Below are 56,203 nucleotides of genomic sequence, written 5' to 3' on the forward strand. Positions count from 1 at the left end.
GAGCGCCACCGGATGTTCGGTTTCGTCAAAGCCAAGCAGCCGTTCGCGCGCGCCATGGATGACGGCATCCGCCACCACCATCTCGGTGTAGAGCAGTGCACGGCGCGTCAGCTGGCGATGGAAGAACCGGCAATGCCGGTCGGTCCAGTCCATCATGGGTGCGACCGAAATCCGGACGCTTTTGTAGTTGCTATCTTGCATTCGTGGTGACTTCGCCGCTGCTACTTGCCGGTCACATAGGCGATTTCGTGGTGTTTTCCTACCCTCAACGCCGCGTCCGCCTCAGGCAGGTTAAGGCCCGGATTAGCGCGAGCTTTGTCGAGGTAGCTGTAGACGCCGACGGCGACCGCACACCACGCAACGGTTAGATAGGCGACCGCGGGAGGTCCGCAGGGGTCAAGCTTGCGCCGTGCCTCGCTCCAATCAGATCCGTGGATGGTGTACTGTGACGAGACGTCGGGACCGAGGATCAGCAGATATGGACAAGGAGGGCTTGGCCGAGATCTCAGCTCGATATGTTCACTTCGCCGATACGGAAGCTCGCGGCCGCTCGCCGCTCTACGAAGCGTTGGCTCGTGCGGTCGCTGAGGACTGGGAGACGCTCGACTTCCTGTCGACCCTCCCGGACCTAAAGCGGCAACCGAACCTTCTGCTTGCCGCGGTGCGTCACCTGTTCGGCACTCCGACAGGGTGGGCCGAATTTCGGCAGGCGCTCCTGGCGCATCTCCACGCTGTCCGCTCTCTCATGCTGGAGCGCTCGACCCAGACCAATGAGCCGGGAAGGTGCGCCACGCTGCTCCCCGTCCTGTCGCGTTTGCCGCAGCCGCTGGCTCTCATCGAGGTCGGCACCTCCGCAGGGCTCTGCCTCATGCCCGACCTCTATGGCTATGACTACGGACGCAAGGCGATCCGCGCACCCACGATGGCCTCGGAGCCACCTGTCTTCCGATGCTTGGCCAGCGAGACGACGCCATTGCCGGCGGCCTTGCCGCAAGTCGTTTGGCGAGCGGGATTGGACCTGAACCCGATCGATGCTTCGGACGATATGCAAGTCGCATGGCTTGAGACACTGGTCTGGCCGGAACAGACAGCACGGCTCGCCAATCTGCGGGCGGCGCTAAAGATTGCCGCCACAGTCAAACCTCGAGTGGTGAAGGGCGACCTGCGCGGGAGCGACCTCGTGCAACTCTGCAGCGAAGCGCCAAAGGACGCTACGCTCGTCATCTTTCACACAGCCGTCCTCGACTATGTCTCCGACCCTGGTGACAGAGAAGCTTTCGCCGAGCAGGCGATGCGTCTCGCTCCTTATTGGGTATCGAACGAGTTCCCACGCGTATTCCCGTCCATCGCCACACGCGCCGGTACAAGCCGGCCACCAGGCCGCTTTCTCCTATCTGCGAACGGCTCCCCTGTAGCTTGGACCGATCCGCATGGCGCCTCGCTCGAGTGGATCACGGACGAGGTGTAGGCGGCTGATCGGGACCGGCTGCTACAAGCGGCCGGCAGCTGAGGGTCACGTTCTTGCCGACAACGCCTTCGACAGCATAGCAATCAAAAGACCGAATGTTTCGCGCTCATCGGGCGCGTGATCGGGATTGACTTCGGTCACCGTCAGCGCGCGCCAGTTCGGAGCCGCGACCAACGGTGCAAGCACCGTTGAAAGCGCGTCGAAGCTCAAGCCGTCGCAGCGTCGAACATTCTCCGCGATCGGCAAATCGGTGAAGCTCAACACATCGACGTCGAGATGGATGAGAAGCCGGTCGTAGCGCACGCACCTTCAAGCGCCGGCGCCTACGCGCCGGGGCAGGAGAAGGCCCCAGCTACCTTCCGGCGGCATGGGCTGGTCCCGGCATTGACGCGATCAGGCCGGCGCGTGGATGACCGTGGAGACATACCAGGCTTCCGCTGGCGGCTGGACCCGCAACGGCCCAAGGCCATGAATGTCGACGCTGTCCGTCGGGTGGCAGCCGCCAATGAGGCAGAGGTTGCGAACCATCATCACAACTCCTGTGTTCAATGACGGTGTGCCTTATTCTACGAGATATGGCGCAATCAGTTCTCGGGACAAGCTTGCCCGTCAGCCCCAGCTCCGAGCCTGCGTACAAGAGCAAATAGGCGCCTGCTGGACCTTATTCGAGAACGCCTCGACGGTAGCCCAGCGGATTCGCTGCGTCGCAGCGAAATTCATGAACGTCCGGTTACGCCGTGGGACAGACTTGATCATGGAGGCGTCCGCTCACGATCGGGGGTTCGAGTCGGAAGAGGGATACCGCCAATCAGACAGACGGGAACGGCTCAATTCGAGCGTCTGTCGACATAGGTGTAGACGCCGGCCCCGATAGCGACCGCGCCGACCGTGATCACGATCGATGGTGCGCCCATCAAACTGGCGAGGACCGCCCAGACAAGGGCGATGACGATAGCGCCGAGTGTTCCCAGGATCAGTCTCGGCAACGTCTGCCCCCACGTGCGGACCGTCCGCGGATTGGACATCAACCACCGGTCACGCGCAGCATGAAAGCACAGTATAGCCCGTGAAGTGAAGGGCCGGGGCGGGAATAGGCTGGTGCGAGAAACGGCGGCCCGAGCCACTACGGCGCAGGCGTTCAATCACAAAATGACCGGACCCTAACGTCTCAGCGCGTGGACTTCGGCCATGCTTTCGCCGCCCATTGGCAGCGCCATGTCGTCGTCGAGCAGGCGGGTGATACGGGCAAAACCGGTGAAGGCCTTCCTTGCCTCCTCAGGTGACATCCGGCCCGACAGGGCGGCGGAGCAGCAATTCAGGGCACATTGATACACAGGCCCACGCCGACCCGCCGGCCATTTCTGCAGAAAGACCATCGCTTCGGCAACGCTATCGACTTCCTCGACGGGGTGTCCCTGCCCGCGCGCAATGCGCACCGGCGTAAAGAAACGCAAGCGGTCCATTTTTGTTCTCTCCCTGGTCGGCCGCAGTGCGAACCAACCCTAATGAATTCGCGAACAGCGAGTTGGTTCCCGCTTCTTGCAAAAAAACTTGCGCGGATTGACTTGGGATTGTTGGCGGCCGGATTTTATCCGGAACGTTACGCCCGCTGGCGCATTTCGCTCCCGTGTTCGCCTTTGAGGGACAGTCCAAATCATGCGCATAGCCCACGTCGCCCCCCTGCACGAATCCGTGCCGCCCAGGCTCTATGGCGGCACCGAGCGGATCGTTTCCTATCTCACCGAAGGGCTGGTCGAACTCGGCCATGAAGTGACCTTGTTCGCCAGCGGCGACAGCCACACATCCGCCAGGCTGGTTCCGGGCCGCGAACGCGCGCTGCGCCTCGATCCGCGCCCGCTCAAGTCGGACACCGCGGCGCATATCGCGATGCTGGCAGATGTGAGGAACCGAGCTCAGAACTTTGATATCATTCATTTTCACCTCAGCCACTTCCTGCATTTTTCGTTCTTCGAGCATATGCCGGACAAAACGGTGACGACGCCACACGGCCGGCTCGACTATGTCGATCTGGCGCCGGCCTATGAGCGCTTCCCACGCTTTCCCCTGATTTCGATCTCGCGCAGCCAGAGAAGCGGGCTTGCCAACGCCAATTGGCTGGCGACCATCCATCACGGACTGCCGATCGGCCTCTACCAGCCGACCTTCGAGCCGGCGGCCGACGAACCATATCTTGCCTTTCTCGGCCGGCTGTCGCGCGATAAGCGGCCGGACCGGGCGATCGACATCGCCTTGCGCTCGGGCATGAAGCTCAAGCTGGCGGCCAAGATCGGCGATGACGACCGCGCCTATTTCCACGAGACGATCGAACCGCTGATCGACGGCGACCGCATCGATTATGTCGGTGAGATCGCCGAGGACGAAAAGGCTGAATTCCTCGGCAATGCCGCCGGGCTCCTGTTTCCGATCGACTGGCCCGAGCCGTTCGGCCTTGCCGCGATCGAGGCGATGGCCTGCGGTACGCCAACCATCGGTTGGAACTGCGGTGCATTGCCGGAAGTCATCGACCATGGCGTTACCGGCTTTATCGTCGATTCACTCGACGGCGCGGTCGCCGCGGTGCCGGCCTTGCTGCAGCTCGACCGGCGAAAGGTGCGCGCCGTTTTCGAAAAGCGGTTCTCCGCCAACAGGATGGCCCGTGACTATCTCTCTGCCTATGCGCGCCTGATCGGCAATTCAGCTGAAAAGAGAGCGTCTTGAACGACGGCGGACGCTCCGAGCCCGAAAACAGAGATTTGTGATTGATGACTGAACTTGACGAGCGCAAGCTCGACCCTGCCGTGGCCCTCGCCTCCCTCGACGAAACCGCGCCGCGCGAGCCGCACCGGCTGTTCGCCCTCAAACAAGGCGACTGTTTTGTGGTGGCCGATGCCTATGGCGACATCCGGGGCGCCGGCGACGGCTTCTTTCGCGACGACACGCGTGTGCTGTCGGAGTTTCGGCTGACCGTCGGCGGCCGGCAGACATCGCTCCTCGGCGCCTCGCTCAGTCAGGACAATGTGCTGTTCTCCAGCAATTTGACCAACCTGCCGATGCAAAGCGTCGGCGGCCGCGACATCCCGCAAGGCGCGATCCACATCGAACGCGTCAGATTGCTTTGGCAGGACCGGCTGTTCGAACGCATCACCCTGTCCAACTACAGCCAGGAGCATTCGGCAATCCGCATCTCGCTGCACTTCGCCGCCGATTTCCGCGACATGTTCGAGGTGCGCGGTTCAACCAGGCCAAAGCGCGGCACGTCGCATGCGGCCGAAATCGACGCGACATCCGTGCTCCTGCGTTACGACGGACTGGATGGTTTGGCGCGGCAGTCAGCGATCTCGTTTTCGCAGGCGCCGGACCAGCTCAGCGCCGAGCGTGCGGATTTCCTGATCGCGGTGACCAAGCGCAGCAGCAAGGTGTTCTATGTCGAGGTCGGCCCGGAACTGGCCGAGCCGCCTGACCGCGACCGTTTTCGCGCCGCGGCCGCTCGTGCCCGCTTCGGCATGCGGGCCAAGCGCCGTCATGGCGCGACGGTGCACAGTTCAGGCCGCGTCTTCAACGACTGGGTCGAACGCGCCCGCGCCGATGTGGCCTTGCTGACCACCGAGCTTTCGACCGGCCCCTACCCTTATGCAGGCATTCCCTGGTTCTCGACTGCATTCGGCCGCGACGGCGTTATCTCGGCGCTGCAGATGCTGTGGCTCAACCCCGGCCTGGCGCGCGGCGTGCTTTCCTTCCTCGCTCAGCATCAGGCGACCGAGACCTCGCCGTTTAGCGACTCGCAGCCCGGCAAGATCATGCACGAGACGCGCAAGGGCGAGATGGTGGCGCTGCAAGAGCTGCCCTTCGGCCGCTACTATGGCGGCGTCGACACGACGCCGCTCTACATCCACCTCGCCTGCGCCTACGCCGAGCGCACCGGCGACATGGACTTCATCGCCAGCCTGTGGCCGTCGCTTACCGCTGCCGCCGAATGGGTTGAGGAAGCGAGCCGCGCGACAGGCTTCGTCACCTATCAGCGCGCCGCCGAATCCGGCCTTGCCAACCAGGGCTGGAAGGACAGTTTCGACTCTGTGTTCCACGCCGACGGGCGCATCCCCAAAGGACCGATCGCGCTGGTCGAGGTGCAGGGCTATGTCTTTGCCGCCTTCAGGGGGCTGGCGGCTCTCGCACGTCGACGCGGCGAGTTCGCGCAAGCCGAGCATTGGGAAAACCGCGCCGAAGAGATGCGGATCGCCGTCGAGCGCGATTTCTGGCTCGACGATCTCGGCTTCTATGCGCTCGCCATCGATGGCGCCGGCGAACCCTGCATGGTGCGCACCTCCAATGCCGGTCACCTGCTCTATGTCGGGCTGCCCGAGCCGGCGCGGGCGCAGATGGTCGCCGACCAGCTGCTATCAGCGTCCTTCCAGTCGGGCTGGGGGGTGAGGACGCTTGCCGACGATGCGGTGTTGTTCAATCCGATGTCGTATCACAACGGTTCGATCTGGCCGCACGACACGGCGATTTGCGGCGCCGGCCTGGCGCGCTTCGGCGAGCGCGACAATGTGGTGCGGCTGATGAGCGGCACGTTCGAATCGGCCGTGCATTTCAACATGCGGTTGCCGGAATTGTTCTGCGGCTTTACCCGCTCGGTCGGCGAAGCGCCGATCGCCTATCCCGTCGCCTGCCTGCCGCAGGCTTGGTCGGCGGGTTCGGCCTTCATGCTGATGCAGGCTTGCCTCGGTCTGGAAATCGACGGCTGGAATGGCGAAATCCACGTCACGCGGCCGAGGTTGCCGATCGGCATCGACACGCTGACGCTCAGGCATCTGGGTGTCGGCGAAAAGAAGGTCGATCTCACCTTCCAGCGCGTCGGCGACCGTGTCGTCGCCTTTCTCGCCGACCGCCATGAAGGGTTGGTTCCGCTGATCGTGCGAAGCTGAGCTGGGTCATTTTCGCGGGAACCGATCGCAGTTTTGTGCGTTGCAAAATGACAGCTGCCGGCGGCAAGCCGCCAGCGACGTGTTTAAATTCAACGAAGAAGAATGACCGCCGAAGGCGGAGATTGGCACTTCAATGACAAATTATGGCGTCGAGATGCTCTGGATCGTGATCCTGGCAAGCCTCGGCCTATCCGCCCTCGCTGTCCTGTTTTCGATATCCCGGCGCCGCGACAGCCACGCACCGGCCGTTGCCCGCGTCGCTGGCGAGGATGTGGCGGCGGAAGCGGCGCGCAAGGTCATGCGCGAGTTCGAAAAGAACGGCCAGTCCGCCGATGCCGCACTGGTGACATGGTCACCCGAAACCTTGCGCAAGATCCTCGCCGACGACCTCCCGGACGCCCAGGTCATCGTCGTCTCCAACCGCGAACCTTACATCCACAACGTCAAGGACAATGGCGTCGAGCTTGTCGTGCCTGCCAGCGGGCTGGTGTCGGCGCTGGAGCCGATCACGCGCGCCTGCGGCGGCACTTGGATCGCCTATGGCGGCGGTAGCGCGGACCGCCTCACTGTGGACAACAACGATCGGGTGCCGGTGCCGCCGGACAAGCCGTCCTACACGCTGCGCCGCGTATGGCTGAGCGAGGAGGAATATCAAGGTTATTATCTCGGCTTTGCCAATGAAGGCCTGTGGCCGCTCTGCCATATCGCCTTCACCCGACCGATCTTTCGCGCCTCGGACTGGGAAGCCTATGAAGCCGTCAACCGCAAATTCGCCGATACGGTTGTAGCAGAGGCGCGCAACGAGCGGCCGATCGTGCTGGTCCAGGACTACCATTTCGCGCTGCTGCCACGCATGATCCGCGAGCGCCTGCCGGAGGCGATCGTCATCGCCTTCTGGCACATCCCCTGGCCGAATTCGGAAGTTTTCAGCATCTGCCCGTGGCGGGAGCGCATCCTGGAGGGGCTGCTCGGCAGCTCGATCATCGGCTTCCACACCCAGTTCCATGCCAACAATTTTACCGAAAGCGTCGACCGCTTCCTGGAAAGTCGTATCGAGCGCGCCGATGCGGCGATCTCCTATGGTGGCCAGACGACGCTGGTGCACGCCTATCCCATCTCCATCGAATGGCCGGCCGAGTTGCTGGAAAAGCTGCCCACAGTCGAGGAATGCCGGACCCGCCTGCGCGACAGGTTCGGCCTCAAGGCCGACGTCAAGCTCTGCATCGGCGTCGAGCGACTGGACTACACCAAGGGCATTCTCGACCGCTTTCAGGCTTTGGACGAATTGTTCACGCGCCATCCCGAATGGATCGGCAGACTGGTCTTCCTGCAGATCGCGGCGCCCAGCCGCGGCACGCTGCCGGCCTACCAGCAACTGCATGACGAATGCATGCGCTATGCCGACGAGCTCAATCAGCGCTATGGCAGCAGCGACGGCTACAAGCCGGTCATCATGGTGGCCGAACATCACTCGCAGGAGCAGGTCTACGAGATCTACCGCGGTGCCGACATCTGCATGGTCACCAGCCTGCATGATGGCATGAACCTCGTCGCCAAGGAATTCGTCGCTGCACGCGACGACGAACAGGGCGTGCTGCTGCTCAGCACATTTGCCGGTGCGTCGCGCGAACTGCTCGAGGCGCTGATCGTCAATCCCTACGATGCGGCGATGATGAGCGATGCGCTGCTGCAGGCGCTGACCATGTCGGCGGACGAACAGCGCGAGCGCATGCACCCGATGCGCGAAATGGTGCGCGACAACAATGTCTATCGCTGGGCCGGCAGCATGCTGCTGGACGCGGCGCGGCTGCGCAAACGCAGCGACCTCGACCGGGCGACAGGTGTCACCGAGCGGCCTGCAAACACCGACAGCAACATCGTCTCGCTTTTCGATCGCATGCGGAGGGCGGCGTCATGAATAGTCTACCGAAGGCATCGGGCCTGCCAGCCGCACCCGACCTGCCGGAAGGGCAATGGGCGCTCTTTCTCGACATTGACGGCACCTTGCTCGAACACGCCGCACACCCTGACGCAGTGTCCGTCAGCGACGAGTTGCGCAGTCTGCTCGGCGCCATCGAACAACGGCTGGGCGGCGCAGTCGCCTTCATCACCGGCCGCTCGGTGGAAGTCGCCGACCGCCTGTTTCATCCGCTGAAGCTGCGCGTTGCCGGTCTCTATGGGCTTGAACACCGACTGACGCCGGACGGCCCTGTCGTTGCCGCGGATGCTCCCGCCGATATGGCCGCCCTTGCCGACGCCATTGAAGCCGAATTGGATGACGGCCAGGTTCATATCGAGCGCAAGGGTCCGATCCTCGCCATTCATACGCGTGCGGCGCCGCATCTGCTGGCCAGAGCCACCCAGCTTGTCGAGCAGGCATTGGCCGAGCTCCCCAAGGGCTACCGCGTCATTCCGGGAAATGCCGGCGTTGAACTCATGCCGCTCGAAGCAGCCAAGGGCGCTGCCGTGCGGCGCTTCATGGCGATCCCGCCCTTTGCCGGAAGGCGGCCGGTTTTCCTCGGTGACGACACCGCTGATGAAAACGGTTTCGAGGCGATCAACGAAGCCGGCGGCATCTCGATCCGGGTCAGGCCGCGCGGGCCTACCGTGGCTCAGTACCAGCTCGATGACGTCACCCGTGCGATAGACTGGCTTGCCGCCAATTTCGAAGCGTCAGCGGTGTATGACCGCAAAGCATCCTGATAGCGGTCGCCAGCGAATCGAATCCAAGACGCACCGGTTGCGACCGTCTCCGACAAACGCCGATCGATAAGCGCGAATCTCGTTGAATATCTTTAAGGCCAAAGCCGGCAAATGGATTGCTTGCCGGTTCCCCTGCGTCAGGCCTAACCTGCGCAGCCAACGCATGGAGGTGCGTTCGGTAAAAGGGGAGGATTACACCGTGACAATACAAGGCGCATCGCCTGGCCTTTACAATGAGGACCTCGCTCCGGCAAAGGTACGGAACTGGGGGCCATTTTCGATCTTCAACGTGTGGACATCAGACGTTCACAGCCTGTGGGGCTATTATCTCGCTGCCAGCCTGTTCTTGTTTTGCGGCGGCTTCGTCAATTTCATCATCGCCATCGGCATCGGTTCGCTGATCATCTACGCGCTGATGAACATGGTCGGCTATGCCGGCGTGAAGACCGGCGTGCCCTACCCCGTGCTGGCGCGCGCCTCCTTCGGCATCTGGGGCGCCAACACCCCGGCCCTCGTGCGCGCCATCGTCGCCTGCTTCTGGTACGGCGCGCAGACTGCCGCCGCTTCCGGCGCCATCGTGGCGCTTCTGATCCGCTCGCAATGGTTCGCCGATTTCAACGCCAACACGCATTTCCTTGGTCATAGCGGCCTGGAAGTGATCTGCTTCGTCGTCATCTGGGCGCTGCAGCTTTTAATCATCCAGCGCGGCATGGACACGGTGCGCCGCTTCCAGGATTGGGCTGGACCCGCCGTGTGGGTGATGATGCTGATCCTGGCGATCTATCTCTGCGTCAAAGCCGGGACCTTCGCCTTCACCAGCGACATTCCGATGGACGTGCTGCTCGAAAAGACCAAGGACGCCGGCGTGCCGGGCACGCCCGGTTCGTGGACGGCGCTGTTTGCTGTGGCGGCGATCTGGGTCACCTACTTCTCGGCGCTCTATCTCAACTTCTGCGATTTCGCCCGTTACGCGCCGGACCAGGCGTCCCTGCGCAAGGGCAACATCTGGGGCCTGCCGGTCAATTTGATCCTGTTCTCGCTGGTTGCCGGCGTCACCACCATTGCCGCCTATGACGTCTATCACGAAGTCCTGCTGCACCCCGACCAGATCTCGGCCAAGTTCGACAGCTGGTTCCTGGCCGCACTTGCCGCACTGACCTTCGCAGTGGCGACGCTCGGCATCAATGTGGTGGCGAACTTCGTCTCCCCGGCCTTCGACTTCTCCAACGTCTTTCCCCGGCAGATCGACTTCAAGAAGGGCGGCTACATCGCAGCCTTGATCGCGCTGGTGCTCTACCCCTTCGCGCCGTGGGAAGGCAGTGCCGCCTCCTTCGTCAACATCATCGGCGCGACGATGGGACCGATCTTCGGGGTGATGATGGTCGACTATTACCTGATCCGCAAAGGCGAGGTCGACGTCGAAGCGCTCTACCGCGAGGACGGCGAGTTCCGCTTCCAGGGCGGCTGGCATGTCAACGCCTTCATCGCCGCCGGCATCGGCGCCATCTTCTCGTCGATCCTGCCCAACTTCACCAACTGGCTGCCGGCCTGGTGGGGCGTCTATGGCTGGTTCTTCGGCGTGGCGATTGCCGGCGCCATCTACTACGTGCTGCGCACGATGGCACTGGGTGCTGGAGCGAAGACGGCGAAGGCATGAAATGAAGGGAATAAGGCAGTAGGGCAGTAAGGGAGTAGGGAAATAGGAGCCCTACTGCCCTACTGCCCTACTGCCCTACTGCCCTACTGCCCTACTGCCCTACTGCCCTAACATTTCTGCGAGCCGACGCACTGTGTTCCAGTTGCGCGACGTGCCGATGCCCATGCGCTTGTGGTTCATCGCCGCAAGCAGGCGCGAGCTTGGCCGCTCGCGCGAAAAGACGACCCAGATGTCGCCGTCGACCGAAGCCACCTTCTCATCCTCGGCGGCATAGGCCTGGAGCGCTGCGACCCCATCGGCGGGCGCAGGCTCGCGCATCACCCGCACCGCCACCTGATCGCCAGTTTCGGCCGACTCGACCGGGAACGGATTGCCGGCGGCGAGCTTCAGCCAGTCCTCGGCCGTGCGCACGATGATGACGACATGGCGGCCGAAGGTTTTTTCGAAGGCCGTTTCCAGCCGCTGTTCCAGCTTGGCGATATCCGTCGCCCGCGCCTCGAAGACCAGATTGCCGGTCGCCACCAAGGTGCGAGGATTCTTCAACCCGAGGCCTTCGGCCATCGCCTTGAGGTCGGACATGACGACCCGGCGGCCTTCGCCGAGGATGATGCTGTAGAGCAGCGCGACATAGGTTTGCATTAGCTGCTAAACCCGCAGGCAGCTAGACCAGCCGCGACTGGTCCACCGCAGCCGAGATGAAGCTGGCAAACAGCGGATGCGGCTCAAGCGGCCGGCTCTTCAGTTCCGGGTGATATTGCACACCGATGAACCAGGGATGGTCGGGGTATTCGACCGTCTCCGGCAGCACGCCGTCGGGCGACATGCCGGCAAACACCAGGCCGCAATCTTCCAGCCGCTCCTTGTAGTCGACATTGACCTCGTAGCGGTGGCGGTGGCGCTCGGAAATCTGGGTATCGCCGTAGATCTCAGCGATCTTCGAACCCTTGGTGAGCTCTGCCTGATAGGCGCCGAGCCGCATGGTGCCGCCGAGATCGCCGGTTTCGCGACGCTTTTCCAGCATGTTGCCCTTCAGCCATTCGGTCATCAGGCCGACGACCGGCTCGTCGGTCGGGCCGAATTCGGTCGACGAGGCATGCTCGACGCCGGCCAGCGACCGCGCCGCCTCGATGCAGGCCATTTGCATGCCGAAGCAGATGCCGAAATACGGCACCTTGCGCTCGCGGGCGAATTTCGCCGCCAGGATCTTGCCTTCCGAGCCGCGCTCGCCGAAGCCGCCGGGGACCAGGATGCCATGCACCTTTTCCAGCCACGGCGTCGGGTCTTCCTTCTCGAAGATCTCGCTTTCGATCCAGTCCAGCTTGACCTTGACGCGGTTGGCCATGCCGCCATGCGACAGCGCCTCGATCAGCGATTTGTAGGCGTCCTTGAGGCCGGTATATTTGCCGACGACAGCAATGGTGACCTCGCCTTCCGGATTGTGGATGCGGTTGGACACCGCCTGCCAGGGCTCCATGCGCGGCTTGGGCGCCGGGTCGATGCCGAAGGCGGCCAGCACTTCCGAATCAAGCCCCTCCTTGTGATAGGCCATCGGCACGTCGTAAATGTGCGGCACGTCGAGCGCCTGGATGACGGCGCTTTCCCTGACGTTGCAGAACAGCGACAGCTTTCTGCGCTCTTCCTTGGGGATGGCGCGGTCGGCTCGGACCAGCAGGATGTCGGGCGCAATGCCGATGCCGCGCAGTTCCTTGACCGAATGCTGGGTCGGCTTGGTTTTCAGTTCGCCGGCCGTCGGGATGTAGGGCATCAAGGTCAGATGGACATAGACGGCGTTGTTGCGCGGCAGGTCGTTGCCGAGCTGGCGGATCGCCTCCAGGAAAGGCATTGCCTCGATATCGCCGACCGTGCCGCCGATCTCGCACAGCACGAAATCATAGTCGTCATTGCCGTCGAGGACGAAATGCTTGATCTCGTCGGTGACGTGCGGAATGACCTGCACAGTCGCGCCGAGATAGTCGCCGCGCCGCTCGCGCTCGATGATGTTCTTGTAGATGCGGCCGGTGGTGATGTTGTCCTGCTGGTTGGCCGAGCGGCCGGTGAAGCGCTCGTAATGGCCAAGATCGAGGTCGGTCTCGGCACCGTCATCGGTGACGAAGACCTCGCCATGCTGGTAAGGCGACATCGTGCCGGGATCGACATTGAGATAGGGATCGAGCTTTTTGATGCGTGCGCGATAGCCTCGCGCCTGCAAGAGAGCCCCAAGGGCCGCTGCGGCAATGCCTTTTCCAAGTGAGGAAACCACGCCGCCTGTGATGAATACATATCGCGCCATGGGAGTCATCGCTTAACGCGGCCGAATTGATTCCGCCAGAGAAAAAACCGCCGCTGAGGCTTTTTCCAGAGAAGGCGCGATAGTCCCGAGGTTCGAGACTGTAGTTCTTGGTCAAAACAAAAGGGCCGGCAGAAGCCGGCCCTTTCGGCAGAATTGGGAGAACGTCAGATGATGACGACCTTGGTGCCGACCCGGACGCGGCTGTAGAGGTCCATGACGTGCTCGTTGATCATGCGGAAGCAGCCATTGGAGGCGCTGGTTCCGATCGACTGCGGCGCGATGGTGCCGTGGATGCGCAGATGCGTGTCCTTCTTGCCGTCATAGAGATAGATGGCGCGGGCGCCGAGCGGGTTCTGACCGCCGCCGGGCATGCCGTCCTTGTACTGGCCATAGTGCTTGGGCTCGCGCTTCTGCATGTCCAGCGTCGGGATCCAGCGCGGCCATTCCTGCTTGTCGCCAACCGCAACCGTACCCTTGAACTGCAGGCCTTCGCGGCCGACCGCAATGGCATAGCGGCGGGCGGTGAAAGCCGATTCGACGAGGTAGAGGCGGCGGGCGCTGGTATCGATGACGATGGTGCCCGGCTCATAACCGGTGAATTCGACGTCCTGCGGCACGAATTCCGGCTTCACCTTGAACTGCTTCTTGGCCTCGCGCTTGGCGAGAGCCTGGTCGAGAGCGCGCGTCTCGGGAAGATAGGCAATCGAGGAGGCAGACGATGTGCCGCCGAACAGGCCGGCGAAGAGCCCACTGCTCCTCGGCTTCTGGCCCGGGGCCTCGCTACGCAATTCGCCATTGTTGCCGGTCAGCGCGACGTTCATCGCCTCGGCCGGAAGCGGCTCGGCCGACTGGATCGGCTCGATCGGCGCAATCGGGTCAACTGGCGTAATGATCTTGGTGATCTTCTTGCCCGGCTTGGCGTCGGCGACCACGATCGGCTTGCCCTTACTGGCCAGGAAGGCCTGGCGCTGGGCGTCGGCCTTGGCTTTCGCCGCCTCGCGCATGGCCAGCTTGCGGGCTTCGAGCGCCTTGGCGCCGGCTGCCGCCTTGTCGGCGGCGATCTTGTCTTCGAGCTTGCTGATCTGAGCCAGATCATCCGAGCTCGGGTTTTTCTTCTTTTTGAGAAGCTTCAGCTGCGCCGCATCGCTCTTGGCGGCGACGTTGATGACAGCGGTTTTGCCAACCGCCTGCGGTGAGGTCATTGCCGGAGTGCCGGCGAAGGCCGCGGAGCTCATGCCGAATACGGCACAAAACCCCATGAAAATGAAGCTGCGAAGCTGCATAGCGAAGATCCGATCGTTCAGTGCTTGTTGCCCACGGCGTCGCCCGGCGCCCCCCAAGGGCGCAGAAAGTGCCGCGCGCAATCTATAATCGAAGTGCCGGAGCGGCCTCAAGCGGAACGCATGGTCGAATCTTCGTGATCAAGTGCATTTGCCGCGACTGTGTTGAAACAACAACAGATCGCGGCACTTGACCCCATCCAACTACTGGTTTGGAACCTGCGGCGTGACCGGCAAGGTGACGCCGTTGGCAGCCGGCGGCGTGGCCGAATCGGTCGCAGGAGCTGGGGCCGGAGCCGTCGCCGGGGCTGTAGCAGGAGCCGTCGTGGCGGCGCCATTGCCCGAAGGCGCAGCCGGTGCGGTGGTGCCGGCAGGTGGCGTCGGCGCCGTCGTGCCGGGCAACTGGTTGAGCACGCCGTTGCCGCTGTCGGCCGGCACGCGGTCGAGAATGTCGATCGGCTTTTCGCCATAGCGGGCAACGATCGAGAGTGTCAGCGACGTCACGAAGAAAGCCGCGGCCAGGATCGCCGTCGCCCGCGTCAGTGCATTGGCCGCACCGCGCGCGGTCATGAAACCGGAACCGCCGCCAATGCCGAGACCACCGCCTTCGGAGCGCTGCAGCAGCACCACGCCGACAAGGGCGAGCACGACCATGAGGTGGATGACGATCAGTACGGTTTCCATATTTTATCCTGGCAAGCCCTGCCGCTCCCTGGCGATCAGGGCCGGTGATTTGGAGGCGGCTCCATACAATGCTTTAACGGCATTTCCAAGCCCGTGGCCGGAATATGGGAAGCAATGCGCCCTTTACAACGATTTCGGCCGCGGCGCGGCGTTTCATAAGTCGGCGACGGAACTGGTCTGCAACGAAATTTCGGGGCCTACGCGATATTCTGGTAGGCTTCGGCGATGGCGAGAAAATCCGCCGCCTTCAGGCTTGCGCCGCCGACGAGCGCGCCGTCGACGTTTTTGACGCCGAGCAGCTCGACCGCATTGGACGGCTTGACCGAGCCGCCATAGAGGATGCGGATCTTGCCGGCCGCTGAGGCGCCGAGTCCCTCCGACAGTTTTTCGCGGATATGCGCATGCGCCTCGGCCACGTCGTCGGCGGTCGGCGTCAGGCCGGTGCCGATCGCCCATACCGGTTCGTAGGCGATGACGGTGTTGGCCGGCGTTGCGCTAGGCGGCACCGAGCCGGCGACCTGGCGCGCCAAGACGTCGAGCGCGGCGCCCGCTTCGCGCTCGGCCTTGGTCTCGCCGATGCAGATGATGGCCACAAGCCCGGCGCGCCATGCGGCAGACGCCTTGGCCTGGACAGTCGCATCGTCCTCGCCGCGCTGTTCGCGGCATTCGGAATGGCCGACAATGACGTGGCTGGCGCCGGCATCCTTCAGCATCTCGGCCGAGACACAGCCGGTGAAAGCGCCGCTCTCCTTAATGTGGCAATCCTCGCCACCGGCCCGCACCGGCGTGCGCGACAGGATTTCGGCCGCGCGCGACAGCAAGGTCGCCGGCACGCAGACCAATGCTTCGGTCTCGGCATCGAGCCCGCTCATGAAGCCGTTGCCGATCATCCTGAGCTCGTTCAGCGAGGCGCTGGTGCCGTTCATTTTCCAGTTGCCGGCAACAAGCGGTCGAATTCCTGGCGTCATGGGATCTGGTTCTCCGGGCGACATTGGGGTCTCGCCCTCCCTACCAAAATCAGGCCACAAAGCAATCGACAGTGAGCCGGAAGGGCGCTATTGCGCTTGTTTCAGACTCGGGCGCACGCAAAACTGCGCAAAAATCGGAAGTAACAATGCTTGGTATATTGAGAAGCGCGGCAGGGACCTGGGTCGCGAAAGCGCTGCTGTCACTGCTGGTGTTGAGTTTCCTTGCCTGGGGTGTCACCACCCGCATGGCGGGCGGCTTCCTGGCCGGACATCACGCTGTCATCACCGCCGGCAGCACCACCGTGTCGATCACCGAATACCGCCTCGCCTACGATCGCCAGATCAACATGCTGCAACAGCAGATCGGCCAGCGCATCAGCCGCGAGCAGGCCAGGGCCTATGGCATCGACAACCAGGTGCTGGCGCAGCTGGTGTCGGGCGCCGTCCTCGACGAACAGGCGCGCAAGCTCGGACTTGGCTTCTCCAAGGACAGGCTGGCCGAACTGACGCGCCAGGAACCTGCCTTCCAGGGCCCGAATGGCCAGTTCGACCGCCGGCTGTTCGAATCCCGGCTGCGCGAACTCGGCATGCGGCCGGAGGACTATCTGAAGAACCGGGCTCAGGTGGCGGTGCGCCAGCAGATCGTCGAGGCGGTTTCGGACGGCCTCAAGGCGCCGGACACCTTCTTCAAGGCGGTCGCGCTCTATCGCGGCGAAGACCGCACCATCGACTATTTGACCTTGCCGAAGGCGCTGGTCGAGCCGATCCAGGCTCCATCCGACAGCGTGCTTCAGGCCTATTTCGAGACCAACAAGAAAACCTACGCGGCGCCGGAATACCGCAAATTCTCCTACGTCCGGCTCGAGCCTGAAGACATCATGGATATCAGCGCCGTGACCGACCAGCAGGTCAGCGACGACTACAACAAGAACAAGGGGCGCTACACCACGCCGGAAATGCGCACCATCGAACAGCTGGTGTTTCCGACGCTGGACGCCGCCAAGGCCGCGTCCGATTCGCTGAAGACGGGCGCTACCTTCGACAAGATCGTCACCGCGCAAGGAAAGACCCAGGCCGATACGCTGCTTGGCACGCTCTCCAAGGACAAGATCAGCGACAAGGCGGTCGCCGATGCCGCATTCGCGCTTGCCGTCAACGAAGTCAGCCCGGTCGTCCAGGGCACGTTCGGTCCGGTGCTTTTGCGCGTCACCGAGATCAAGCCGGAAGTGGTGAAGCCGCTGGCCGAAGTGTCTGACCAGATCCGCAAGGATCTGGCGCTGGGCGAAGCAAGCCGCATCCTGCTCGACGTGCACGACAACTACGAAGACACCCGCGCCGCCGGCAGCACGCTCGCCGAAGCCGCCGCCAAACTGAAGCTCAAGGACGTCACCGTCGAGGCCATCGACCGCACCGGCCTCAAGCCGGACGGGACCATCATCAAGGACCTGCCGGCATCGCCTGACCTGATCAAGGCGGTGTTCGAGGCTGAGCCCAACACCGAGAATGAAGCCCTGACCACGACCAACAATGGCTTCGTGTTCTACGAGCTGACATCGATTACGCCGGCTCGCGACCGCACGCTCGACGAGGTTCGCCAGAGGGTGGTGGCCGACTGGACGACCGAGGAAACGACCAAGCGGCTGACCGCGAAGGCAGACGAACTCGACAAACGCCTCAAGGCCGGCACCACGCTCGACGTCATCGCCGGCGAACTGAAGCTCGAAAAGCAGACCAAGCGCGGCGTGAAGCGCGAGGCCGACGACGTCGATTTCGGCAAGGACGGCGCTGCAGCGATGTTCGGCGTCGGCGAAGGCGGCACCGGGCTGATCCCCTCGCCCACCGGCGAAGGCCAGATTCTGTTCAAGGTGGCCGAAGTGTTCGAGCCGGCCGGAGCCGACGCCAGTTCGGTGCCCGACGACGCCCAGAAATCCTTCACGCAAGGCATGTCCGACGATCTGCTCGACCAGTTGGTGGCGCAATTGCAGACGCAATACGCCGTCAGCATCGACCAGGCCGCCGTTGCCCAAGCCGTAGCCCAATGAACGTTTTGGCCCGATGAGCGCCCTCAAGATCCATATCGCCAAGGTCGCTAGCGGGACCGCGCTTACCTTCGACGAAGCGCGCGAAGCCTTCGACATCATCATGTCGGGCGACGCGACGCCGGGCCAGATCGGCGGCTTCCTGATGGCGCTGCGCGTGCGTGGCGAGACGGTGAGCGAGATCTCCGGCGCCGTTGCCACCATGCGCGCCAAGATGCTGCGCGTCGAAGCCCCTGAAGGCGCCATCGACATCGTCGGCACCGGCGGCGACAACTCCCATTCGGTCAACATCTCGACGGCTTCGGCCTTCGTCGTCGCCGGTTGCGGCGTGCCGGTGGCCAAGCATGGCAATCGCGGCCTGTCGTCGCTGACGGGCGCCGCCGACGTGCTGGTCGCCCTCGGCGTCAAGATCGATATCCCGCCGGAGACGATCGGCCGCTGCATCCATGAGGCGGGCGTCGGCTTCATGTTCGCGCCGGCGCATCATCCGGCGATGAAGCATGTCGGCCCGACGCGCGTGGAGCTCGGCACCCGCACAATCTTCAACCTGCTCGGACCGCTGTCCAATCCGGCCGGCGTAAGCCGCCAGATGGTCGGCGTGTTCCTGCCGGAATGGATCGTGCCGGTGGCCGAGACGTTGAAGGCGCTGGGTACAGAGCATGCATGGGTCGTCCATGGCGACGGCTATGACGAGATCACCACCACCGGCGAAACGCAGGTTGCCGAACTGGCCGGTGGCGAGATCCGCCACTTTACGCTGACCCCGGAAGCAGTCGGTTTGCAGCGCCACACCAAGGACGAGTTGCGCGGCGGAGACGCCGCGTACAACGCCCAGGCTTTGCGCGACATGCTGGGCGGCGCCGCCGGCGCCTATCGCGACACGGTGCTGATGAATGCCGGTGCCGGCATGGTGGTGGCGGGCAAGGCAACAACGCTTGCCGACGGCATGGCGGCGGCGGCACAAGCCATCGACAGCGGCCGGGCGCTAGGCGTGCTCGACAGGCTGGTCGAGATTTCGAACGGATAGGCCCGTGGCTGACATTCTGCGCAAGATCGAGGCCTACAAGCGCGACGAGATCGCGGCGGCAAAGGCGCTGATACCGCTGGCCGAGATCAAGGCACGGGCCAAGGACGCCGACGCGCCGCGCGGCTTTCTCGCGGCGCTCGAGGCGAAGCGCCGATCCGGCAACTTTGCCCTGATCGCCGAAATCAAGAAGGCGAGCCCTTCCAAAGGGTTGATCCGTGCCGATTTCGACCCGCCAGCGCTGGCGCAGGCCTATGAGAAAGGCGGCGCTGCCTGTCTTTCGGTGCTGACCGATGCGCCGTCTTTCCAGGGCGCGCCGGAATTTCTAACCAACGCCCGCAAGGCGGTGTCGCTGCCCGCGCTGCGCAAGGATTTCCTGTTTGACCCCTACCAGGTCTACGAGGCCCGCGCCTGGGGCGCCGACGCCATCCTGATCATCATGGCCAGCGTCGACGATGCCTTGGCGAGCGAATTGGAAGCGACCGCATTCGAACTCGGCATGGATGCGCTGATCGAGGTGCATGACGAAGCCGAGACCGAGCGCGCGGTAAAACTCTCGTCGCGGCTGATCGGCATCAATAACCGCAATCTTAGAACGTTCGAAACCAGCCTGGAAACCTCCGAGCGGCTGGCGTCGATGGTGCCGGGCGACCGCTTGCTGGTCAGCGAGAGCGGTATTTTCACGCATGACGATTGCCTCAGGATGCAAAAGGCCGGCATCGAAACCTTCCTTGTCGGCGAAAGCCTGATGCGGCAAGAGGATGTGGCGGCGGCAACGCGCCTGCTTCTGACGGGCAAGACGCCGGCAGAGGCCGTCTGAGGATGCCAGCCGCCCTCACCCATCTCGGCGCCAAGGGCGAGGCCAACATGGTCGATGTCGGCGACAAGGCGGAGACGACGCGCACGGCGATTGCCGAGGGTTTTGTCTCGATGCGGCCGGAAACCCTGAAAATGATCCTCGACGGTGACGCCAAGAAGGGCGACGTGCTGGGCACAGCACGCATCGCCGGCATCATGGCGGCCAAGAAGACGCATGAGCTGATCCCGCTCTGCCATCCTCTGCTGTTGACCAAGGTGTCGGTCGACATCGAGCCGGACGCGGCGCTGCCTGGCCTCAGGGTCACGGCACTGGCCCGCGTCACCGGCAAGACCGGGGTCGAAATGGAGGCGCTGACCGCTGCCTCGGTGGCATGCCTGACCATTTACGACATGGCCAAGGCGGCCGATCGCGCCATGGTGATTTCCGGCATAAGGCTGGTGGAAAAGACCGGCGGCAAGTCCGGCGACTACAAGGCGGGCGCCTGATGGCGCTGGTTCCCGTGGCCGAGGCGCTGAAGCGCCTGCTGGAAGGCGCTGTGCCGCTGCCGGGTGAAAGCATCGCGCTGGCGGATGCTGCCGGCCGGGTGCTGGCGGAGCCTGTCGTGGCGCTACGCACCCAGCCGCCTTTCAACGCCTCCGCCATGGACGGCTATGCCGCGCGGGCGCAGGATGTGGCGTCCGCCCCGGCGCGGCTTTCGGTGATCGGCATGGCGCCCGCAGGGCGCGGCTTTGACGGCTCGGTCGGCAGGGCGGAGGCTGTCCGCATTTTCACCGGCGCGCCGGTGCCCGAAGGTGCCGACACGATCGTCATCCAGGAGAATGTCCGCGACCTTGGCAATGGCCATATCGAGGTCACCGAGCCGACCGCGAAAGACCGTAACATCCGCCGCCGTGGACTGGATTTCTCGCAAGGCGACCTGCTCCTGCAAAAAGGTCGCGTGCTCGATCCGGCCGCATTGTCGCTTGCGGCGTCGGCCAATCATCCGATGCTCAACGTCGTGCGCCGACCTCTGGTCGCGATCATCGCCACCGGCGACGAATTGCTGCCGCCGGGGCGTGACCCCGGTCCGGATCAGATTATCTCCTCCAACGCTTACGGTGTTGTGGCCGCCGCGCAGTCTGTCGGCGCCAAAGCGCTTGATCTCGGCATCGCGGCAGATCGCAAGGCCGACATAGCGGCGCTGGTGCGCAAGGCTGTCGCGGCAAAGGCCGACGTCATCGTCACGCTCGGTGGCGCTTCGGTCGGCGACCACGACCTCGTGCATGACGTGCTGACCGGCGAAGGCATGAAGCTCGATTTCTGGAAACTCGCCATGCGCCCCGGCAAGCCGCTGATGTTCGGGCGGCTCGGCGACATCAGGTGCATCGGCCTGCCCGGCAATCCGGTGGCGAGCCTGGTCTGTTCGCAGCTGTTTTTGAAGCCGCTTTTGGCGCAGCTCGGCGGCCGCGTCCATCGGCAGGATATCCGTCCGGCGCAACTTGGCGCCGCGATGCCGGCCAATGATCTGAGGCAGGACTATGTGCGCGCCGTGGTGAGCGAAGAAACCGGCGCACGGGTGGCGACGCCGTTCGGCATCCAGGATTCCTCGATGTTGAGAATGCTGGCCGACGCCAACGGCTTGATCGTGCGCGAGCCCTTCGCTCCTGCCGCCGCCGCGGGTGCCGCCTGCAGCGTCCTGATGTTACGCTGAACAAAACGTCAACACATTCATTAAACTTTAAAAGGTTGCGGAACACAACTGGAACAGATAGTGTTTGTTCTGGGTTTGTTTTTTCCGATTCTGGTTTCAGAACCCGTGGGGGCCGCGATGCTGACGCGCAAACAACATGAACTCCTGATGTTCATCCATGAACGCCTGAAGGAGAGCGGAATCCCGCCGTCTTTCGACGAGATGAAGGAGGCGCTCGACCTTGCCTCGAAGTCCGGTATCCATCGCCTGATCACGGCGCTGGAGGAGCGCGGCTTCATTCGCCGGCTGCCGAACCGGGCTCGAGCATTGGAAGTGCTGCGGCTGCCCGACTCGATCGCGCCCGGCCTCAACGCGGCGAAGAAGTTTTCGCCGAGCGTCATCCAGGGCAGTCTCGGTCAAGGTGGTCAGGGGCAAGGCGGTCTCGGCCGCCAGATCAAACCGGCCTCCTCTTCTCGTTCGATGTCGGCCGGCAATGACGACGCGGTTTCCGCGGTGTCGATCCCGGTGATGGGCCGCATCGCCGCCGGTGTGCCGATCGACGCCATCCAACACCAGACCCATTCGATCTCGGTGCCGCCGGACATGATCATGGGCGGCGAACACTACGCGCTCGAGGTCAAGGGTGACTCGATGATCGAGGCCGGCATTTTCGACGGCGACACGGTGATCATTCGCAATGCCGATACGGCGAGCCCCGGCGAGATCGTGGTGGCGCTGGTCGATGAAGAGGAAGCGACGCTGAAGCGCTTCCGCCGCAAGGGCGCCTCGATCGCGCTGGAAGCCGCCAACCCGGCCTACGAAACCCGCATCTTCGGGCCGGACAGGGTCAAGGTGCAGGGCAAGCTGGTTGGGCTGATCAGGCGCTACTGAGCCGGTTTAGGTTTGTACTTCTCGGGCTGCTTGTAAGGCGGCATTCCACGCGCTTCGCGTGAGAAGCGGCGTTGCTCGTGCCAGGGACGATAGGGCTTGTCGACGGCGAAGCGGATGGTTGGCGCTGTCGCGGCCGATTGTGGGTCGAAGAAGACGGCGGCACTACCATCGCGGGCAAGTTGCTTCTTGGTCAGGACCAGCACCAGCGGGTCGCGGCACGGATTGTAGGCGGTGGCGTCGTCGATGACGATCAGGCTCGCGAAAGCGCAGGCTGGCCGCGCTGTGTTGCGGTCTTTTGCCAGCGCGATGATGGCTCCGGCGGGGTGCCGGGCAATGCAGAGATTGCCTGTGCAATAGAAGGGCGAGCCTGGCGGCAGGTCGAGCGGGTCTAGATCGAACCGCGTGTCCGTTGCCTCGAAAATCTCAGGCGGGATAATGGTTTCGGCTCTCAATGCCCGTTTCCAATTATCGGTGGTGAATTCGTTCGAGCGTTCCCGGTTGAGCGCGAGTTCGCCGCCGCCGATCGGCAATGCCACCAGATGCGCATCCTCCGAGATAAGCACATCGGGCGTGCGCACCTGCGGCACAGTCAACAGGCCGGCCAGCGCGAAAGGAACGGCCGCCAGCCTCAGCCAGGTGGTGGCCATGGTGGCGATGACGAGGGCGACCGCTACCAGCAGCACCGAGCGGATGGAGATCAGCCCGACGGCATCGACCGGCGAGCGCTGAGAAATCCAGGCGGAGATGGCGATCATCGTCGTCAGCCCCTTGCCCATGACATAGAGGAACGGCCCATCGGCGCCGAACGGCATGGCCAGCGCGCTGAGCACCGCAAACGGCATGACGACCAGCGAGACGATCGGCATCACCGCCAGATTGGCGAGCAGACTGAGCGGCGACACACGCTGGAAATGCCAGATGGCAAACAGCAAAGTGGCGCTGCCTGCGATGATCGATGTCATGGCGAGACCGCCCATGGCCAGCACGAATTTTCGCGACAGGAAGCCGACGAACGAGCGCCTTGCGGGCGGCGTTCTCACCTTGTCGGCGCGGTAGTCAGCCCAGCCGGCATAGGCGCCGACTAGGGCGGCGGTGGCGGCGAACGACATCTGGAAACTCGGGCCGACAACCTCATGCGGCGACACCAAGATGACGGCGATGGCCGAGATCGCCAGATTGCGCATGGTGAGCGCTGCACGATCGAACAGCACCGCGACCAGCATGACCGCCAGCATGATGAAGCTGCGCTCGGCAGCGACAACAATGCCTGAGATGACGAGATAGGCGGCAATGGAGACAAGCGCTGCCGCCGCCGCATATTTCTTCACCGGCCGGCGCGAGGAGAAATCCGGAAACAGCGCAAAGGCGCCACGCAGCAATGCCATGATGGTGCCGGCGACCAGCGCCATGTGCAGGCCGGAAATGGAGATGATGTGGTAGATGCCGGTGCGCCGCATCGCCTCGTTGACCTCGTCCGGAATGCCGGCGCGCACACCGACCATGAGCGCCGCGGCAATCTCGCCTTCGGCGCCGCCGATCTTGCCCCTGATATGGTCGGCAATGTTTTCGCGCGCATTCTCGATTGCCGACGAGAGCCGTGCGGTCAGCGGCGGCAGGCCCTGCGAAGCAATGGTTTTCGGATTACCGAGAAAGAAGCCGCTGCCGCCGATCCCGGTGAAATAGCTGTCGAAGGAGAAATCGTAGCTCTCCGGCCGCACCGGACCGGTCGGCGGCAACAGCCTGGCATAGCCGGTGATCAGGGAGCCGGCGGTCATATCGGCGGGAACGGTGCGCGCCGAGAGCCTGACCCGCTCTGGCGCGTAGCGCAGCTTTGGGTGAGCGGTGGAAATAACGTCGAGCGTCAGCCTGACGCGGCCGTTCTCCATCTGCTCGAGACTGACGACGCGTCCGGTCAGTCGTGTCTGGATCTCGGAGCCGAGCATCTGCGTTCCGGCGCGCCAGGTTTCGACTTTGGCGGCGACCACGCCGAGCGCACACAGCATCGCTGCCATGCAGAGCAGATGCGTCTTCGGCCAGGACCGGGCGACGGCTGCGCAACAGGCCGTTAGCAGCACAATCGCGATTGGCTGGGCAAAGCCTGGCTCGCTGGCCAGCGAGAAATAAATGATGACGCCGGCCGCCAGGAAAACCGGCACCAGCAGAAAGGCAACGCCACGGTCGAGTTCGGTGACGGCGGCCATGGCAACGCTGCGGCGGATTGCTGGCCATGTCGATCGGCGTAGCAGCCTGCGCAGACGAATGGCGGACCCGGGCACGGCGTCGACCGACGCCGACGCAGTGTCACCCGGAGACAAAGGTCGGAGACCAGGTCGCGTCTCGGGCAGCGCGACGGGCATCGGCTCGGCATAGGGACTGTCGGCAAATAGGGAGCGTTCGTTGACGCTTGTCGCAGCGCCCTCGCCTTGATCCTCGCCCCGGCCACGTCCAGCCATCGGGTCTGCCCCTTGCGCCCTAGACCCCCTATGCTACATGAACGCGCAAAGCGCGAAAGTCCGCGCGATCACGCCCCCTTTTTCTAGCCTTGCCCGAGAATTGCCATGTCCAGCAAAATTGCCATGTCCAACAGGGTGGTCACCCGTTTTGCCCCCTCGCCCACCGGCTACCTGCATATCGGTGGCGCGCGCACCGCGCTGTTCAACTGGCTGTATGCCAAGCACACTGACGGCACGATGCTGCTGCGTATCGAGGACACCGACCGCGAACGTTCCACGGAAGCGGCAACCCAGGCCATTCTCGATGGGCTGACCTGGCTCGGCCTGTCCTGGGACGGCGAGGCCGTCTCGCAGTTCGAGCGTGCGCCGCGCCACCGCGAGGTGGCCGAGGAGTTGGTGCGCCTGGGCAAGGCCTACTACGCCTACGAGACTCCCGCCGAGCTCGAGGCGATGCGCGAGGCGGCACGCGCCAAGAGCCTGCCGCCACGCTACAATGGTGCTTGGCGCGACCGCGACCCCTCCGAGGCGCCTGCCGGCGTCAAGGGCGCTATCCGCATCAAGGCGCCGACCGAGGGCGAGACTGTGGTGCATGACCGCGTGCAGGGCGAGGTGCGCTTTCCCAACAAGGATCTCGACGATTTCATCATCCTGCGTTCGGATGGTGTCCCGACCTACATGCATGCCGTCGTCGTCGACGACCACGACATGGGCGTCACCCACATCATTCGTGGCGACGACCATCTGACCAATGCCGCGCGCCAGACAGTGATTTACAACGCCATGGGCTGGGAGGTGCCGTCCATGTCGCACATCCCGCTGATCCACGGCGCCGACGGCGCCAAGCTGTCGAAGCGGCATGGCGCGCTCGGCGTCGAGGCCTACCGCGCCATGGGTTATCTGCCCGAGGCGCTGCTCAATTATCTCGCCCGCCTCGGCTGGAGCCATGGCGACGACGAGGTGATGTCGATCAAGGACATGATCTCATGGTTCGACATCGGCGACGTCAACAAGGGTGCGGCGCGCTTCGACTTCGCCAAGCTCGACGCGCTGAACGGCGTGCATATGCGCAAGATGGATGATCAGGCACTTCTCGACATCTTCGTCGCCACTCTTCCCTATCTCGAAGGCGGCCCGGCGCTGGCCGCCCGCCTCGACGACACCAGGAAGGCGCAACTGCTGGCCGCCCTGCCCGGTCTGAAGGAGCGCGCCAAGACACTGGTCGAGCTGGCCGATGGCGCCGGCTTCCTGTTCGTCGAGCGGCCGCTGCCGATCGACGAGAAGGCGGCCGCACTGCTCAATGCCGACGCGCGGGCGATCCTGCGTGGCGCACACGCGGCTTTGCAGACGGTTTCGGGCGAATGGACGGCCGCTGCTGCGGAAGCCGCGGTGCGCGAGTTCGCGACGGCTGGCGGCCACAAGCTTGGCGCCGTGGCCCAGCCACTGAGAGCAGCCCTTACCGGCCGCAGCACCTCGCCCGGCGTTTTCGACGTGCTTGCCGTGCTCGGCCGCGAGGAAAGCCTGGCGCGGATTGGCGATCAAATCGATTAGGAGCGAACTGGCCCAAGAAGATTGGCATTGAAAGGCGCGTTTCGCAGTGCAACATTAGGCCCTGGCCCAATCTGGCACGCACCTCCCAAAATGCGGTGGCGAGTTCGCGCATTCCGGTGATTTCGACGTGTCGTTAGCAGGAATTGCCTTGCCGGCATGAGGAACATGAAGGAGTTTGAGAATGAGCGAAGCTGCGACAAAACTGGAAACCGGCAGCAAGACGACGCACCCGTCGACTGCCACGCTCGAACTGGCCGGCAAGACGCACGAATTCAAGGTGCGAAGCGGCTCGGTCGGGCCTGACGTCATCGACATCGGTGCGCTCTACAACACCACCGGCGCCTTTACCTACGACCCCGGCTTCACCTCGACGGCGAGCTGCGAGTCGGCGATCACCTTCATCGACGGCGATGCTGGCATCCTGCTGCACCGCGGCTATCCGATCGACCAGCTGGCCGAGCATGGCGACTTCCTCGAAGTCTGCTACCTGCTGCTCTACGGTGAACTGCCGACCAAGGCGCAGAAGGACGACTTCGACTACCGGGTGACGCGCCACACCATGGTGCATGAGCAGATGTCGCGCTTCTTCACCGGCTTCCGCCGCGATGCGCATCCGATGGCTGTGATGTGCGGCGTGGTCGGCGCGCTGTCGGCCTTCTATCACGACTCCACCGACATTTCGGACCCGTATCAGCGCATGGTCGCCTCGATGCGGCTGATCGCCAAGATGCCGACCATCGCGGCCATGGCCTACAAATACCATATCGGCCAGCCCTTCATTTACCCGAAGAACGAGCTGAACTTCGCCGCCAACTTCCTGCACATGTGCTTCGCCGTGCCGTGCGAGGAATACAAGATCAACCCGGTGCTGGCGCGCGCCATGGAGCGTATCTTCATCCTGCATGCCGACCACGAGCAGAACGCCTCGACCTCGACGGTGCGTCTCGCCGGTTCGTCGGGCGCCAACCCGTTCGCCTGCATTGCCGCCGGCATTGCTTGCCTGTGGGGCCCGGCGCATGGCGGCGCCAACGAGGCGGCGCTCAACATGCTGGGCGAGATCGGCCATGTCGACCACATCCCGGAATTCATCGCCCGCGCCAAGGACAAGAACGATCCGTTCCGGCTGATGGGCTTTGGCCACCGCGTCTACAAGAACTACGATCCTCGTGCGAAAATCATGCAGAAGACGGCGCATGAAGTCTTGGGCGAACTTGGCATCAAGGACGATCCGCTGCTCGACATCGCCATGGAGCTGGAAAAGATCGCGCTGACCGATTCCTACTTCATCGAGAAGAAGCTCTATCCGAACGTCGACTTCTACTCCGGCATCACGCTGAAGGCGCTGGGCTTCCCCACCACCATGTTCACCGTGCTGTTCGCGGTCGCCCGCACCGTCGGCTGGATCGCGCAGTGGAAGGAAATGATCGAGGATCCGCACCAGAAGATCGGCCGCCCGCGCCAACTCTACACCGGCGCGCCGGAACGCGACTACGTGCCGATCGCAAAGCGGTAATCGAAGCCGCATGCGGCTTCGCCATGACACTGCAAAGAGCGCCCGCAAGGGCGCTTTTTAGTTGGAGTGACGAAGCTTGATGTGACGGAGAACGACTTCCGCCGCGATATCGCCGGAGGGCTTGTCAGTGGCCATGCGCCTGGCAACCTCGGCAAAACCGTCCTTTTGCCAGGTGCGATAGGCTGTGTCTGAAAACAGAGCCTCGAGCTGCCGCGCCAGATAGCGCGCTCGCACATATTGGTTGTAGTGCTCCGGCACGATCGCCTGGTCGGCGATCAGATTGGGCAAGGTGGCGCTCCACACCGTGACCAGCCCCTGGACCATGCGCATCACCGGATCGAGCCGGTAGCATGAGATCATCGGCACACCAGACAGCGCCAGTTCGAGCGATACCGTTCCCGAAGCAATCAGCGCCGCATCGGCCTTGCCGAAGGCCTGCCATTTGCGCTCGGCATCGAGGATGATCTCTGGCTTTTCATCCCAGCGCGCGACCGATGTTTTGACCAGGTCAGCGACATGCGGCACCGTGGGCAACAGCAGGCGCAGGCGGTGTCCGCGCGCGCGCAGCGCCGAGATCGTCTGGCCGAAGGGATCGATAAGCCGGCTTACCTCGCCGCGCCGCGATCCGGGCAGCACAAGCAGTGTCTTGACGCGGTCCCCTGAGAAATCGCGCGGCTGGCCTTGCGCCCTTGCCGCGCTGAGCACACCCGGATCATGCGTGAGGCGGTGTCCGACATAGGTTCCGGGCGGACCGCCGAGGCGGCTGAGCTCCTTCACCTCGAAAGGCAGGATGCACAGTATGTGGTCGACATAGGGCTTCATCGCCACCGCTCTGCCCGGCCGCCACGCCCAGACACTCGGGCAGACATAGTGGACGATCAGGATGGAAGGATCGGCAGCGCGGACCTTTTTGGCCACGCGCAAAGAAAAGTCAGGGCTGTCGATGGTGATCAGACAGTCGGGTTTCTCAGCAGCGACGGCATTAGCCGTCTGGCCGATGCGCCGCATCAGGCGCGGCAGGTCGCGTAGAATGGCGCTGAGCCCCATCAGCGCGATCTCGGCCCCGTCGAACAGCGGCACCAGCCCGAGCGCCTGCAGATGCCGCCCGCCAATGCCGACCAGTCTGATATCGCGCCCGGTCATGCGCTTCAGCGACTGGACGATGTCGGCGCCCAACAAGTCACCGGACTCTTCGCCGGCGACGATGGCGATCTTCAGCGGCTTCTCAGCTGCCATGGCCAGGCTCCACGGCCGGCAGGCCATACACGAACAGGCCAAGTGCATTGGCGCGCGCGAGAACGACGGGACCTTCGAGGATCAGCGAACGGCCGGCCTCGACGGCAATGCCGGCAAGCCCGGCGGCGTGTGCTGCCTCGACCGTCTGCGGACCGATAGACGGCAGATCTGCGCGCAGTTCCTGGCCGGGCTTTGCACATTTGACCAGGACACCGCGCGTCTTGCCGGCGAGCCTGCCATGGCCGCGCAGCTGCTGCGTCCGCTCGAGCAGTCCGTGAGTACCCTCGACGCCTTCCAGGGCAATAGTGCGACCACCGATGGCGATGGCAGCCTGACCGATGTCGAGCGCGCCGATAGCCTTTGCCGCCGCATGTGCCGCCTCGATATCTCGCCAGTCAGATTTTCGCGGCACGGCCTTGGTCAGCGGCCCTTCGGTCGCGACAAGCCGGGGCACGACCTCATGCGCGCCGACAACCTTGATGCCGCGCGCCTCCAGGCCGCGGGTCAATATCTTCAACAGGCCGTCATCGCCGCGCGCAAGCGCCATGGCGACCGAGGGTATCAGCGCGAGTAGCCCAAGGCTCGGCCGCATGTCGACCAGCCGCGGCCTGCGTCTGATCTCGCCGGCAAGCACAAGATGGGTGATCCGTCGTCGCCTCAGCAACGCAACCAGCGAGCCAATGTCTTCCAGGGCGAGGCTTTCATGCTCATAGACGGTGAGCTCGGACTGACGGTCGGCCTGGCCTTCGACCAGGATAATGACCGGCGGATGTCCGGCCTCTGCCAGGCCGGCGGCAACTTCGACCGGCAGGCTGCCGCCGCCGGCAATGATGCCGACCCTGGCGTCCGGCGCGAGATCGAGGCCCGTTGAGCTGGCCTCAGTCTTCGTCATCGGCATCGTCGCCGGCGCCACCTTTAAGCGACGGGACGGCATAGTGCCGCTTGCCGCGACTGGTGATGAAATCGATGATTTTCATTGCGGTCGGCGACGAGGCGAACTCGGCCTTGGCGAATTCGATGTTTTCACCGACGGTGCGGGAGCGGTCGAAGATCGTCTTGTAAGTCTTGCGCAGCACCTGGATTTCAGCGCGCGACAGGCCTGAGCGCTTCAGGCCGATGATGTTGAGGCCGCGCAGGCTGGCGCGGTTGCCGACGGCAATGGCGTAGGGGATGACATCGCCAACGATTGCCGAGCAGCCGCCGAGAAAGGCGTTGTCGCCGATACGGACAAACTGATGAACGGCCGTCAGGCCACCGATATAGACATTGTTGCCGACCTCGCAATGGCCGCCCAGCGTGGCCCCATTGGCGAAGGTAGCGTTGTTGCCCACGACGCAGTCATGAGCAATGTGGGCATAGGCAAGGAAATTGCCGTTGTCCCCCACGGTCGTCTCGCCACGGCTGGAATCGGTGCCGAGATGCATGGTCGCGCCTTCGCGGATCGTGCAGTTCTGGCCGATAACCAATGTGGTGCGGCCGCCTTTGTGCTTGGTGTTTTGTGGCGGCCCGCCCAGTGTCGCCATCGGATAGACCTTGGTCCCGGCGCCGATGGTGGTCGCACCCAGCACCGAGACATGGCTGACCAGTTCGACCCGGTCACCGATCACGGCGTCAGCGCCGACAAAGCAGAAAGGTCCGATGGAGGCGCCTTCGCCAATTTGGGCACCGGCCTCGATAACGGCCGAGGGATGGATTGAAGTCTGTATTTTCATGAGCATGTCGAACCGTCAGCCGGTAACCATCATTGCCGAGATCTCGGCTTCGGCGGCCTTTGCGCCTTCCACCATGGCCTCGCAGGCGAATTTGAGCAGGTTGCCGCGCATTTTGATTTTCTTGACGTGGATCTTCAGCTGGTCGCCCGGAACGACCGGTTTGCGGAATTTCGCGTTGTCGATGGTCAGGAAATAGACCAGTGACGGCTTTTCTGTGTTGAGGCTGCGAATGCAGATCGCGCCGGCCGTCTGTGCCATGGCCTCGACGATCAGCACGCCCGGCATCACCGGCTGGTCCGGGAAATGGCCCTGGAAATGCGGCTCATTGATGGTCACGTTCTTGATGCCGATGGCCGAGTCGTTGCCATCGATCTCGACAATGCGGTCGATCATCAGGAAGGGATAGCGATGCGGCAAAAGCTTCATCAACCCCAATATATCGACCGCTTCGAGCGTCGCCGGCACCATCTCAGCTACTTCCCCCCTCGCCCTGCTTGCGCGTCCTGGCGAGCTTGCGCAGCATGGCGATCTCGCGCATGGCTTCCGCCATCGGCTGCGCCGGATAGCCTCCCCAGATCTCGCCCGCCGGCACGTTGCTCATGAACCCGCTTCTCGCCGCAAGCTTGGCCCCCGATCCTATGGTCAAATGATCGGCAAGGCCAACGCCGCCGCCCATGGTGACACCATCGCCGACGACGACGGAGCCGGAGATACCCGAAAGCCCGGCTATAATGCAATTGCGGCCGATGCGAACGTTATGGGCGATCTGCACCAGATTGTCGATCTTGGTGCCCTGGCCGATGACTGTATCCGACATGGCGCCGCGATCGACTGTCGTGTTCGAGCCGATTTCGACATCGTCCTGGATGATGACGCGGCCGATCTGCGGCACACGCTCCGGCCCTTTGGCACCGCCGACGAAGCCAAACCCGTCCTGGCCAATGCGGGCGCCACCGTGGATGATGACGCGGTTGCCGATGAGGGCATACTGGACGCTCACGCCTGGACCAATATAGCCATCGCGGCCGATCTGGCAGGAGGGGCCGATAACGGCGTGGGGCGCAATGACCGTTCCGCTGCCGATGGAAGCGCGTGGGCCGATGACCGCTCCGGCTTCGATGATCGCGCCGGCCTCGATATGCGCCGAGGCATCGACATGAGCCTGCGGCGAGACCCCGGTTTCGCTGGTCATCGGTCCCGGAGTGGCCGCCATCGGGAACAGCAGCCGGCCGATCATGGCGAAAGCCTGTTGCGGTCGAGGATGGACCAGAACCGCGATGCCGGCCGGCGCCTTGGCGGCGAATTCGGTGGGACACAGCACGGCCGCCGCCTTCAGCGACTGCATCAGCGTGAAATTGCGCTTGCCGTCGACGAAAACGAGCGCACCCTCGGCGCCTTCACTGGCTGGCGCCAAGGCGTCGATCGATATGTGGGCAAGGTCGGAATCGACTAGCGCCGCGCCGGTCAGATTCGCGACTTCGCCGGCCGTATACCGGCGTGATGGCGCGAAGAACACCGGATCGGTCATTCCAGAAGCAATATCCAGCTAGGTCGGATCAGTTTCTTCCGGACCCCAACGGCCCGGAAGCATCGTTACCCGAACGTCAGAAGCGGCTCGACATGCCGAAGTTGAATTCCTGCACGTCGTCGGTCGACTCTTTCTTGACCGGGATCGCATAGTCGATGCGGATCGGGCCGAAAGGCGACGACCACAACAAGCCGACACCAACCGAGGCGCGCAGCTTCATGTCAGTTGAGGTTTGGGTGACACCAGGGGTGTCAATCGCGCTGCCATATAGTGTGGCGGCATCTGCAAACACAGCGCCACGCAGGCCGAAACTTTCCGGGATGACTGGCACAGGGAACTGGGCTTCCGCCGAGGCATTGAAATAAGTAGTGCCGCCTAGGTGGTCATCTGTATTAATGTCCGCAGGGCCAATACCACCATACTCGAAGCCGCGGATCATGCGGTCGTTGCTCTGGAACTGATCGAAGATACGCAGGCCGTTATCGCCATAGCCCGCAATATGGCCAGCGCCGCCTGAGATCAGGCCGACCAGATCCAGTTGTTCGGACAAGGTCTGGTAGACAGTGCCACGACCGGTAACCTTGACGAATTTAGCATCACCACCAAGGCCAGCCACTTCCACCGTCGTGGTGGCGTAGATACCTTCATGCGGGCTCTTCATGTCGTCGATGGTGTTGTAGACCAGCCCAAGGCTAACCGATGACTTGATCCACGGGCTTTCGTCAATTCCCTCGACGATCGCAGGAGATATATCGCAGTCGGCGTCGGGAACGCCATCGTGAGGCGTGTCATCGCAACCGTCGTCGAGCTTGTACTTCTCCTGGGTGATATTGTACGCCAGCTGGGTCGAGATATTGTCGGTGATCGGCAAACCGAACCGAACTGTCGCGCCCAGCGTCTCGCTGTCGTATTTGCTGAAATTCCGGGTCTGCTGGAAGATATCGAAGCCAGCTGCGATACGGCGTCCGAGGAAATAGGGCTCGGTGAAGGAGAGGCTGTAGTCGCGCGAATTCTTGCCGCCGCCGGCCGAGACCTTGATGTACTGGCCGCGACCGAGGAAGTTGCGCTCCGCGATCGATCCTTCGACGGACGGGCCTGCAGTCTCGCCACCGGTCGAATAGCCGGCACCGACCGAGAACTCGCCGGTCGATTTCTCGACCACGTCGACCACCAGCACGACCTGATCAGGTTCGGAGCCCGGAACAGTCGAAATGTCGACTTTTTCAAAATAATCCAGCGCTTCCAGCCGCTTCTTCGCGCGCTGGATCAAAACCTGGTTGAAGGCGTCACCTTCGCTGACGTCGAATTCACGGCGAATGACATAGTCGCGCGTGCGATCGTTGCCGCGTATTTCGATGCGCTCGATATATGCCTTTGTGCCCTGGTCGATCGTATAGACGACCGAAATGGTGTGGTTCTCGAAGTTGCGGTCGCCGCGCGGCGTCACCTGGGCGAAGGCATAGCCCGAACCCGCGACTTTCTCGGTCAGCGCGATGATCGTGTCCTCGACATCCTTGGCGTTGTAGACATCGCCCTTGTGGGTCTGGACCACCGATTCCAGCGACTTCGAATCGACTTCCGGAATGGTGCTCTCGACGCTGACATCGCCGAACGTGTAGCGGTCGCCTTCCTGCACGGTGATGGTGACGGTGTACTGATTGGTGGTGTCGTCGAGTTCACCGACTGCGGAGACCACCTGGAAGTCGGCATAGCCGTGATTGTAGTAGAAGCGACGCAGCGTCTCCTGGTCGGCGCGCAGCTTGTCCTCGTCATAGACGTCGTCGCGCAGCACAAAGGACAGGATGCTCGAGCGCTTGGTGGCGATGACGTCGGACAGGCGACGGCTCGAATAGGCGCTGTTGCCGACGAAATTGACTGCGGCGATCTTGGTGCGGCCACCTTCGTTGATGTTGAAGACGACGTTCACGCGGTTGTCGCCGAGATCCATGATCTGCGTGGTCACGGCGGCATCGTCACGACCGATGCGCCTGTAGGCGGCCTTTACCGCCTCGACGTCGGAATCCAGCGTTGCCTGTGAGAACGTGCTGCGCGGCTTCAACTGCACCGCAATTGCCAGCGCGTTGTCCTTGAGCTTCTTGTTGCCCTGGAACAGGACCTGGTTGACCACCTGATATTCAGACACCTTGACGACCAGCGCCGAGCCGACCTGGTTGATCTGGACGTCCGAGAACAGCCCGGTGCCGAACAGCGCCTTGACCGCATCGTCGATATCGGCGCTGGAAAACGCCTTGCCGGGCTTGATCGAGATGTAATTGCGGATGGTGTCGGCGTCGACACGCTGGTTGCCGCTGACCTCGACTCTCGAAACAACGGCCGCCTGCGCAGCAGATGTGGCAACGAACTGCACGGCAAGAGCGCCTGGCACAACCAGAGCGGCGGACATAGCCACCGCGGACGCGGCGCTCAAAAACTTGGATGCTGCCTTCATCGGGCTTTTGTACCTTTTCTCGAAGTCCCCACGGCGAGAAAACCGGACGTGCGGTAATTTCCCCTACCGTATTAACCGGATTTTCCCTACACGCAAGGCTTCTGGTTAATTTGTAATTACTTAACCCTGATGCGTGGCTTTCGCGTCACGCATACCCCCGTGCATGGTAAACGGCGTCTCAACATTGCCGGTGCCGAAGCCGAATTTCTTCATGATTTCAGCACCCAAACAGATCGTTCCAGAAAACGAAGCCCATAAATCCCAGCACCAGAAAGAGGCCGGCCCGGTACCCCATTTCCATCATCCGCTCCGATACCGGACGTCGGAAAACGGCTTCGATGGCGTAGAACAGGAGATGGCCGCCGTCGAGGGGGGGAATCGGCAAAAGGTTCAGAATTCCGATCCCGACTGACAGCAATGCAACAAGTTGCACCAGCCATTCGAAGCCGAGTTTGGCCGCCTGGCCCGACATCTTGGCGATCTTGATCGGACCGCCCAGCTGGCATTTGTCCTCGCGGCCGACAACGAAACGCTGCAGGAAGTGGCCAGTGCCCTGAATGGCCTGCCCCGTCTGCTCAACCGCCGCTCCGAGCGCGGCAATCGGACTGTAGGTGATCACCCTCGGCTGGCCGAGCTCCTTGTTGTTGACCACGCCGATGACGGCCACCTTGGTCTTGTTGCCCAGCGCGTCCTGCTGTTCCATCAACTCCGGCGTCGCGGTGACGGTGATCTCCTTGCCATCGCGCAGCATGGTGAAGGTGAGCGAGTCGCCGGCGCGACCCTGCACAAGGCGCTGGACGTCGGCGAAGGTCTCAACCTTGCTGCCGTTGACGGCGACGAATCGATCGCCGGGCAAAATGCCGGCCTTTTCCGCCGGGCTACCGGCGGTGACTTGAGCCACCATCGGCTCCAGCACAGGGCGGCCATAGAGAGAAAACATCACGGTGAAGACGGCGATGGTCAAAAGGAAGTTGAACAGCGGCCCGGCAACCACCGTGGCCGCGCGCTTCCAGATCGGCCGTGTGTGGAAGGCAACTTCGCGTTCGGCATCGGTCAGCTTCTCCAGCTCTTCCGTGCCGGGCTGGCTCGACGTGGCGCTCATGTCGCCGACGAATTTGACATAGCCGCCAAGCGGTATGGCGCAAAGCTTCCAGCGCGTGCCGTGGCTGTCGTTGAAGCCGAAAAGCTCGGGGCCGAAGCCGATCGAGAAGGCTTTTACGCCGATGCCGCACCAGCGGCCGACGAGGTAGTGGCCCATTTCGTGAACGAAGACGACGACGGTCAGCACGAACAGAAACGGCACCAGCGTGCCGAGGACAAAGCCTTGCGTGCTGAAAAACGCGTGAAGTATCTCGTTCAAGTCGTGCCCTCAAATTCACCCACGGCGAAAAGGTGACGCCGCGACTGTGACATCAATCCAGGCGAATCCGTGGCACGCGCCATTTCTTCGCCGTCAAATGCCGCTCAAGCCGGAAAAAGCCCCTGCGCCGGATGATCGGCGCCCGCCGAAATCCAACCGATGACGTATAGGGCAAAAGCCGCCGCGACAAGCCCATCCACCCTGTCCATGACGCCGCCGTGTCCTGGTATCAACGCGCTGGAATCCTTGCGGCCGTGCCGGCGCTTGACCCAGGATTCGAAGAGGTCGCCAGCCTGGGCGACAATAGACAACACCAACGCGACCAAAGCGAGGACGCCAAGATTGCCGGCCCCGGCGGCGGCAGCCAGAAGCACGCCGGCGACCACGCCGCCGACAGCACCGCCAAGCGCGCCGCTCTGCGTCTTGCCGGGTGAAATCGATGGCGCAAGCTTAGGCCCGCCGACGGCGCGGCCGACGAAATACGCAAAGATGTCGGTCGCCCAGACCACGGCGAACAAAAACAGGATCGCGACCAGGCCGGAACGGTCGCCGTCGCGCAATAGCGCCAGCGACAGGCCGGACAGCGCTGCGTAGGCGAGGCCGGCGGCATCCCATTGCGCGGCTCCGCGCATACGTGCGCCGACCGCCGCGACGACAACCATGGCCAGGACAAGAGACAGCAGCCACGACGCCGGCACGCCGGCGATCAGGGCGCCGACGAAAACCAGAAGCAACGCCTCTGGAACGAATCCGAGGGCCGCACCGGCCGCAGGGCGCGACATGCGCGCCCATTCATAGAAGATGACTGCCGCCATGCCGGCGCAAAGCAAGCGGAACCACAGCCCGCCCAACCAGGTCAGGCCAAGTGCTATTGCAGCCAGCACCAGCGCCGAGACGATGCGAAGCTGAAGATTGTTCATCCCGCCGCCGGTCACGAGGCGGCGACATCTTGGGCGGCGAGCCCGCCGAAGCGGCGCTCGCGGCCGGCGAAGTCGCGCAGTGCGTCGGCCAGGTGTTCGCGGCTGAAATCGGGCCAGTAGCAAGGCAGGAAGACCAGTTCGCTGTAGGCTGCCTGCCACAAAAGGAAGTTCGACAGCCGAAGCTCGCCGCTGGTGCGGATGACCAGCTCCGGGTCGGGAATGCCCGCGGTATCGAGGGCGCCGGCAAAAGATTCCGCCGTGATCGCCTCTGCGTCGATCTCGCCGCGCGCTACAGCGGCTGCGAGCTTGCGCGCCGTGCGCACGATCTCGTCGCGCCCGCCATAGTTGAAGGCGATGATAAGCGTCAGCGCTTCATTGCGGGCGGTCAGCGATTCGGCCTCTTCGAGCAGGCCTCTAATGTCCGGCTGCAGCCCTGCCCTGTCGCCGATGATTCTGACGCGCACGCCGCTCTGGTGCAGTTCGGCCAGATCGCGGCGGATGAACAGCTTCAACAGCCCCATCAGGTCGCTGACTTCGGATTTGGGCCGCGACCAGTTTTCCGACGAAAAGGCATAGACGGTCAGGAAGGAAATGCCGAGACCGGGCGCTGCGCGCACCGTCTTGCGCAGCGCCTCGACGCCGGCGCGATGGCCAGCAAGCCGCGGCAAGCCGCGCGCCTTGGCCCAGCGTCCGTTTCCATCCATGATGATCGCGACATGCGCGGGCGTTGCCATGGTCTCGCTTTCGAGCCGGTGTGGGCCGACCCTAAACCTGCATGATTTCAGCTTCCTTATCGGAAAGCAGGTGATCGATCGTACTGATCGTTTCGTCGGTCAGCTTCTGGACCTGATCGGAGCGCTTGCGCTGATCGTCCTCGCTGATATCGCCGTCCTTTTCCGCCTTCTTCAAGAAGTCCATGCCGTCGCGGCGGACATGGCGCGCCGCAACGCGGGCGTTCTCGGCGTAGCCGTGCGAAATCTTGACCAGTTCCTTGCGGCGCTGCTCGTTGAGCTCGGGCAGCGGAATCCTGAGATTGGTGCCATCGACGATCGGATTGAAGCCGAGATTGGATTCTCTAATAGCGCGGTCGACGGCGCCGACCATCGACTTATCCCAGACTGAGACCGAAATCATGCGCGGCTCCGGCACCGACACGTTCGCCACCTGGTTGATCGGCATGGTGGTGCCATAGGCCTGGACCTGGATGGCGTCGAGCAGATTGCTGGAGGCGCGGCCGGTGCGCAGCGAAGCCAGGTCGTGCTTGAAGGCTGCGATCGCGCCATCCATGCGCCGCTTGAGGTCGTCGAACTCACCACTCATCTTAGTCTCCTCGACCCGTTTGACCCGGGTTCACTGCTTAGGGCCGAATAGCCCGCTTTCAAAAAACTGATCCCCTTTCCGGAGAGTATACTCCGGATCACTCGTCGGCGACGATCGTGCAACGGCCGCCGCCCCTCAGAATATCGCCGAAACCACCTTTTTCGTGGATCGAATAGACGATTATCGGGATGTTGTTTTCGCGCGCAAGTGCAATTGCGGCGGTATCCATGATCGAAAGGCCCTTGTTGATGACTTCGGCGTGGCTGATGCGCTCGAAGCGGGTCGCATTCGGATCCTTCTTGGGATCGGCTGAATAAACACCGTCGACCTGGGTGCCCTTGAACAGAGCGTCGGCGCCGATCTCGGCGGCGCGCAAGGCTGCGGCCGAATCGGTGGTGAAAAACGGATTGCCGGTACCGCCGGCGAAAATGACGACCTTGCCCTGGTTCATATAGGCGGTGGCCTGGCGCTGGGAAAAACTCTCGCACAGTTCTGGCATGGCGATCGCCGACAGTACGACGGCATCGACGCCGATCTTGTTCAGCGAGGTGCGCAGCGCCAGCGAGTTGATGACCGTGGCAAGCATGCCCATATGGTCGCCGGTAACGCGGTCGCCACCCTTGGACGCCACCGCCACGCCGCGAAAGATATTGCCGCCACCGATGACGACGCCGACCTCGATGCCGAGCGCGCGGGCTTCGGCGATATCGGCGGCGATGCGGTCGACGACCGAGACATCGATGCCGAAATGTTGCTCGCCCATCAACGCTTCGCCCGATGCTTTCAGCAAGACACGTCGATAGAGGGGCTTTGCCGTCATCTGGACCTCGTCATTATTGCGTGTGGCGCGCCTGGGCAGGCCGCCCTCGCGCGGGCGCCGCCGCCGCTGGCGCGATGCGAGTTCCGATACACGAAGGGCGCCGCGATGTCACGCGGCGCCCCTCGCCCAATTCGCGTCCCCGTCGCGGCCTGTCAGTTGCTGGTGATGCTGACGGCGTCGCCTTGGACAAGCAGCGACGGCGCATAGAAGGGCGGCTTGTCGCCGGTCACGGCGCCACCGGTAACCCGAGCCTGGATCTCGGAACCGAAATAGGAGTACGGGAATGGCGGCGGTGTCTTGCTGACCGTATCCAGCCGCGCGCGAAACTCGGTGGGGATCGTGAAATCCAGCGCCGCCAGATTGTCCTGCAACTGGGCCAGCTTCGTGGCGCCAAGGATCACCGTGGCGATGCCCGGCTGCGTTGCCACCCAGTTGACCGCGACCTGGGCCATGCTGCGCCCGAGCTCGGCGGCGACCTTTTCGAGCTCCGCCACGATCGCCCAGTTGCGCTCGGTGAACTTCTGAAATCCCGGATGGGTGGTGTTGCGAAAGCCGTCGAGCCGGCCGGCATTACCATCCTGCGTCGGCCGGTATTTGCCGCTGAGCAGGCCGCTGGCCAGCGGGCTCCACACCATGATGCCGGCGCCATGGCGGGTGCCGAAGGGCACGAACTCATTTTCAATCGAGCGTTCGGCCAGCGAATATTCGAGCTGCAGGGCCGACACCGGTTCATAGCCGCGCAATTCGGCGATCGTTTGCGCGCGGGCAGCATACCAGGCCGGCACGTCGGACAGGCCGACATGGCGAATTTTGCCTGCACGCACGAGATCGTCCATCGTGCGCATGACCTCTTCGGCTGGCGTCAGCTGATCCCAGACATGGAGGAGGTAGAGGTCGATGTAATCGGTGCCTAACCGCTTCAGCGAAGCATCGACGGCGCGCAAGATGTTCTTGCGCCCATTGCCGCCGGCGTTGGGATTGCCAGGGTCCGCGTTGAAGGTGAATTTGGTGGCGATCACCGCCTTGTCGCGCAAGCCGCGCTCGGCGATGAATTCGCCGAGCCAGGTCTCGCTCGTGCCGCCGGTGTAGAGATCGGCAGTGTCGAAGAAATTGCCGCCGGCCTCGACATAGGCGTCGACCATGGCGCGCGCCGTTTCCCTGTCCGCCCCCCAGCCCCATTCCGTGCCGAAGGTCATGGTGCCCAGCGCCAGCCGGCTGACGCGCAGGCCGCTGTTGCCGAGCGTGTAATAGGTCATGGTCATGATGTTTCTTCCGATGCTGATCTGAATGATGCCGACTTACTGGCCGGGGGTTGCCTTGACCCAGGGATTGCCGCGCTCATGCGTGGCGCGGAAAATGAAGCCGTCGACTTTCCAGCCGGCGCCGGAGCGGACCAGATGATGCTCATAGGTGCCCCAGACTTCCCACAGCGGTTCGCCATTGCCTTCCATCCGGTTCCAGGCATAGCCGTTGGAAGAGACAGTGGCCGCATCCGCCTCGAGAACCCCCTGGTGGTTGGTGCGCAGATGCAGGCTGGTCTCGCTGCCGCGGAGGTTGCCGGCCCAGGTACCTATCAGATCGTCGGAGGGGATGGTGGCCGCGGGCTGTCCCGACAGGCTGCTGAAGTCGACAGTGACACGGTCGGCGAAATAGGAACGGGCAAGCTTCCAGTCCTGCGCATCGACGGCACGGTCAATGGCGTCGGCAATGCGGATGACGGCGCGTTCGTCGGCGAGCGCGCGCCAGCCGGACGGCTCGGCGCCGCCGGCATCGGCCGGCGCCAAAGCAAGGCCTGCTGCGAAGGTAACGTGTTTCAAGGCGTTCATGTTCTTCTCCTCGGTGCATCCGCCCGCCGCCGATGTGTTGGCGACAATATGGCCCACCACGCTGGCCCCGATAAGGTTGCATGATCTGCATGTACTATGCGATATCGTGCATGAATGGATCGGGATCTGCTCAGCCATCTGCCTGTGATCATTGCCGTTGCCCGGCGCGGCGGCTTCGCGCTTGCCGCGGCCGAACTCGGCATGAGCCCGTCCGCCGTCAGCCACGCCGTGCGCCTCGTCGAGGAGCGCATCGGCCAGCCGCTGTTCGCGCGCACGACGCGCAGCGTCTCATTGACGGAAGCCGGCAAGGCGCTGGTGGAGACGGCGGCCCCTGCGCTTCAGGACATTGCCGAGCGGATGGATCGCATCCGCGCCATCAAGGGCCGGCCCTCGGGTCTGCTCAGGCTCAACGTCCCCAACATCGCTGTTCCACTGGCCGTCACGCCTGTGGTCGCGGCGATGGCGGAGCGCTATCCGGATGTGACTGTTGAATTGCTCACCGACCAGGGACTCATCGACATTGTCGGCGAAGGTTTCGATGCCGGCATCCGGCTGGGCGAGATGATCGCGCAAGACATGGTGACGGTCCGGCTGACGCCACCATTCAAGGCTGTCATCGTCGCCTCTCCCGCCTATGTCGGCCGGCATGGCCGTCCGCGCAGCGTGGCCGATCTGGCCATTCACAACTGCATCGGCTACCGGCTTGTCCGCTCCGGCGCGCTCTATCGCTGGGATCTGACCGAGGACGGCAAGGATGTCGTGGTCGAGACGAAGGGCACTGTCATCGTTACGGATTCGCTGGCCGCAATCGACCTTGCGCTTGCCGGCGTCGGGCTGACCTATGTGTTCGAGCCGCTGGTGCGCGCGGATCTTGCCGCCGGCCGCCTGGTTCAGATCCTGCCGCAAACGGCGATCGAAGAGCCCGGCCTCTTCCTTTACTTCCCGCGCCGCGCGTCGATGGCGCCGAAGCTCAGGGCCTTCATCGATACCGCACAAGAAATCGGCCGGGCATCCTTGCGGATACCCGACCGAGTTGCCTGAGCTGAGAAGCCCCTTTTCAGGGGCTATTTCCAAGGATTATTTCTTCACCGCAGCCGCGACTTCCGCCGCGAAATCGGTCTCCTCCTTTTCGATGCCTTCGCCCAACGCAAAGCGCAGATAGGCGGAGATCTTGGCCGGAGCGCCGATTTCCTTCTCGGCATCCTTGAGCGCCTTCTCGACAGTGATGTCGGGATTGAGCACGAAGGCCTGCTTCAGCAGCACGACTTCCTCGTAGAACTTGCGCAGGCGGCCCTCGACCATCTTTTCGATGATCGCTTCCGGCTTGCCAGACTGGCGTGCCTGGTCCGAGAAGATCGCCTTTTCGCGTTCCACCGCAGCCGGATCGATCTGCTCGGCCGTCAGCGCCATTGGGTTGGTGGCGGCGACATGCATGGCGACTTGGCGGCCAAAGGCGTTGGCGGCATGCTCATTGCCCGTGGTTTCGATCGCGACCAGCACGCCGAGCTTGCCAAGGCCGTCGGCAACCGCGTTGTGGACGTAGGTCGCGACAGCGCCGTGCGGAACGGTCAGCTTGGCCGAGCGGCGGAAGCCCATGTTCTCGCCGATCGTGCCGACAGCGTCCTTGATGGTGTCAGCAACCGACTTGTCCGAACCCGGGTACTTTGCGGCAGCCACGGCTTCGGTCGTGCCATAGGCGAGTGCAACCTTGGCGACGTTGGCGACGATTTCCTGGAAAGCAGCGTTGCGGGCGACGAAGTCGGTTTCGGAATTGACTTCGACGACAGCAGCCTCGCGCACGCCATTGTCGACACCGATCAGGCCCTCTGCCGCGGTGCGGCCGGCCTTCTTGTCGGCCTTCGAGATGCCCTTCTTGCGCAGCCAGTCGACGGCCTCTTCCATGTTGCCGTTGGTCTCGGTCAACGCCGCCTTGCAGTCCATCATGCCCGCGCCCGTCAAGTCGCGGAGTTCTTTGACCTGTGCAGCCGAAATGCTCATTGTCGCCTCTTTGTTTTAAATGCACCGACGCACCACCGGTACTCGGTGATGCGTCCGTTTAGCGTGCCAGAATATTAGAAAGATGAAGGCCGGGACCGGCCTTCGACTATCAGGCTTCCGGGGTCTCGGCCGCCGGGGTCGGATCCAGCGCCGGTTCGACCGGAGCTTCGACCGAGGCGCCGATGTCGACGCCGAGCGCGCCCTGCTGGCGAGCGATGCCGTCGATGGCAGCCTTGGCGATCAGGTCGCAATAGAGCTGGATGGCGCGCGCCGCGTCGTCATTGCCGGGGATCGGGAAGTCGATCTTGTCCGGATCGCAGTTCGAATCGATGATGGCGACGACCGGGATGCCGAGGCGCTTGGCCTCGAGGATGGCGATCGCTTCCTTGTTGGTGTCGATGACGAACATCAGGTCGGGCGTCGAGCCCATGTCCTTGATGCCGCCGAGCGCCTTGTCGAGCTTCTCGCGCTCGCGGTCGAGGTTCAGACGTTCCTTCTTGGTCAGGCCCTGGGCCTCACCTGCCAACATCTCGTCGAGCTTGCGCAGGCGCTGGATCGAATTCGAGATCGTCTTCCAGTTGGTCAGCATACCGCCGAGCCAACGCGAGTTGACGTAGTACTGAGCCGAACGCTGCGCCGCGTCAGCGACGATGTCCGACGCCTGGCGCTTGGTGCCGACGAACAGCACGCGGCCGCCCTTGGCGACGGTGTCCGAAACCTGCTTCAGCGCCTGGTGCAGCAAAGGCACCGTCTGCGAGAGGTCGATGATGTGGATGTTGTTGCGGGCGCCGTAGATGTAGGGCGCCATCTTCGGGTTCCAGCGGTGGGTCTGGTGGCCGAAGTGAATGCCAGCTTCCAAAAGCTGGCGCATGCTGAAATCAGGCAGTGCCATTCAAAGTTCCTTTCCGGTTAGCCTCCACGGACACAGGCATTTTTGGACTTTGTCCTCGAACGCCACCGGAGGTTTCAGCCGGATTTCTCCCGGGCAGACACCAAAGTCCGTGTGTGGAATGAGCGCGCATATAGAGGGGAAGTGCTACAAACGCAAGCGGTGAGGCACTTTACCGCTCAGCGTGCGGCAATCAGCGCTCCGGTGCCGATCATGGCGCTACCGGCGAACCGGTTCATCAGCCGCATGCGTTTGGGCGTCCTGAACCAGCCGGATGCCCTGCCCGCCAGCGCGGCGTAGGTGCCCATGGTGAGGATGTTGACGCTGACGACGACGGCCACCACCAGCAGGCCATCGGCAAATGTCATGGTGTCGAGGTTGAGGATCAGCGGCATGATCGAAGCATGGAACAAAATCGCCTTCGGGTTGCCGAGCGCCACGGACGCGCCAAGCAGGAACGACCGCGACAATCTGGTTTGAGGCAGGCCCTGTACGGTCGATTGCGCGGCCGCGGCCCGCCACATCTTGAGGCCGAGAAAGATCAGGTAGGCCGCACCGGCGTATTTCAAGGCTAGAAACACCCATTCGAAAGTCTGGGCCAGCGCCACCAGTCCGAGCAGGGCCAGGGTGACCAACACCGCGTCCCCGGCAGCGATGCCAACGCCGGCGACGAAGGCTCGCAGGAAGCCACGCGACACGCCATTGGTGATAACCGTGAACATCGCCGGACCCGGCGTCGCAGCGGCAAGCGTGATGGCAAGGCAGTAGGCCAGGAATGCCGTTAAAGTCACGATCGGCCCTTTCCGTTGGGTACCCGCACGCGCCGGAAGATCGCGACGATCTCCTCGCGGCTGCATTCGATGGCGCCGAGCCGCACCGCGCGGTCGCGCTCGAAGCCGGTTATGTCATAGTGCGGCGCCGATGTCTTGGGCGGACCCTGGTAGGACGAACGCTTGACGCCAAGCACGGCGGCGAAACGATGCAGCTCGTCGGTATCGTCGGCCATCAGGTGGCACCAGCGATGACCGGCCCACTTCCAGATCGCCGCATCGACATAGACTGCCATTGGCACCGCCATCAAGCCTGCCGTTGCCAACTCCGCATTGTTGTTATTTCGAGACCGGGCAAGGCTTTGTCTGGGAGAACAGCGACAGGTTGACCAGCTTGCCGGTCATCGAGAACTCGCCATAGTCCATGGTGAGGTCGCGGGTGATGCCGTTCTCATGCAGCTTGAAGCTGATGCGGTATTCCGGCACCTCTTCGCCGGATTTGTCGGTCTCGTCGAAATAGGCGATGTCGACCGGCCAGTATTTGTCGCCGGCAAGCTTGGCCAGCGCCGGCGCTTCGGGATCGGCCTTGTCGCCCTCGGTCTTCTTGCCGACGATGACGGTGGTGGTCATCACCTTGTTGGCATCCTCCGAACCGTCGAACAGGCTGGTTTCGTAGAAATTCTCGCCCTTCTCGGCCTTGCCGATCAGTTCGACCAGATGCTGGGTCGGGAACTGGGTGGCGGCGAGTTCGAGGCTGCTCTTCTCGGGCTTGTCGATGTCGACCTTGAGGCCCTTGGTCTCTTTCGTGGCGGTGCCCTTGACCTCCTTGTCGAGATTCTGGTCGACGAAGGATTTGGTCACGAACGAGAAAGTCTTGCCTTCCGCGTCCTCGAACGTGGTCGTCTGCTGATCGGTCAGCCTGGTGTTGTCGCCGGTGACGATCTGGGTGACGAAACGGAATTTTACCGTATAGCCCTCGCAGGGCGAGCCATTGAACTCATAGACCATGCGGCCGGAGATGCCGGTGATCCCCGAACGATCCGACGCCTTGCTGAGCGTAAGATCGTAGACGGCGCGATGCGCCTGCAATGCCGGCACGGCAAAGGCGGGAGCCATCGAGAACAGCGCCGGGACAAGAACGGCGTGGAAGGCAAGGCGCGTTGCGCGCATAGGGGGCTCCGATCGTCGCGGCTGGTGGCAGGCCGCAGGGAAAGATGGTCCAGCTTAAAAAAAGTCGTGGCGGAAGCGAGGCAAAAATAGCAATTTCGGCCCGGCCAGCGCGGCGTCTCCAAGCAATAGGGAAATACGATGAGTGAAACAATCGAAAAGCGGCTAAGCGATCTCGGCGTGACGTTACCGGCCGCCGCTGCACCCGCCGCGAACTATGTGCCCTATTGCAGGTCTGGCAATCTCTTGTTCACCGCCGGGCAGTTGCCACTCAAGGACGGCAAGCTGCAGGCAAGGGGCCTGCTCGGCCGCGACGTCGACACGGCAGCCGGCAAGGAAGGTGCAAAATACTGCGCAATCAACATTTTGGCGCAGGCCAAGGCGGCGCTTGGCGATCTCGAAAAGATCCAGCGTCTGGTCAAGATCACCGTCTTCGTCGCATCAATGCCGGATTTCGTCGAGCAGCATCTGGTCGCCAACGGCGCGTCCGATTTCCTGGTCGCCGTCCTTGGCGAACGCGGCAAGCATGCCCGCTCTGCCGTCGGCACCGCCTCGCTGCCGCTTAATGCCGCAGTGGAAATCGAAGCCGTCTTCGAAGTCGCATGAGCAGGACTGAGCTATGACCGACCTTTCCTGGCTGACCGCCCGCCCCGTCGCGCATCGCGGCCTCCACGACATGAACAAGACGCGCTGGGAGAACACGCTGTCGGCCTTCGCGGCGGCCGCCGAGCGCGGTTATGCGATCGAATGCGACGTGCACCTGTCGTCCGACCGCGTTCCGGTCATCATGCATGACGGCGACCTCAAGCGGCTGACCGGTCAGGACGGCTTCGTCTGGCAACGCACGGGGGCGGAACTGGCCGCACTCAGGATCGGCGGCACCAAGGACCATGTGCCGACGTTGCAGGAAGTGCTCGACCTTGTCGACGGCCGCGTGCCGCTGGTCGTCGAACTGAAGGGCGTGCCCGGCTATGACGAGGGACTGGTGGCCAGCGTCGGCAAGATGCTCAAGCGCTACAGGGGCAAGGCGGCAATCATGTCGTTCGATCATTGGCTGGTCCGCGACTTCCCCAAAGATGCGCCTGGCATTCCGGGTGGGCTTACGGCCTATGGCAGGGACAACCAGCTGATCGAGGCGCATTTCGCCATGCTGGCGCACGACCTCGCCTTCACCTCCTATGCCGCGGGCGATTTGCCGAACCCGTTCGTCAGCTTCGTGCGTGAGAAGCTGAAAATGCCTGTCATCACCTGGACGGTGCATGACCAGCCGGCAGTCGATCTCACCTTCAAATACGCCGACCAGATGACGTTCGAAGGGTTCGAACCCGATCTGGTCAAAGTCGCTTGAGCCAAGTGCCTCAAACGTGACTTGTAGCGGCCCGCACAGAGCTTAAATAAGTCTCATGGATCAGGGTGACGAAGGCGATGGACAAACGGCGAATGCGGAGTTTTCCATCCGCATCGCCGCCGGAATTAATGCCTTCACCTGCGATGAGTGGAACGGATTTGCCGGCACCACGCGCGGTTGCATAGAAAACGGCTATAACCCTCTGATTTCATACGCTTTTCTGGGCGCGCTTGAGGATTCCGGCTGCGCCGTGCGGCGCACCGGTTGGCAGGGCCATCACCTCAGGCTGGAAAATGCGCAAGGCAGATTGCTGGGCGCGATGCCTTGCTATCTCAAATCGCACAGCCAGGGCGAATATGTCTTCGACCATGGCTGGTCGGATGCATTCGAGCGCGCCGGCGGCCGCTACTATCCAAAATTGCAGTGCGCCGTGCCGTTCTCCCCTGTCACCGGCCCTCGCCTGCTGGTCAGCAGGGGCGAGGATAGCGCGACTGTGAAGGCCGGTCTCGCGGCGGGCCTGAAGGCGGTGACGGAAAAGCTCGGTGTGTCCTCAGCGCACGTCACCTTCGCGCAGGAAAGCGACGTCGCCATCCTCGAAGCATCCGGTTTCCTGCATCGCACCGACCAGCAGTTCCATTTCTTCAACGAGGGCTTTTCGACCTATGATGATTTCCTTGCCACGCTGGCATCGCGCAAGCGCAAGGCGATGAAGAAGGAGCGCCGCGAAGCGCTCGCCAACGACATCTCGATCGACTGGCTGACCGGCAAGGACCTGACCGAAAAGGCCTGGGACGATTTCTTTGCCTTCTACATGGACACCGGCAGCCGCAAATGGGGCCGGCCCTATCTCAACCGCAAGTTCTTCTCGCTGATCGGCGAGCGGATGGCCGATGACATCCTGCTGGTGATGGCCAAACGCAATGGCCGCTATATCGCCGGCGCCATCAACTTCATCGGCTCCGATGCGCTCTACGGGCGCAATTGGGGCTGCATCGAGGACCACCCCTTCCTGCATTTCGAGGTCTGCTACCATCAGGCCATCGACTTCGCCATTGAGCGCAAGCTGAAGGTGGTTGAGGCGGGTGCACAGGGTGAGCACAAGCTGGCCCGCGGCTACCGTCCCGTGACCATGCATTCGGCGCATTACATTGCGCATCCCGGCCTGCGCAACGCGGTGGCAGATTATCTCCGCCGTGAGCGGCGCGAGGTCGAGCGAATGGGCGAAATTCTGGAAGAGCACACGCCTTTCCGCAAGGATCTGGAAGAGTAGCGGTCTGTCGTCCCGGGTGCCATTCGATCCGGTCTCGCCGATCTCACCTGACTGACTTGCCGGTTTGGGGAGGCTTCGCTACACCGGGAGGCACAATTCCGGAGCACCGCCATGGCTGAAGCCAGCTACGACCCCAGCAATATCTTCGCAAAGATCCTGCGCGGCGAAATCCCCTCGCACCGCGTCTACGAGGATGACGCGGTGGTTGCCTTCATGGATGTGATGCCGCAGGGGCTCGGGCACACGCTGGTTGTGCCGAAGGCGCCGTCGCGCAATCTGCTCGATGCCGATCCGTCCACGCTCGGCCCGCTGTTCACGGTCGTTAAGCAGGTGGCGCTGGCGGTCAAAAAAGCATTCGGCGCCGACGGCGTCACCGTCCTGCAGTTCAACGAACCGGCCTCTGGCCAGACCGTCTATCACCTGCATGTCCATGTCATCCCGCGGTTCGAAGGCATCGCGCTCAAGCCGCATACGGGACAGATGGAGAAGCCCGAAGTGCTGGCTGAGAACGCGGCCAAGATCCGGGCAGTGCTGAACGGTTGAGGCTTGGTTGCATCAAGACGATGCGCTTAGGCAAATTCCACCGCGTCGGTTAGGAAAGTATCAAACCACGCCGTGGTAACTTGCCGTACCGTGGTGCGTTTGGGTTTTCAAAAATCGTGGGAAATTCGGTTGCGACATCAGAACCGTTGGCAAAAGCAGGTGCCGGGCGGGTCTTTCTGAGCATCTTGGCGGACGCATACCGGCGACACCGGCTGCTGCATGTGATGGCCATCGCTGCCTTGCTCTTGGCAGCCGCGGTCGGCCTGCGCACCGGAAACATGCCGGATTTCAGCGCGCTGGAAGACTACGCCCTATACCTTCTCTTCGCTTTCTGGATAGGCGGCTGTGCCTTCGCGCTCGGCAGTTTTTTTCACCTTGCGCTCATCAAGCGGGATACTGAACCGCTCGGCACTTTTCTGAGATCGATGGGTGGCTTCTTCGGCGACGCCGAGCGCAACGCCAACAGCCTCAATGGTCTGGCTGCGAGCATTGCGCTCATATCCGCTTTCGGTGTGTTGAAAGGCGCGGTCGCGATCCTTTCGCCATTCGCATGGGACCACGCATTGGCTCAGGCCGACCGGGCGCTGCATTTCGGTCGAGCTCCCCATGAATGGCTGTGGTTTATCGTCCAGTCGCCGCTCGCCGTAAGACTGTTCAACCTGGCTTACAATTCCTGGTTCGTCGTCCTTATCGCCTCGGTCTTCATCGCTTGCATCACGCGCAAGGACACGAAGCTGCGCCACCAGTTCCTGATGAGCTTCATGCTCGTATGGATACTTGGGGGGTTCTTCCTGGCGATGGGCCTGTCTTCGGCAGGGCCGTGCTTTTACGAGCGACTGGGGCTGGGCAGCGACTACCATCCCCTGGTGCAAGCGCTCGCTGCTGCCGATCGCATCTATCCGATCTGGGCGCTGAGCACGCAGGACATGTTGTGGAGCGGCTACATCGGCGCGACCCCAGGCAGTATCGGCATATCCGCCTTTCCGTCCATGCATGTGGCGATGGCGGTGCTTTTCGCTCTTTACGCAGCACGCCGCTCACCGTTGGTTGGCCTGTTGATGTGGGCATTCGCCGCAATCATCATGGTCGGCTCGGTTGTCCTTGGCTGGCACTATGCTGTCGACGGCTATGCGAGCGTGCTGATCTCGATTGCCATCTGGAAGGCGTGCGGTCATTTCCTGGCCCGCTTCGCAGCCGACGGCGTCGCCGCCTGACCTGACAGCATCCGACCTGAACGCAGGGGCGCTGTTTCGGCAAACGGCCAGCCATGAAAAAAGGCCCCGTCACCGGGGCCTTTTCATCGGCGAACTTTTTAGCCCTTGCGTGGCAGTTGCGGCACCAGGCTGCGCTTGCCGCCGTCCTTGCCCTTAGGCTCAGGCTCGTCCTTGCCCTTGGGCTTTTGCGCCACCGCCTTCTTGGCGACGGGCTTCTTGGCCACCGCCTTGCGGGCTTTCGGCGCCTCTTCCGGCTCCTGCTTCGGTTTCACCGGGGCTTCGTCGGCCAGCGATTCGAGCTTCAGGCCGGTTTCGCCGGTTTCCTTCTTCTCGACGGTGACGCGCACCGTGCCGCCCTTCTTGAGCTTGCCGAACAGCACCTCGTCGGCCAACGGCTTCTTGATGTGCTCCTGGATGACCCGGCCGAGCGGCCGCGCACCCATGCGCTCGTCGTAACCCTTGTCGGCGAGCCAGGCGATCGCGTCCGGCGACAGGTCGAAGGTGACACCACGCTCGGAGAGCTGGGCCTCGAGCTGCATGACGAACTTCTGCACCACCTGATGGATGACCGGCACCGGCAGCGAGCCGAACGGGATGATCGCATCGAGACGGTTGCGGAATTCCGGCGTGAACAGCCGGTTGATCGCCTCGACATCGTCGCCTTCGCGCTTGGTCGACCCGAAACCGATCGCCGCGCGCTGCGCATCGGATGCGCCCGCATTGGTGGTCATGATCAGGATGACGTTGCGGAAGTCGATCTGCTTGCCGTTGTGGTCGGTCAGCTTGCCGTGGTCCATTACCTGCAACAGGATGTTGAACAGGTCGGGATGCGCCTTCTCCACCTCGTCGAGCAGCAGCACGCAGTGCGGATGCTGGTCGACGCCGTCGGTCAACAGGCCGCCTTGGTCGAAGCCGACATAGCCGGGAGGCGCGCCGATCAGCCGCGAAACGGTGTGGCGTTCCATATATTCCGACATGTCGAAGCGGATCAGTTCGACGCCGAGCGAGGCAGCCAACTGCTTGGCCACTTCGGTCTTGCCGACGCCGGTCGGACCCGAGAACAGGTAAGAGCCGATCGGCTTTTCCGGTTCGCGCAGGCCGGCACGCGCCAACTTGATCGCCGAGGTCAGCGCGGTGATCGCGGTATCCTGACCGTAGACGACGCGCTTCAGCTCGATATCGAGACCCTGCAGCACCTTCTCGTCGTCGGCCGAAACCGTCTTCGGCGGGATGCGGGCCATGGTGGCGATCGTGGCTTCGATCTCCTTGATGCCGATCGTCTTTTTGCGCTTGGCCTCCGGCACCAGCATCTGCGAGGCGCCGGTCTCGTCGATCACGTCGATCGCCTTGTCCGGCAGCTTGCGGTCATTGATGTAGCGCGCCGACAGTTCCACCGAGGCCTTGATCGCCTCGTTGGTGAACTTCACCTTGTGGAACTCCTCATAATAGGGCTTGAGGCCCTTCATGATCTCGATGGCGTCCTCGATGGTCGGCTCGTTGACGTCGATCTTCTGGAAGCGCCGCACCAGAGCGCGGTCCTTCTCGAAGAACTGGCGGAACTCCTTGTAGGTGGTCGAGCCGATGCAACGGATCGCACCAGAAGACAGCGCCGGCTTCAACAGGTTCGACGCATCCATGGCGCCGCCCGAGGTAGCGCCGGCACCGATCACGGTGTGGATCTCGTCGATGAACAGCACGGCGCCCGGATAATCCTCGAGCTCCTTGACGACCTGCTTCAGCCGCTCTTCGAAATCGCCGCGATAGCGGGTGCCGGCCAAAAGCGTGCCCATGTCGAGCGCGAAGATGGTGGCGTCCTGCAGCACTTCCGGCACATCGCCTTCGACGATGCGCTTGGCCAGACCTTCGGCGATTGCCGTCTTGCCGACGCCGGGGTCGCCGACATAGAGCGGGTTGTTCTTGGAGCGGCGGCACAGCACCTGGATGGTGCGGTTGATCTCGGTCTCGCGGCCGATCAGCGGATCGATCTTGCCGGCCTTGGCCTTGTTGTTGAGGTTGACGCAATAAGCGGTCAGCGCATCCTGCTGCTGCTTCTTCTTGCCGCCTTCCTCCTGCGGCTCGGCGCCGTTCTGGCCGCCCTGCTCGTCATCGGCGCCGCGCGGCGAGCGCGTCTCCGAAGCGCCGGGGCGCTTGGCGATGCCATGCGAGATGTAATTGACCGCGTCGTAGCGGGTCATCTGCTGTTCCTGCAGGAAATAGGCGGCATGGCTCTCGCGCTCGGCAAAGATGGCGACGAGCACGTTGGCGCCGGACACTTCCTCGCGGCCGGATGACTGCACATGGATCACGGCGCGCTGGATGACGCGCTGGAAGCCGGCGGTCGGCTTGGAATCCTCATCGTAACCGGTGACGAGGTTGTCGAGCTCGGTGTCGATATAGGTGAGGACAGTGTGCTTCAGCTCGTCGAGATCGACGTTGCAGGCGCGCATGACGGCGGCCGCCTCGGTGTCGTCGATGAGCGCGAGCAGCAGATGTTCAAGGGTTGCATATTCATGGTGCCGCTCATTGGCGAGCGTCAGCGCCTGGTGAAGCGCCTTTTCCAGGCCTTGGGAGAAAGCCGGCATGTTACCTCACTTCTTCTCCATCACGCATTGCAGCGGATGCTGATTCTGTCGGGCGAAATCCATGACCTGGGACACTTTGGTCTCGGCCACCTCGAATGTATAGACCCCGCACTCGCCCACTCCATGATTGTGAACATGAAGCATGATGCGTGTGGCGGCTTCGCGGTCCTTTTGGAAAAAACGCTCCAGGACGTGAACCACGAACTCCATGGGCGTGTAGTCGTCGTTGAGGATAAGGACCCGATAAAGGCTGGGCTTCTTGGTCTTGGTTTTCGTGCGCGTAATGACGGCCGTGCCGCGACCGGCCTCATTGCCGTCGCCGTCACTTTGCATCCGCACCACGCTTGCCGTGGCAGTCAAACCGATCGTCACGTAATCCTGCCTCTTTCGAATCCCCATGCGAGTTCGACATGTAGGTGTTCGATGGACGATTTTAAGCCCTTCTTGTTAGCTGACAATATGGCTAGGTGGGCAAACCGAGGCGATTTTCAAAATCGTGAACCGCCAAAGCCCCGGAATTGAAACCGGCATGAAAAAACCCGGCCGCGCATCCGCGACCGGGTCTGTTTTGCAAGCCCGAAAGGCCGTGCCTGGTATTTTGGAGCGAATTACTTCGCTTTGGCGACAATCGATTCGAAGGGCTTGTAGGCCTCCTTGGCGAGCTCGGCATAGAGATCGCCGAACTTGGTCGCCTCGGCAATAAAGCTCTCATAGCTCTGCTTGGCGAAGTCGGACTGGATCTCGATCGCCTTTTCCAGCGACTTGGCGGAGATCAGCTTTTCGACAGCGGCGCTGCCGGCTTCGAAGCTCTTCTTGGTGTACTCGCCAGCTTCGGTGGCGATCGCATGAGCGCCCTTGGAGAGCGAAGCGAAGCTCTTCAATCCGGTGTCGGCAAACTCTTTGCCGTATTTCGAGAAGTCCTCATAGGTCTGGGTCATTTCACGTTTCCCTTGGCGTTTTTAAAGCGCCCCTGCCTGAGCGCGGTTGTGCAATGCAGGAGAGTATATTGTGCGCTGCACAAAAGTCAAGATTTCCGCGGCGTCGGGGCCGCGCTGCGTCGGCAACGACTAAAATTCGAATAAAGAAAGCCTCAAGCCCGAGGAAAATGGTGAACGCGCCGGTTACCATAAACGGATTGGTAACGCAGGCCGCGATAGTTTGACGGCAAGTGAGGTCGGATCCCTTTGCCGCCTCCAGGGCAATGAGTTTCAAAGGAACTATCAGTGCGTCAGGCGTTGTCGGTCTTCGGTTCAAAATCCGCATCTTCCCTCAAAACGATCATGATCCTCGCCTTGGCGATGTCATTTGTCGTTGCGGATGCCGCATCGTCGATGGCCGCCAGGTCGTCGGCGATCGTCGTCGACGCCAAGACCGGCAAGGTGCTCTATTCGTCCGATGCCAATGGCCGGCGCTACCCGGCGTCGCTAACCAAGATGATGACGCTCTATCTGACCTTCGAAGCCATGGCGAAGGGTCGAATCAGCAAGAACACGCCGGTGCCGTTTTCGGCAAAAGCGGCGGCCGAGCCCCCGACCAAGCTCGGCGTCAAGGCCGGCGGAGCGGTATCGGTCGAGACCGCCATCCTGTCGATGGTGACCAAGTCGGCCAATGATTCGGCGACCGCGCTCGGCGAACTGCTCGGCGGCAGCGAGAGCAATTTCGCCCGCATGATGACGGCCAAGGCGCGGCAGCTCGGCATGGACGGCACCGTGTTTCGCAATGCCAACGGCCTGCCCGATCCCGGCCAGTTCACCACCGCCCACGACATGGCGATGCTCGGCATCGCGCTCCGGGAACATTACCCGCAGTATTACGGCTATTTCTCGCAGCGCTCTTTTCTGTATGGGCGGCAGCGCATCAACGGCCACAACCGCCTGCTCGGCCGCATCAAGGGCGTCGACGGCATCAAGACCGGCTATACCCGCGCCTCCGGCTTCAACCTCGTCTCGTCGGTTTCGGACGGCAACCGCCGCCTCGTTGCAGTCGTCATGGGCGGGACCTCGGGCCGCAGCCGCGACAACCAAATGGCCGGGCTGATCAACGCCTACATGCCGCGGGCATCGACCCGCGGCGGCGGCGCCCTGATCGCCAAGGCCGGTGGCGACAATCCGATCAAGGCGCTGGCCAAGGCTTTCTTGCCCAAGCATGACGCGCCGACGCCCGACGACAAGCCGATGGTGGAAGACGATGCCGTGGCGTCCAATGACGATCCGACATCTGCTGACGAGCAGTCTGCCGACGAACAGACGGTAGCCGCGGTCGAAGAACCCGCTCCCGTCGTCAAGACCAGGAAGGTCAAGACCGTCATCGTGACGGCGCCCAAGGTCGAAACGGCACAAATGGTCGCGGCCTACGCCGAGCCCACGCCAGCATCGCCTCCGGCGGTCGATCCGGTCAACACCGCCTCGGTGCCGTCCGGTTGGGCGGTTCAGGTGGCGTCTTCGCCCAAACAGTCCGAAGCCCAGGCTTTCCTCGACAAGACCGCCAAGCAGGCGCCGAAGATCCTTGCATCTGCCTCCGGTTTTACGGTCGCTTTCGACAAGGATGGCGAGACCTATTACCGCGCCCGCTTCGGCGGTTTCGGTTCGAAGGATGCGGCCTGGAATGCCTGCAATGCTTTGAAGAAGAAGAAAATTACCTGCTACGCCGTCCAACAGTAGGCGGCGTCGAGGACCATCTCCCGGAAATTTACTGCGTCGAAGGAGACTAGTTGTGATTGGAGAGCAAGACGTCCTTGGCTTCGTTGATCCGCGCCGCCAGGAAAGACGTGCCGCCGATGTCGGGGTGCAGGCGCTGCATCAGGCGGCGGTGCGCCTTGCGGACATCCGCCGCGGCGGCCCCCGCTTCAAGACCAAGGACCTTGTAGGCCTCCTCCTTAGTCATGGCGCCCGCACCTGGCGCAACACCCAGCCCTTCGCCACCGTTCGTCTCAGCGTCTTTGCGCCAGACGGGAAAACGGCCGTCAAGATACGTCTCTAGCAACTGACGGCTCTCCGGATCGCCGGGGAGCTCGCGGTAAAGCTGCTGCAGTTCGGGCAGGCCCATCGCGCCCAACATCTTGCCTTCATGGCGGCCCGCCAGAACCAGGCCTTCAAGCCCGCCCGTATCGTGATCAAGTTCCATCTCCAGCGCCGCTGTGCGCACCGTTGAGCGCTTGCCGGGCGCCGGCCTGACCGTGGGCCGCTTCATCCGCACCGAACCATACCAGGCAAGGGCCGCGGCCAGGATGAGGCCGGCAATGCCTTCGCGGCCGACAACCAGCACGGCGAGGCCAAACAGCGCCAGAAGGATCGGGCCGAGCGTGCGCATGCCGCTAGCC

At 62.9% G+C, this 56,203-nt stretch carries 54 protein-coding genes (2 of these 54 only partly in view); 21 read left to right on the plus strand and 33 right to left on the minus strand.

Annotated features, from left to right (window positions below):
• A protein-coding gene (dusA, locus tag AC1DXM_RS08005) for a tRNA dihydrouridine(20/20a) synthase DusA (protein ID WP_477232579.1) crosses the window boundary here: on the minus strand, window positions 1-201 show its start. Its footprint begins 801 nt before the window's first position; only the first 201 of its 1,002 coding nucleotides appear in the window; its start codon is at window positions 199-201; the stop codon falls past the left edge of the window.
• A 277-nt stretch (window positions 202-478) separates the two neighbouring features.
• Here dusA and AC1DXM_RS08010 point away from each other — a divergent pair, with 277 nt between their 5' ends.
• Window positions 479-1,468, plus strand: coding sequence for a DUF2332 domain-containing protein (locus AC1DXM_RS08010; RefSeq protein WP_477232580.1), 990 nt, complete (start codon window positions 479-481; stop codon window positions 1,466-1,468).
• 45 nt (window positions 1,469-1,513) lie between these two features.
• Here AC1DXM_RS08010 and AC1DXM_RS08015 read toward each other — a convergent pair whose 3' ends face one another.
• The 4 genes from AC1DXM_RS08015 to AC1DXM_RS08030 form a co-directional block, all read right to left on the minus strand.
• Window positions 1,514-1,729 (minus strand): hypothetical protein, encoded by a 216-nt coding sequence (locus tag AC1DXM_RS08015; RefSeq protein ID WP_477232581.1) that lies wholly within the window; start codon window positions 1,727-1,729, stop codon window positions 1,514-1,516.
• A gap of 132 nt (window positions 1,730-1,861) precedes the next feature.
• On the minus strand, window positions 1,862-1,999 hold the full coding sequence (locus AC1DXM_RS08020; protein WP_477232582.1) for a hypothetical protein: 138 nt from the start codon (window positions 1,997-1,999) through the stop codon (window positions 1,862-1,864).
• A 296-nt stretch (window positions 2,000-2,295) separates the two neighbouring features.
• Entirely contained in the window at window positions 2,296-2,454 is a 159-nt protein-coding gene (locus AC1DXM_RS08025) for a hypothetical protein (protein WP_162712116.1), read from the minus strand.
• Between the two features lie 174 nt (window positions 2,455-2,628).
• Window positions 2,629-2,931 (minus strand): DUF982 domain-containing protein, encoded by a 303-nt coding sequence (locus AC1DXM_RS08030; protein WP_477232583.1) that lies wholly within the window; start codon window positions 2,929-2,931, stop codon window positions 2,629-2,631.
• A gap of 193 nt (window positions 2,932-3,124) precedes the next feature.
• On the opposite strand from AC1DXM_RS08030, the gene AC1DXM_RS08035 reads away from it, so the two are divergent.
• From AC1DXM_RS08035 to AC1DXM_RS08055, 5 genes are all read left to right on the plus strand, one after another.
• Window positions 3,125-4,186, plus strand: coding sequence for a glycosyltransferase family 4 protein (locus AC1DXM_RS08035; protein WP_477232584.1), 1,062 nt, complete (start codon window positions 3,125-3,127; stop codon window positions 4,184-4,186).
• Between the two features lie 44 nt (window positions 4,187-4,230).
• The gene (locus AC1DXM_RS08040) at window positions 4,231-6,393 is read left to right on the plus strand and encodes an amylo-alpha-1,6-glucosidase (RefSeq protein ID WP_477232585.1); all 2,163 of its coding nucleotides are present in this window, start codon (window positions 4,231-4,233) and stop codon (window positions 6,391-6,393) included.
• 133 nt (window positions 6,394-6,526) lie between these two features.
• The gene (locus AC1DXM_RS08045; protein WP_477232586.1) at window positions 6,527-8,311 is read left to right on the plus strand and encodes an alpha,alpha-trehalose-phosphate synthase (UDP-forming); all 1,785 of its coding nucleotides are present in this window, start codon (window positions 6,527-6,529) and stop codon (window positions 8,309-8,311) included.
• Window positions 8,308-9,096: a trehalose-phosphatase gene (otsB, locus tag AC1DXM_RS08050; RefSeq protein WP_477232587.1), complete on the plus strand. Its 789-nt coding sequence runs from the start codon at window positions 8,308-8,310 to the stop codon at window positions 9,094-9,096. The genes AC1DXM_RS08045 and otsB overlap by 4 nt, the downstream gene beginning before the upstream one ends.
• A 199-nt stretch (window positions 9,097-9,295) precedes the next feature.
• Window positions 9,296-10,753, plus strand: a complete 1,458-nt coding sequence (locus AC1DXM_RS08055; protein ID WP_477232588.1) for an NCS1 family nucleobase:cation symporter-1 — start codon at window positions 9,296-9,298, stop codon at window positions 10,751-10,753.
• A 99-nt stretch (window positions 10,754-10,852) separates the two neighbouring features.
• Here the strand turns inward: AC1DXM_RS08055 and AC1DXM_RS08060 are convergent, their stop codons facing one another.
• The 5 genes from AC1DXM_RS08060 to tpiA form a co-directional block, all read right to left on the minus strand.
• Window positions 10,853-11,392, minus strand: a complete 540-nt coding sequence (locus AC1DXM_RS08060) for a DUF1697 domain-containing protein (protein WP_477232589.1) — start codon at window positions 11,390-11,392, stop codon at window positions 10,853-10,855.
• A gap of 22 nt (window positions 11,393-11,414) precedes the next feature.
• Window positions 11,415-13,052: a CTP synthase gene (locus AC1DXM_RS08065; RefSeq protein WP_112561656.1), complete on the minus strand. Its 1,638-nt coding sequence runs from the start codon at window positions 13,050-13,052 to the stop codon at window positions 11,415-11,417.
• A gap of 155 nt (window positions 13,053-13,207) precedes the next feature.
• Window positions 13,208-14,326: a L,D-transpeptidase gene (locus AC1DXM_RS08070; protein ID WP_477232590.1), complete on the minus strand. Its 1,119-nt coding sequence runs from the start codon at window positions 14,324-14,326 to the stop codon at window positions 13,208-13,210.
• A 201-nt stretch (window positions 14,327-14,527) separates the two neighbouring features.
• Window positions 14,528-15,007, minus strand: coding sequence for a preprotein translocase subunit SecG (gene secG, locus AC1DXM_RS08075; protein ID WP_477232591.1), 480 nt, complete (start codon window positions 15,005-15,007; stop codon window positions 14,528-14,530).
• A gap of 197 nt (window positions 15,008-15,204) precedes the next feature.
• Window positions 15,205-15,975 carry a triose-phosphate isomerase gene (gene tpiA, locus AC1DXM_RS08080; protein ID WP_477232592.1) on the minus strand — a complete coding sequence of 257 codons (771 nt, stop codon included), beginning with the start codon at window positions 15,973-15,975 and terminating at the stop codon, window positions 15,205-15,207.
• A 146-nt stretch (window positions 15,976-16,121) separates the two neighbouring features.
• On the opposite strand from tpiA, the gene AC1DXM_RS08085 reads away from it, so the two are divergent.
• The 6 genes from AC1DXM_RS08085 (at window position 16,122) to lexA (ending at window position 22,418) form a co-directional block, all read left to right on the plus strand.
• Entirely contained in the window at window positions 16,122-18,017 is a 1,896-nt protein-coding gene (locus AC1DXM_RS08085; RefSeq protein ID WP_477232593.1) for a peptidyl-prolyl cis-trans isomerase, read from the plus strand.
• Between the two features lie 13 nt (window positions 18,018-18,030).
• A complete protein-coding gene (gene trpD, locus AC1DXM_RS08090; RefSeq protein WP_477232594.1) occupies window positions 18,031-19,041 on the plus strand; it encodes an anthranilate phosphoribosyltransferase in 1,011 nt (336 codons plus the stop codon).
• 4 nt (window positions 19,042-19,045) lie between these two features.
• Window positions 19,046-19,858 carry an indole-3-glycerol phosphate synthase TrpC gene (gene trpC, locus AC1DXM_RS08095; protein WP_477232595.1) on the plus strand — a complete coding sequence of 271 codons (813 nt, stop codon included), beginning with the start codon at window positions 19,046-19,048 and terminating at the stop codon, window positions 19,856-19,858.
• A 2-nt stretch (window positions 19,859-19,860) separates the two neighbouring features.
• On the plus strand, window positions 19,861-20,343 hold the full coding sequence (gene moaC / locus AC1DXM_RS08100) for a cyclic pyranopterin monophosphate synthase MoaC (RefSeq protein WP_477232596.1): 483 nt from the start codon (window positions 19,861-19,863) through the stop codon (window positions 20,341-20,343).
• Window positions 20,343-21,548: a molybdopterin molybdotransferase MoeA gene (locus AC1DXM_RS08105; RefSeq protein ID WP_477232597.1), complete on the plus strand. Its 1,206-nt coding sequence runs from the start codon at window positions 20,343-20,345 to the stop codon at window positions 21,546-21,548. The genes moaC and AC1DXM_RS08105 overlap by 1 nt, the downstream gene beginning before the upstream one ends.
• Window positions 21,549-21,665: 117 nt before the next feature.
• Window positions 21,666-22,418, plus strand: coding sequence for a transcriptional repressor LexA (lexA, locus tag AC1DXM_RS08110; protein WP_142865730.1), 753 nt, complete (start codon window positions 21,666-21,668; stop codon window positions 22,416-22,418).
• On the opposite strand, the gene AC1DXM_RS08115 is transcribed toward lexA, so the two are convergent.
• Window positions 22,412-24,871, minus strand: coding sequence for a ComEC/Rec2 family competence protein (locus AC1DXM_RS08115; protein WP_477232598.1), 2,460 nt, complete (start codon window positions 24,869-24,871; stop codon window positions 22,412-22,414). The genes lexA and AC1DXM_RS08115 overlap by 7 nt on opposite strands.
• A gap of 123 nt (window positions 24,872-24,994) precedes the next feature.
• Between AC1DXM_RS08115 and gltX the strand changes: the two genes are divergently transcribed.
• Window positions 24,995-26,419: a glutamate--tRNA ligase gene (gene gltX, locus AC1DXM_RS08120; RefSeq protein ID WP_477232945.1), complete on the plus strand. Its 1,425-nt coding sequence runs from the start codon at window positions 24,995-24,997 to the stop codon at window positions 26,417-26,419.
• A 181-nt stretch (window positions 26,420-26,600) separates the two neighbouring features.
• Window positions 26,601-27,932, plus strand: coding sequence for a citrate synthase (gene gltA / locus AC1DXM_RS08125; RefSeq protein WP_142865733.1), 1,332 nt, complete (start codon window positions 26,601-26,603; stop codon window positions 27,930-27,932).
• Window positions 27,933-27,989: 57 nt separating this feature from the next.
• Here gltA and lpxB read toward each other — a convergent pair whose 3' ends face one another.
• The 13 genes from lpxB to AC1DXM_RS08190 all read right to left on the minus strand — a co-directional run bounded on the left by lpxB (window position 27,990) and on the right by AC1DXM_RS08190 (window position 41,103).
• Complete coding sequence (gene lpxB, locus AC1DXM_RS08130) at window positions 27,990-29,168, minus strand: lipid-A-disaccharide synthase (protein ID WP_477232599.1); 1,179 nt, start codon at window positions 29,166-29,168, stop codon at window positions 27,990-27,992.
• Window positions 29,158-30,060 (minus strand): LpxI family protein, encoded by a 903-nt coding sequence (locus tag AC1DXM_RS08135; RefSeq protein WP_477232600.1) that lies wholly within the window; start codon window positions 30,058-30,060, stop codon window positions 29,158-29,160. The genes lpxB and AC1DXM_RS08135 overlap by 11 nt, the downstream gene beginning before the upstream one ends.
• On the minus strand, window positions 30,047-30,880 hold the full coding sequence (gene lpxA, locus AC1DXM_RS08140) for an acyl-ACP--UDP-N-acetylglucosamine O-acyltransferase (RefSeq protein WP_477232601.1): 834 nt from the start codon (window positions 30,878-30,880) through the stop codon (window positions 30,047-30,049). The genes AC1DXM_RS08135 and lpxA overlap by 14 nt, the downstream gene beginning before the upstream one ends.
• Before the next feature lie 15 nt (window positions 30,881-30,895).
• Window positions 30,896-31,348, minus strand: coding sequence for a 3-hydroxyacyl-ACP dehydratase FabZ (gene fabZ / locus AC1DXM_RS08145; RefSeq protein WP_142865736.1), 453 nt, complete (start codon window positions 31,346-31,348; stop codon window positions 30,896-30,898).
• A 1-nt stretch (window position 31,349) separates the two neighbouring features.
• Window positions 31,350-32,408 (minus strand): UDP-3-O-(3-hydroxymyristoyl)glucosamine N-acyltransferase, encoded by a 1,059-nt coding sequence (gene lpxD, locus AC1DXM_RS08150; protein ID WP_477232602.1) that lies wholly within the window; start codon window positions 32,406-32,408, stop codon window positions 31,350-31,352.
• A 76-nt stretch (window positions 32,409-32,484) separates the two neighbouring features.
• Window positions 32,485-34,857, minus strand: a complete 2,373-nt coding sequence (bamA, locus tag AC1DXM_RS08155; protein WP_477232603.1) for an outer membrane protein assembly factor BamA — start codon at window positions 34,855-34,857, stop codon at window positions 32,485-32,487.
• A gap of 217 nt (window positions 34,858-35,074) precedes the next feature.
• Window positions 35,075-36,217, minus strand: a complete 1,143-nt coding sequence (rseP, locus tag AC1DXM_RS08160) for an RIP metalloprotease RseP (RefSeq protein ID WP_477232604.1) — start codon at window positions 36,215-36,217, stop codon at window positions 35,075-35,077.
• A 104-nt stretch (window positions 36,218-36,321) separates the two neighbouring features.
• The gene (locus AC1DXM_RS08165; protein ID WP_477232605.1) at window positions 36,322-37,137 is read right to left on the minus strand and encodes a phosphatidate cytidylyltransferase; all 816 of its coding nucleotides are present in this window, start codon (window positions 37,135-37,137) and stop codon (window positions 36,322-36,324) included.
• A gap of 11 nt (window positions 37,138-37,148) precedes the next feature.
• The gene (locus AC1DXM_RS08170) at window positions 37,149-37,871 is read right to left on the minus strand and encodes an isoprenyl transferase (protein WP_477232606.1); all 723 of its coding nucleotides are present in this window, start codon (window positions 37,869-37,871) and stop codon (window positions 37,149-37,151) included.
• Between the two features lie 31 nt (window positions 37,872-37,902).
• Window positions 37,903-38,457 (minus strand): ribosome recycling factor, encoded by a 555-nt coding sequence (frr, locus tag AC1DXM_RS08175; protein ID WP_112561637.1) that lies wholly within the window; start codon window positions 38,455-38,457, stop codon window positions 37,903-37,905.
• A 97-nt stretch (window positions 38,458-38,554) separates the two neighbouring features.
• Window positions 38,555-39,277 (minus strand): UMP kinase, encoded by a 723-nt coding sequence (gene pyrH / locus AC1DXM_RS08180; RefSeq protein WP_023671026.1) that lies wholly within the window; start codon window positions 39,275-39,277, stop codon window positions 38,555-38,557.
• A gap of 152 nt (window positions 39,278-39,429) precedes the next feature.
• Window positions 39,430-40,539 carry an aldo/keto reductase gene (locus tag AC1DXM_RS08185; protein WP_477232607.1) on the minus strand — a complete coding sequence of 370 codons (1,110 nt, stop codon included), beginning with the start codon at window positions 40,537-40,539 and terminating at the stop codon, window positions 39,430-39,432.
• A 36-nt stretch (window positions 40,540-40,575) separates the two neighbouring features.
• Window positions 40,576-41,103, minus strand: coding sequence for a nuclear transport factor 2 family protein (locus AC1DXM_RS08190; protein ID WP_477232608.1), 528 nt, complete (start codon window positions 41,101-41,103; stop codon window positions 40,576-40,578).
• A 114-nt stretch (window positions 41,104-41,217) separates the two neighbouring features.
• On the opposite strand from AC1DXM_RS08190, the gene AC1DXM_RS08195 reads away from it, so the two are divergent.
• Window positions 41,218-42,144, plus strand: a complete 927-nt coding sequence (locus AC1DXM_RS08195; protein WP_477232609.1) for a LysR family transcriptional regulator — start codon at window positions 41,218-41,220, stop codon at window positions 42,142-42,144.
• A 36-nt stretch (window positions 42,145-42,180) separates the two neighbouring features.
• Here the strand turns inward: AC1DXM_RS08195 and tsf are convergent, their stop codons facing one another.
• The 5 genes from tsf to AC1DXM_RS08220 all read right to left on the minus strand — a co-directional run bounded on the left by tsf (window position 42,181) and on the right by AC1DXM_RS08220 (window position 45,930).
• A complete protein-coding gene (tsf, locus tag AC1DXM_RS08200) occupies window positions 42,181-43,101 on the minus strand; it encodes a translation elongation factor Ts (RefSeq protein ID WP_181057059.1) in 921 nt (306 codons plus the stop codon).
• Window positions 43,102-43,210: 109 nt separating this feature from the next.
• Complete coding sequence (rpsB, locus tag AC1DXM_RS08205; protein WP_142865747.1) at window positions 43,211-43,993, minus strand: 30S ribosomal protein S2; 783 nt, start codon at window positions 43,991-43,993, stop codon at window positions 43,211-43,213.
• A 176-nt stretch (window positions 43,994-44,169) separates the two neighbouring features.
• Window positions 44,170-44,781 carry a LysE family translocator gene (locus AC1DXM_RS08210; protein WP_477232610.1) on the minus strand — a complete coding sequence of 204 codons (612 nt, stop codon included), beginning with the start codon at window positions 44,779-44,781 and terminating at the stop codon, window positions 44,170-44,172.
• A complete protein-coding gene (locus AC1DXM_RS08215) occupies window positions 44,778-45,056 on the minus strand; it encodes a DUF4031 domain-containing protein (protein ID WP_112561631.1) in 279 nt (92 codons plus the stop codon). Before AC1DXM_RS08215 ends, AC1DXM_RS08210 begins: the two co-directional genes overlap by 4 nt.
• Before the next feature lie 43 nt (window positions 45,057-45,099).
• Window positions 45,100-45,930 (minus strand): cell envelope integrity EipB family protein, encoded by an 831-nt coding sequence (locus tag AC1DXM_RS08220; RefSeq protein ID WP_352586969.1) that lies wholly within the window; start codon window positions 45,928-45,930, stop codon window positions 45,100-45,102.
• 138 nt (window positions 45,931-46,068) lie between these two features.
• Between AC1DXM_RS08220 and AC1DXM_RS08225 the strand changes: the two genes are divergently transcribed.
• From AC1DXM_RS08225 to AC1DXM_RS08245, 5 genes are all read left to right on the plus strand, one after another.
• Window positions 46,069-46,533: a RidA family protein gene (locus tag AC1DXM_RS08225; RefSeq protein WP_477232611.1), complete on the plus strand. Its 465-nt coding sequence runs from the start codon at window positions 46,069-46,071 to the stop codon at window positions 46,531-46,533.
• A 13-nt stretch (window positions 46,534-46,546) separates the two neighbouring features.
• Window positions 46,547-47,275 carry a glycerophosphodiester phosphodiesterase gene (locus AC1DXM_RS08230; RefSeq protein WP_477232612.1) on the plus strand — a complete coding sequence of 243 codons (729 nt, stop codon included), beginning with the start codon at window positions 46,547-46,549 and terminating at the stop codon, window positions 47,273-47,275.
• Between the two features lie 55 nt (window positions 47,276-47,330).
• Window positions 47,331-48,545, plus strand: a complete 1,215-nt coding sequence (locus AC1DXM_RS08235; RefSeq protein WP_477232613.1) for a GNAT family N-acetyltransferase — start codon at window positions 47,331-47,333, stop codon at window positions 48,543-48,545.
• A gap of 111 nt (window positions 48,546-48,656) precedes the next feature.
• Window positions 48,657-49,088, plus strand: a complete 432-nt coding sequence (locus tag AC1DXM_RS08240) for an HIT family protein (RefSeq protein WP_192253854.1) — start codon at window positions 48,657-48,659, stop codon at window positions 49,086-49,088.
• Window positions 49,089-49,312: 224 nt separating this feature from the next.
• Window positions 49,313-50,302 carry a phosphatase PAP2 family protein gene (locus tag AC1DXM_RS08245; RefSeq protein ID WP_477232614.1) on the plus strand — a complete coding sequence of 330 codons (990 nt, stop codon included), beginning with the start codon at window positions 49,313-49,315 and terminating at the stop codon, window positions 50,300-50,302.
• 98 nt (window positions 50,303-50,400) lie between these two features.
• Here AC1DXM_RS08245 and clpA read toward each other — a convergent pair whose 3' ends face one another.
• The 3 genes from clpA to AC1DXM_RS08260 all read right to left on the minus strand — a co-directional run bounded on the left by clpA (window position 50,401) and on the right by AC1DXM_RS08260 (window position 53,822).
• Window positions 50,401-52,884, minus strand: coding sequence for an ATP-dependent Clp protease ATP-binding subunit ClpA (gene clpA, locus AC1DXM_RS08250; RefSeq protein ID WP_477232615.1), 2,484 nt, complete (start codon window positions 52,882-52,884; stop codon window positions 50,401-50,403).
• A gap of 6 nt (window positions 52,885-52,890) precedes the next feature.
• Window positions 52,891-53,217, minus strand: coding sequence for an ATP-dependent Clp protease adapter ClpS (gene clpS / locus AC1DXM_RS08255; RefSeq protein WP_023671012.1), 327 nt, complete (start codon window positions 53,215-53,217; stop codon window positions 52,891-52,893).
• Window positions 53,218-53,492: 275 nt separating this feature from the next.
• A complete protein-coding gene (locus AC1DXM_RS08260; RefSeq protein WP_477232616.1) occupies window positions 53,493-53,822 on the minus strand; it encodes a phasin family protein in 330 nt (109 codons plus the stop codon).
• A 342-nt stretch (window positions 53,823-54,164) separates the two neighbouring features.
• Between AC1DXM_RS08260 and AC1DXM_RS08265 the strand changes: the two genes are divergently transcribed.
• The gene (locus AC1DXM_RS08265) at window positions 54,165-55,544 is read left to right on the plus strand and encodes an SPOR domain-containing protein (protein WP_477232617.1); all 1,380 of its coding nucleotides are present in this window, start codon (window positions 54,165-54,167) and stop codon (window positions 55,542-55,544) included.
• Between the two features lie 46 nt (window positions 55,545-55,590).
• On the opposite strand, the gene AC1DXM_RS08270 is transcribed toward AC1DXM_RS08265, so the two are convergent.
• Window positions 55,591-56,203: the 3' portion of a DnaJ domain-containing protein gene (locus AC1DXM_RS08270; protein ID WP_477232618.1), read on the minus strand. It continues 86 nt past the right edge of the window; the window shows 613 of its 699 coding nt (coding positions 87-699); its start codon lies beyond the right edge, outside the window; the stop codon is at window positions 55,591-55,593.

The organism is Mesorhizobium sp. P3_A2, assembly GCF_056403115.1.

What these genes read in the sequence shown, in the direction of transcription:
- AC1DXM_RS08010 (WP_477232580.1), top strand. Translation starts at nt 479, where the DNA reads ATGGACAAGGAGGGCTTGGCCGAGATCTCAGCTCGATATGTTCACTTC.
- AC1DXM_RS08240 (WP_192253854.1), top strand. Translation starts at nt 48,657, where the DNA reads ATGGCTGAAGCCAGCTACGACCCCAGCAATATCTTCGCAAAGATCCTG.
- AC1DXM_RS08030 (WP_477232583.1), bottom strand. Translation starts at nt 2,931, where the DNA reads ATGGACCGCTTGCGTTTCTTTACGCCGGTGCGCATTGCGCGCGGGCAG.
- AC1DXM_RS08085 (WP_477232593.1), top strand. Translation starts at nt 16,122, where the DNA reads ATGCTTGGTATATTGAGAAGCGCGGCAGGGACCTGGGTCGCGAAAGCG.
- lexA (WP_142865730.1), top strand. Translation starts at nt 21,666, where the DNA reads ATGCTGACGCGCAAACAACATGAACTCCTGATGTTCATCCATGAACGC.
- AC1DXM_RS08195 (WP_477232609.1), top strand. Translation starts at nt 41,218, where the DNA reads ATGGATCGGGATCTGCTCAGCCATCTGCCTGTGATCATTGCCGTTGCC.
- gltX (WP_477232945.1), top strand. Translation starts at nt 24,995, where the DNA reads ATGTCCAACAGGGTGGTCACCCGTTTTGCCCCCTCGCCCACCGGCTAC.
- lpxB (WP_477232599.1), bottom strand. Translation starts at nt 29,168, where the DNA reads ATGGCAGCTGAGAAGCCGCTGAAGATCGCCATCGTCGCCGGCGAAGAG.
- AC1DXM_RS08235 (WP_477232613.1), top strand. Translation starts at nt 47,331, where the DNA reads ATGGATCAGGGTGACGAAGGCGATGGACAAACGGCGAATGCGGAGTTT.
- AC1DXM_RS08115 (WP_477232598.1), bottom strand. Translation starts at nt 24,871, where the DNA reads ATGGCTGGACGTGGCCGGGGCGAGGATCAAGGCGAGGGCGCTGCGACA.
- AC1DXM_RS08245 (WP_477232614.1), top strand. Translation starts at nt 49,313, where the DNA reads ATGGCCATCGCTGCCTTGCTCTTGGCAGCCGCGGTCGGCCTGCGCACC.
- tpiA (WP_477232592.1), bottom strand. Translation starts at nt 15,975, where the DNA reads ATGACGCCAGGAATTCGACCGCTTGTTGCCGGCAACTGGAAAATGAAC.
- lpxD (WP_477232602.1), bottom strand. Translation starts at nt 32,408, where the DNA reads ATGACCGATCCGGTGTTCTTCGCGCCATCACGCCGGTATACGGCCGGC.
- AC1DXM_RS08040 (WP_477232585.1), top strand. Translation starts at nt 4,231, where the DNA reads ATGACTGAACTTGACGAGCGCAAGCTCGACCCTGCCGTGGCCCTCGCC.
- frr (WP_112561637.1), bottom strand. Translation starts at nt 38,457, where the DNA reads ATGAGTGGTGAGTTCGACGACCTCAAGCGGCGCATGGATGGCGCGATC.
- pyrH (WP_023671026.1), bottom strand. Translation starts at nt 39,277, where the DNA reads ATGACGGCAAAGCCCCTCTATCGACGTGTCTTGCTGAAAGCATCGGGC.
- AC1DXM_RS08105 (WP_477232597.1), top strand. Translation starts at nt 20,343, where the DNA reads ATGGCGCTGGTTCCCGTGGCCGAGGCGCTGAAGCGCCTGCTGGAAGGC.
- clpS (WP_023671012.1), bottom strand. Translation starts at nt 53,217, where the DNA reads ATGCAAAGTGACGGCGACGGCAATGAGGCCGGTCGCGGCACGGCCGTC.
- otsB (WP_477232587.1), top strand. Translation starts at nt 8,308, where the DNA reads ATGAATAGTCTACCGAAGGCATCGGGCCTGCCAGCCGCACCCGACCTG.
- AC1DXM_RS08060 (WP_477232589.1), bottom strand. Translation starts at nt 11,392, where the DNA reads ATGCAAACCTATGTCGCGCTGCTCTACAGCATCATCCTCGGCGAAGGC.
- clpA (WP_477232615.1), bottom strand. Translation starts at nt 52,884, where the DNA reads ATGCCGGCTTTCTCCCAAGGCCTGGAAAAGGCGCTTCACCAGGCGCTG.
- AC1DXM_RS08165 (WP_477232605.1), bottom strand. Translation starts at nt 37,137, where the DNA reads ATGAACAATCTTCAGCTTCGCATCGTCTCGGCGCTGGTGCTGGCTGCA.
- trpD (WP_477232594.1), top strand. Translation starts at nt 18,031, where the DNA reads ATGAGCGCCCTCAAGATCCATATCGCCAAGGTCGCTAGCGGGACCGCG.
- secG (WP_477232591.1), bottom strand. Translation starts at nt 15,007, where the DNA reads ATGGAAACCGTACTGATCGTCATCCACCTCATGGTCGTGCTCGCCCTT.
- AC1DXM_RS08215 (WP_112561631.1), bottom strand. Translation starts at nt 45,056, where the DNA reads ATGGCAGTCTATGTCGATGCGGCGATCTGGAAGTGGGCCGGTCATCGC.
- AC1DXM_RS08260 (WP_477232616.1), bottom strand. Translation starts at nt 53,822, where the DNA reads ATGACCCAGACCTATGAGGACTTCTCGAAATACGGCAAAGAGTTTGCC.
- AC1DXM_RS08190 (WP_477232608.1), bottom strand. Translation starts at nt 41,103, where the DNA reads ATGAACGCCTTGAAACACGTTACCTTCGCAGCAGGCCTTGCTTTGGCG.
- AC1DXM_RS08265 (WP_477232617.1), top strand. Translation starts at nt 54,165, where the DNA reads ATGATCCTCGCCTTGGCGATGTCATTTGTCGTTGCGGATGCCGCATCG.
- AC1DXM_RS08045 (WP_477232586.1), top strand. Translation starts at nt 6,527, where the DNA reads ATGACAAATTATGGCGTCGAGATGCTCTGGATCGTGATCCTGGCAAGC.
- AC1DXM_RS08220 (WP_352586969.1), bottom strand. Translation starts at nt 45,930, where the DNA reads ATGCGCGCAACGCGCCTTGCCTTCCACGCCGTTCTTGTCCCGGCGCTG.
- AC1DXM_RS08185 (WP_477232607.1), bottom strand. Translation starts at nt 40,539, where the DNA reads ATGACCATGACCTATTACACGCTCGGCAACAGCGGCCTGCGCGTCAGC.
- rpsB (WP_142865747.1), bottom strand. Translation starts at nt 43,993, where the DNA reads ATGGCACTGCCTGATTTCAGCATGCGCCAGCTTTTGGAAGCTGGCATT.
- AC1DXM_RS08065 (WP_112561656.1), bottom strand. Translation starts at nt 13,052, where the DNA reads ATGACTCCCATGGCGCGATATGTATTCATCACAGGCGGCGTGGTTTCC.
- AC1DXM_RS08230 (WP_477232612.1), top strand. Translation starts at nt 46,547, where the DNA reads ATGACCGACCTTTCCTGGCTGACCGCCCGCCCCGTCGCGCATCGCGGC.
- lpxA (WP_477232601.1), bottom strand. Translation starts at nt 30,880, where the DNA reads ATGAAAATACAGACTTCAATCCATCCCTCGGCCGTTATCGAGGCCGGT.
- gltA (WP_142865733.1), top strand. Translation starts at nt 26,601, where the DNA reads ATGAGCGAAGCTGCGACAAAACTGGAAACCGGCAGCAAGACGACGCAC.
- AC1DXM_RS08135 (WP_477232600.1), bottom strand. Translation starts at nt 30,060, where the DNA reads ATGACGAAGACTGAGGCCAGCTCAACGGGCCTCGATCTCGCGCCGGAC.
- moaC (WP_477232596.1), top strand. Translation starts at nt 19,861, where the DNA reads ATGCCAGCCGCCCTCACCCATCTCGGCGCCAAGGGCGAGGCCAACATG.
- AC1DXM_RS08225 (WP_477232611.1), top strand. Translation starts at nt 46,069, where the DNA reads ATGAGTGAAACAATCGAAAAGCGGCTAAGCGATCTCGGCGTGACGTTA.
- AC1DXM_RS08170 (WP_477232606.1), bottom strand. Translation starts at nt 37,871, where the DNA reads ATGGCAACGCCCGCGCATGTCGCGATCATCATGGATGGAAACGGACGC.
- AC1DXM_RS08035 (WP_477232584.1), top strand. Translation starts at nt 3,125, where the DNA reads ATGCGCATAGCCCACGTCGCCCCCCTGCACGAATCCGTGCCGCCCAGG.
- bamA (WP_477232603.1), bottom strand. Translation starts at nt 34,857, where the DNA reads ATGAAGGCAGCATCCAAGTTTTTGAGCGCCGCGTCCGCGGTGGCTATG.
- tsf (WP_181057059.1), bottom strand. Translation starts at nt 43,101, where the DNA reads ATGAGCATTTCGGCTGCACAGGTCAAAGAACTCCGCGACTTGACGGGC.
- fabZ (WP_142865736.1), bottom strand. Translation starts at nt 31,348, where the DNA reads ATGGTGCCGGCGACGCTCGAAGCGGTCGATATATTGGGGTTGATGAAG.
- AC1DXM_RS08070 (WP_477232590.1), bottom strand. Translation starts at nt 14,326, where the DNA reads ATGCAGCTTCGCAGCTTCATTTTCATGGGGTTTTGTGCCGTATTCGGC.
- AC1DXM_RS08020 (WP_477232582.1), bottom strand. Translation starts at nt 1,999, where the DNA reads ATGATGGTTCGCAACCTCTGCCTCATTGGCGGCTGCCACCCGACGGAC.